This window comes from Sphingobium sp. GW456-12-10-14-TSB1, assembly GCF_059424385.1.
In genome coordinates this window covers 1807072-1864742 of record NZ_JBWKZI010000001.1, presented here as the reverse complement: position 1 = coordinate 1864742, position 57671 = coordinate 1807072, and the positions used below count along the sequence as shown (strand labels likewise).

The window sequence follows — 57671 nt, the reverse complement described above, 5'->3', positions numbered from 1 at the left end:
TGTTCCACTTCGCGGATCCGGGCGCCCATGTCCCACTGGTCGGCCTTGGCAGCGTTATCGCCGTCCAGCTTTACGCGGACCAGGCTCTGGCTCGACAGACCGCCGATGAAGAGGCTGTTCTTCCATTGCGGGAAGAGGTCGCCGGTATAATAGAGCAGCCCCGCCGGTGAGATGACAGGGTTCCAGCTGACCTTGGGCGCTTCAAATCCGTCGCCCGGTGCATGGTCGGGAATCGGCTTGCCATCATAATGGTCGCCGTTCGATACTTTGGGATAGCCATAGTTGAGGCCCGGTTTGACGAGGTTCACTTCGTCCCCGCCCTTTGGCCCCATTTCCTGTTCCCACAGGCGCCCATCCTTGTCGAAGGCGATGCCGAGCAGGTTGCGATGGCCATAGGACCAGATCGCCGGGTTAAACCCCTGAGCGGCAAGCGGATTGCCTGCTGCGGGCGTGCCGTCCAGATTGAGGCGCAGCACCTTGCCCAGCGTGGCCTTGGGGTCTTGGGCGGGATCGAATTTCTGCCGCTCGCCATTGGTGAAGAAGAGATATTTGCCGTCCGGCGAAAAGGCGATGCGGCCCGAATAATGGCCATTGCCATCGACATAGGGGCTGGCGCGGAAAATGACCTGAACGCCGTCCAGCCGGGTCGTCCCGTCGCTGGCCTGGTCAAAGGCGCCCTTGGCCAGCGCCACGCCCTTCACCCCGTCGCGGCTTTCGGAAAAGCTGAAATAGACAGTCTTGTCCTGCGCGAAATGGGGGGAGAGGACGACGTCCATCAGCGCGCCCTGACCAGCGCTGTCGACCGCTGGGATGCCCGCGACCGGAATTTTGGTGCCGTTTTTCGGATCGAACAGGATCATCTCGCCCGCCTTTTCCGTCACCAGCGTGCGCCCGTCGGGCAGGAACGTCATGGCCCAGGGGGCGTCGAAGTCGGCGATGGTCGCGACCTTGAACGGCTTGTCCGGCGTGGCGGCATTCTGGCCGGTGGCATTGTCGGCCGAACAGGCAATGAGGATAAGGGGCAGGGTAGCGATAAAGCTTCGGGTCACGCTTTTCTCCGTTCGCCCCCCGATCAAGCCGGGGGCAGGCTCTGAGCGAAGTCGAAGGGCTATGCTGAGCATGGCGAAGCACCTCTCTTCGTTCGGTGGAGGGCTTCGACTTCGCTCAGCCCGAACGGTTAGAATACAGCAGAACGAATAATGTTGCAGATTATCGGCGGCCTGCCTATATGACGCCTGCTTCCTTACATCGTCAAACATGTCAGGGTCGCAGGCACACCGCCTGCGGCAGCGGCGGGTTTATATAGTCTGGAGATTGCATGGCGGACATCGCCGCACTGACTGCGCTGATCGAACCGGAGGTGAAGGCTTTGGGCTTTGACCTTGTGCGGGTGAAGCTGTTTGGGCAGGGCGATGAGCTCACGCTTCAGATCATGGCCGAGCGTAGGGAAACGCGGCAGCTGGTGATCGACGATTGCATGACGATCTCGCGCCGCCTGTCGGACCTGTTCGATGAGGTTGATCCGATCGAGGAAGCCTATCGGCTGGAGGTCAGTTCGCCGGGGATCGACCGTCCGCTCACCCGCCTGCACGATTTTGTCGAATGGGGCGGGTTCGAAGCGCGGATCACGGTGACCGAGCCGATCGACAATCGCAAGACGTTCAAGGGCGTGCTTGGCCCGGTCGAGGGCGAGAATATTGGGTTCAAGGATACCAAGGTCGGGCATGTCGTCATCCCCTTTGGCCTGATCGACACTGCCAAGCTGGTGCTGACGGACGCGCTGATTAATGCTACCATGCCGCTCTCTGCCGAGGGTGCGGACGATATCGAAACCGAAGGATAAGGGTTCTTTCCATGGCAAACGCCATTTCCGCCAACCGGGCCGAACTGATCGCCATCGCCAATTCGGTGGCCAGCGAAAAGATGATCGACAAGGCGATCGTCATCGAGGCGATGGAGGACGCGATCCAGCGCGCTGCGCGGGCGCGTTACGGCGCCGAGAATGACATTCGCGCCAAGCTGGACCCCGACAGCGGCGACCTGCGCCTGTGGCGCGTCGTCGAAGTGGTCGATGTGGTCGAGGATTATTTCAAGCAGGTCGACATCAAGGCCGCGCAAAAGTTGCAGAAGGGCGCAGTCGTCGGCGATTTCATCGTCGATCCGCTGCCCCCCATCGACCTGGGCCGCATCGACGCCCAGTCGGCCAAGCAGGTGATCTTCCAGAAGGTCCGCGATGCCGAGCGCGAGCGTCAGTATGAGGAATTCAAGGACCGCGTGGGTGAAATCATCACCGGCGTCGTGAAATCGGTCGAGTTCGGCCATGTTGTCGTCAATCTGGGCCGGGCCGAAGGCGTCATCCGCCGCGACCAGCAGATCCCGCGCGAAGTCGTCCGCGTTGGCGATCGCATCCGGTCGGTCGTGCTGAACGTGCGCCGCGAAAATCGCGGGCCGCAGATTTTCCTGTCCCGCGCGCACCCCGAATTCATGAAAAAGCTGTTCGCGCAGGAAGTGCCCGAAATCTATGATGGCGTCATCACCATCATGGCCGCCGCGCGCGATCCGGGCAGCCGCGCCAAGATCGGCGTGATCAGCCGCGATTCGAGCATCGATCCGGTCGGCGCCTGCGTCGGCATGAAGGGCAGCCGCGTGCAGGCCGTCGTGCAGGAAATGCAGGGCGAAAAGATCGACATCATCCCTTGGTCGGAAGATACGGCAACCTTCGTCGTCAACGCGCTTCAGCCCGCCCAGGTCAGCCGCGTGCTGATCGACGAGGAAGAAGAGCGGATCGAAGTCGTCGTTCCCGACGATCAGCTGTCGCTCGCCATCGGTCGTCGCGGCCAGAATGTCCGCCTCGCCAGCCAGCTGACCGGCAAGGCGATCGACATCATGACCGAAGCCGACGCCAGCGAGAAGCGGCAGAAGGAATTCGTCACCCGGTCCGAAATGTTCCAGAACGAACTGGACGTGGACGAGACGCTGTCGCAGCTGCTGGTGGCCGAGGGCTTTGGCGAGCTGGAAGAAGTCGCCTATGTCAGCATTGACGAACTGGCCTCGATCGAAGGCTTTGACGATGATCTGGCGGGCGAATTGCAGAGCCGCGCGCTTGAGGCGCTGGAGCGGCGCGAAGCAGCGTCGCGGGAAGAACGGCAGGCTCTGGGCGTCGAGGATGCCCTGGCCGACATGCCGCACCTTACCGAAGCGATGCTGGTGACGCTGGGCAAGGCGGGCATCAAGACGCTCGACGATCTGGCAGACCTTGCCACCGACGAACTGGTGCAGAAGAAGCGCGTCGACCAGCGCCGCCGCAAGACCGAAAGCGCCGAGGACAAGGGTGGCATTTTGGCCGCCTATGGCCTGTCGGACGAGCAGGGCAATGAGATCATCATGGCCGCCCGCGCGCATTGGTTTGAAGATGACGCATCCGCGTCGGGGCTCGAGAACGAGGAAGCCTGATCCGCCATGCCGTTCGTTGATATTCGTCTGGCCGGTAGCGTCACGCGCGAGCAGAAAGCCGCGCTGGTCGCCGACATCACCCAGTCGCTCGTTGAGCGGCTGGGGAAGCCGGCGGCTGCCGTGCAGATCAATATCACCGAACTGAGCCTGGAAAATTACGCGGCGGGCGGGCAGCTTTTGGCCGACCGCGCACCAGCGCCCTCTCATAGGGAGGACGCCATTGCTGCGGACACTCCCCGATGAGCGTTTAGGCCTATCCAATAGCGTTGGGGTTGCCAGTCCATCCGTTTTGGCGGAGGGGCACGCATGACCGAACGCAAATGCATATTGACCGGCGACCGCGCCGACCCTGAAACGCTGATCCGCCTGGCGATCGGACCGGACGGGCAGGTGCTGCCCGACGTCCGCGCCAAGGCGCCGGGGCGGGGCGCCTGGATCGGCGTCAGCCGGGCCGAGCTGGAAACCGCGCTCGCCAAGGGCAAGCTCAAGGGCGCGATCGCGCGTTCCTTCAAGGACGGGGCGCTTCAGATCGAGGCGGACCTGCCCGAACAGATCGAACAGGCGTTGCGGCAGGATCTGCTCAGCCGTCTGGGGCTGGAGGCGCGCGCCTCCATGCTGCTCACAGGTTCGGAAAAAATCGATACTGCGTGCCGCAAGGGGCTGGTCAAATTGCTGCTCCATGCCGCCGATGCGGCGGCCGATGGCAATCGCAAGCTGGACCAGGCGCTGCGCGTCGGGCAGGAAGCGGAAGGCAGCGATCTTGCAGGTATCGTCTTGCCTGTGGACCGCGAGGCCCTATCTATGGCAATGGGGCGCGATAATGTCGTCCATGTTGCGGTGACCGACTCGCGCGCGGCATTGCGCCTGCGTGCGGCCCTGGGCCGCTTGGAAAGCTATCTGGGTTGCGTTATCGAGGCGCCCGCGCAGGCGGAGGAGCGATCCTCCGCTGCGCAGGGTGCCGAGATTGCATGGAATGATGCGTCGGTGCCTGCACCGGCCGGTGATGAAGTGAAGGGTTAAGTTCAGTCGTATGAGTGACAGCAAGGAAGACAAGCCGGTTCTGGGCCGCAAGCCGCTGGGCATCAAGCGGACCGTGGAATCCGGCCAGGTGCAGCAGCAGTTCAGCCATGGCCGCAAGAATACGGTCGTGGTTGAGGTGAAGCGGCGCCGCGTCCTGGGCAAGCCGGGCGAAGCCGCCGGCGCTGCGCCCGCTGCTGCGCCACAGGCCGATCCGGTGCCCGCCGCTCCCGCGCCCGCAGCGCCCCGTCCCGCCGCCCCACCGCCGCAGCAGCAGCGCGCGCCGCAGCCTGCCCCCGCGCGCCAGTCGCCGCCGCAAAGCCTGATGTCGCGTCAGGAATTGCAGGCCAAGCTGCTGCGCGAAGCAGAAGAGGCGCGCATGAACGCGCTGGAGGAAGCGCGCCGTCGCGAAGCGGCCGAGCGCATAGCGGCTGCCGAAGATGAAAAGCGCCGGGCCGAGGAAAATCGCCAGGCTGCCGAAGCTGCCGCGTCCGCGCCCGCTGTCGAAGAAGCCAAGGCTCCCGAAGCGGCGCCAGCAGCCGAAGCACCCGCCGCCGCTGCGCCGCAGGACAGCGCCGCCGCGCCCGAAGCGGCTGCACCGACGGACGAGCAGCCCGCAGCCACCACTGCCGCGCCGCCGCCGCCGCGTCGCTTCACCCCGGTCACCCCGATCAAGCGGCCCGAACCGGCCAAGCCCGAACGCGCCAAACGGGGCGAGGATAATCGTCGCCAGGCTGGCAAGCTGACCGTCACCAAGGCGCTGGCCGATGACGACAGCGCCCGCGCCCGCAGCCTCGCTGCGCTCAAGCGCGCGCGTGAAAAGGAACGCCGCGCCCATTATGCCGGTGGCTCCAAGACGCGCGAAAAGCAGTCGCGCGACGTGGTGGTGCCAGAAGTCATCACCGTGCAGGAACTGGCCAACCGTATGGCCGAAAAGGGCGCGGACCTGGTCAAGTCGCTGTTCAAGATGGGTCAGGCGGTCACGCTCAACCAGTCGATCGATCAGGATACCGCCGAACTGCTGGTCGAGGAATTCGGCCACCGCATCCAGCGCGTGTCCGAAGCCGACGTCGAAATCGGCATCGAAGGCGATGTCGATCCGGTCGAATCGCTCAAGGTGCGCGCGCCTGTCGTGACGATCATGGGCCATGTCGACCATGGCAAGACCAGCCTGCTCGACGCGCTGCGCGGGACCGATGTGGTCGCGGGCGAAAGCGGCGGCATCACCCAGCATATCGGCGCCTATCAGGTGACGACCAAGGGCGGCGACATCATCACCTTCCTCGACACGCCGGGCCATGAGGCTTTTTCGGAAATGCGCGCACGCGGTGCGAACGTGACCGACATCGTCATTCTGGTGGTGGCGGCCGACGACGGGCTGATGCCGCAGACGATCGAGGCGATCAATCATACCAAGGCGGCCGGCGTGCCGATGATCGTGGCTATCAACAAGTGCGACAAGCCCGAAGCCAACCCGCAAAAGGTGCGTGAGCGCCTGCTCGAACATGAAATCGTGGTCGAGGATATGGGCGGCGACGTGCAGGACGTGCAGGTATCCGCGCTCAAGAAGACCGGGCTGGACGAGCTGATCGAGAAGATACTGCTCCAGGCCGAGCTGATGGAACTGACCGCCAACCCCGATCGCGCCGCCGAAGGCAATGTGATCGAGGCGCAGCTCGACAAGGGCCGTGGCGCTGTCGCCACCGTGCTGGTGCGTCGCGGTACGCTCAAGGTCGGCGACACGTTCGTCATCGGCGCGGAAAGCGGCAAGGTGCGTGCGCTGGTCAATGACAAGGGCCAGCAGGTCAAGTCCGCCGGTCCTTCGGTCCCGGTCGAGGTGCTGGGCCTGTCTGGCGTGCCGATGGCAGGCGACCAGATGACGGTCGTGGAAAATGAAGCGCGCGCTCGTGAGGTTGCCGCCTATCGTCAGGAACAGATCACCCGCAAGCGCACCGCATCGGTGCCGACGAACTTTGAAAATATGTTCTCGGCATTGAGCACGAAGGTCATCGAATATCCGGTGGTCATTCGTGGCGACGTGCAGGGTTCGGTCGAAGCGATCGTCAATGCGCTGAACCGCATTTCGACCGACGAGATCAAGGTGCGTATCCTGAGCTCCGGCGTGGGTGCGATCACCGAAAGCGACGTTACGCTGGCATCGGCCAGCCGCGCGCCGCTGATCGGTTTCAACGTCCGTCCCAATGCCAAGGCGCGTCCGCTGGCGATCCGCGAGAAAATCTCGCTGCGCTATTATGACGTGATCTACGACCTGCTCGAAGAAGTGCGCAATGAAATGGCGGGTCAGCTGGCCCCCGAACGCATCGAAACGATCGTGGGTCGCGCCGAAGTGTTGCAGGTGTTCCCTGCGGGCAAGAAGGACAAGGCGGCCGGGCTTCTGGTCAAGGAAGGCGTCATCCGCAAGGGGCTCAATGCGCGCCTTACCCGCGACGATGTCATCGTGTCCAAGACGGTCATCCACTCGCTGCGCCGCTTCAAGGACGATGTGTCCGAAGTGCGCGCCGGCATGGAATGCGGCGCCGTGTTGCAGGACACCAACGACATCAAGCCGGGCGATACGCTCGAACTGTTCGAGGTCGAGGAACGCGTCCGCACGCTGTGATAGGAAAGACATGGCCCCGGCTTTGGTCGGGGCCATGAGGTTTATATATGTCCAGTCAAACCCAAGGCCCGTCCGTTCGTGCGCTCCGCGTAGGGGAGCAGGTGCGCCACATTCTGTCCGACATTCTCCAGCGCGGTGACGTGCATGACGATGTGCTGGCGCGGCATGTCGTGAGCGTCACGGAAGTCCGCATGTCGTCCGACCTGCGCCACGCGACCGCCTTCATCAAGCCGTTGCTGGGGCGGGACGAGGAAGTGGTGCTGAAGGCGCTGCGGACCAACACCGCCTATTTCCAGCGCGAGGTCGCCGCGCGCACGCGGCTCAAATATGCCGCGAAGATCAAGTTTCTGGCCGACGACAGTTTCGACGAGGGCAGCCATATCGACAAGTTGCTGCGCGATCCCAAGGTTGCGCAGGATCTGGTCAAGGATGATGACGCGGATTGATTGCCGCCCACATTGTTCTTCGCCATGATGGCACTCCCCAGGCGGACCGGCATGTGATGGCATGTCCGCGCATGTGCAAGAATGAGGATCGAGCGATGCGGATGATGTGGCTGTTTGGCGTGGCGGCAGCATTGGGCGCCATCACCCCCGCCGCCGCCAAGGATCCCGCGATCCACCCCGCCGTCATCAGCGATCCCGCACCGGACGCCGCCCATCCGGCCGGCATGAGCGCCTTCGTCCTGCCTTCGGGCGATGGCGCGATGAACGCCGTCATGTACACCGCCGCCGGGGCCGGGCTGCATCCCACACTGCTGTTGCTTCACGGCTTTCCCGGTAACGAGCAGAATCTGGACCTGGCGCAGGCCGCGCGCCGGGCCGGATGGAATGTGCTGACGCTCCATTATCGCGGGTCGTGGGGCAGTCCGGGCAATTTCTCCTTCGGCAATGCGTCAGACGATGCCTTTGCCGCGCTGCAATTTCTCCAGCAAGCCGCGACCGTCGCCAAATATCGCATCGACACCAGCGCGATCGTGGTGGCCGGGCATAGCATGGGCGGCTTCATGGCGGCGGACATTGCCGCCGCCGAACCGCGCGTGGCCGGGCTGTTCCTGATCGACCCGTGGGATCCTGCGCAGACCGTCGCCGCGCTGGCGAGCGCGCAGGGCGAAGCGGCGTGGAAGGCGGAAGTGGAGAGCGACCTGCCGCCGCTGCATGGCGCGACCTATGACAGCCTGACCGCCGAGATAAAGGGCAATGGCGAGAAGTTCGACCTTGGCCGCCGACTGGCGGGCTATGGCCGTCGTCCGCTCACCATCCTTGGCGCTGAGAAGGGGCTGGGGGCCGAAGCGCGCACGGTGGCGGCGGATGCGCAGGGGGCCAATCCCAATGCGCGGCTGATGGTCTGGCCGACCGATCATAGTTTTTCGGACAAGAGGATTGCGCTGGCCGATGCGCTGGTTCGTTTCCTCTCTGGCGTCGCGCCGACCATCCGCTAAGCGTCGGGCATGGCAAAGCTCTATTTCTATTATAGCTCGATGAATGCGGGCAAATCCGCGACGTTGCTGCAATCGGACTTCAACTATCGCGAGCGCGGCATGGCGACGATGTTGTGGACTGCCGCGATCGACGATCGCTTTGGGCATGGCCGCATTGCGTCGCGCATCGGGCTGGAAACGGACGCGCATCTGTTCGATCCTGCGGTCGATATTTTCGCCGCCGTCGCGCGCCAGCATGCGGTGACGCCCCTGTCCTGCGTTCTGATCGACGAGGCGCAATTTCTGACCCGCGATCAGGTGTGGCAGATCGCCGCCCTTTGCGACGATCTCAACATCCCGGTGCTTTCCTATGGCCTGCGTACCGATTTTCGCGGGGAGTTATTTGAGGGTAGCGCCCACCTGCTGGGGCTGGCGGACACGCTGAGCGAGATCAAGACGGTGTGCGATTGCGGACGCAAGGCGACGATGAACCTGCGCGTGGATGGGCAGGGGCGGGCGGTGCGCGACGGCGCGCAGACGCAGATTGGCGGCAATGATCGCTATGTCGCACTCTGCCGCCGCCATTATCGGGAACAGATGGGCGGCTGACAAGCGGCCTGCCGCGGTGTAGGCGCGCGTCCATGCACGGCTGGATCATCCTCGACAAACCCCATGGCCTCGGTTCGACCCAGGCCGTCAGCGCGGTCAAGCGCGCGTTGCGAGACAGCGGGGCTGGCAAGTGCAAGGTCGGCCATGGCGGCACGCTCGATCCGCTGGCAACCGGCGTGCTGCCGATCGCGATCGGCGAGGCGACGAAGCTCGCCGGGCGGATGCTCGACAGCGACAAGGAGTATGAGTTCACAATTCAGTTTGGGACGCAGACTGATACACTCGACTGCGAAGGCAAAGTGATCGCTACAAGCGACTATCAGCCTGGTTTCGGGGCATTGGAAACAATTTTGGAACAGCAGTTTCTCGGTGAAATCGAGCAGATTCCTCCTGCCTATTCCGCTCTTAAAATCGACGGTGAACGGGCATATGATCGTGCCCGTGCTGGCGAAGATGTAACGATGCCGACACGCAAAGTGACGATTATGTCATGGCGTTACATCGCAGAAGGTTTTATTGGCGAATGGGATGCTAGCGAGCAATATGCGACGTTGGGCGTCACAGTTTCCAAGGGCACCTATATTCGCAGCCTTGCCCGCGACATTGCGCTGGCGCTCGGCACGGTCGGCCATGTGACCATGCTGCGCCGGATCAAGGCGGGGCCGTTTACCCTCGATTCCGCGATTTCGCTGGACAAATTGCGTCATGCTGCTAACGAGCGCGCCATCGGTAGCCTTATGCTGCCGCTGACGGCGGGGCTGGACGACATCCCGGCTCTCCCCGTCTCGCCCGATCAGGCCCTGATGCTCCGACAGGGGAAGGTTCTGACCGGGATCACTGCCACCACTGGCCTTCATCTGGCGATGGACGGGATTATCCCCGTCGCGCTGGTCCGGTCGGATGATCATCAGATCATCGTGGTGCGCGGTTTCAACCTGATGTCGAAGGATGACGAATAGATGACGATTACTGCCGAGCGCAAGGAAGCGCTGATCAAGGAATATGCCCGCGCCGAGGGTGACACGGGTTCGCCAGAGGTCCAGGTTTCGATCCTGACCGAGCGGATCACCAACCTGACCGAGCATTTCAAGGGTCACCACAAGGATAATCACAGCCGTCGTGGTCTGCTGATGATGGTCAACAAGCGTCGTTCGCTGCTGGACTATCTCAAGAAGAAGGATCAGGCGCGCTACGCCGACCTGATCGCCAAGCTGGGCCTGCGCAAGTAACGCGGACCTTCAACGGGACGGCCCCCATGCGGGGCCGTTTCTGATTCTGAAACATGGCGTCGGGCAATCCGGCACGGCGTTCATGATACGGGGGACACTTCCCCACACCGTTCGGGCTGAGCCTGTCGAAGCCTTCTGCCGAGCGAAGCGAAGTTTGCTTCGCCTGCGCTCAGCTAAGCCCTTCGACTTCGCTCAGGGCGAACGGATATGAGGAGTTCGCTCCTCACCCATGGAGCCTCACCGGCTCCGCCAAAGGCCCCGCCCGGCAATAGGGCCGATGCGGGCGAAGGAAAAAACTATGTTTGATGTCAAGAAAGTATCGATCGAGCTGGCCGGCAAGACGCTGACCCTCGAAACCGGCCGCATCGCCCGCCAGGCTGACGCCGCCGTGCTGGCGACCTATGGCGAAACCGTGGTGCTGTGCGCCGTGACCGCCGCCAAGAGCGTGAAGGAAGGCCAGGATTTCTTCCCCCTGACCGTTCACTATCAGGAAAAATATTCCGCCGCCGGCCGCATTCCCGGCGGCTTTTTCAAGCGTGAGCGCGGCGCGACCGAAAAGGAAACGCTGGTTTCCCGCCTGATCGACCGCCCGATCCGTCCGCTGTTCCCCGAAGGTTTCTATAACGAAATCAACGTTATCGCCCAGGTGCTGTCGTTCGACGGCGAAAGCGAGCCGGACATTGTGGCGATGATCGCCGCGTCGGCTGCGCTGACCCTGTCCGGCGTGCCCTTCATGGGACCGATCGGCGCGGCCCGCGTCGGTTACAAGGATGGCGAATATCAGCTCAACCCGTCGCTGGACGAGGCAAAGGCCGGTGAACTCGACCTGGTCGTCGCCGCGACCTACGACGCTGTGATGATGGTCGAATCCGAAGCCAAGGAGCTTTCGGAAGAAGTCATGCTGGGCGCCGTCCTGTTCGCGCATGACGCGAGCAAGAAGATTGTGGACGCCATCATCAGCCTGGCTGAAAAGGCGGCCAAGGATCCTTGGGACATGCCGCAGGGCGACAATCTCGATGACCTGAAGAAGAAGCTGAAGAAGCTGATCGGCAAGGACATCACCGCCGCCTACAAGCTGACCGACAAGTCGGCGCGTTCCAACGCGCTGAACGAAGCCCGCGCCAAGGCGAAGGCGTCGTTCGTTGCCGATGGTCTCGACGCCCAGACCGTAATGGCCGGCATCAAGCTGACCAAGAAGCTGGAAGCGGAAATCGTGCGCGGCGCCATCCTGAAGGACGGCAAGCGCATCGACGGCCGCACGACCACGCAGATCCGTCCGATCGAAGCAATGGTCGGCTTCCTGCCCCGCACCCATGGTTCGGCCCTGTTCACCCGCGGTGAAACGCAGTCCATCTGCACCACCACGCTGGGCACCAAGGACGCCGAGCAGATGATCGACGGCCTGACCGGCCTGCATTATGAAAATTTCATGCTGCACTATAACTTCCCGCCCTATTCGGTCGGTGAAGTCGGCCGCTTCGGCGCGCCGGGTCGTCGTGAAGTGGGTCATGGCAAGCTGGCCTGGCGTGCGCTGCACCCCGTGCTGCCCAGCAAGGACGAATTCCCCTACACGATCCGCGTCCTGTCCGACATTACCGAATCCAATGGTTCGTCCTCGATGGCGACTGTCTGCGGCGGTTCGCTGTCGATGATGGACGCAGGCGTGCCATTGAAGCGCCCGGTGTCCGGCATCGCCATGGGCCTGATCCTGGAAGGCAAGAATTTTGCCGTCCTGTCCGACATTCTGGGTGATGAAGATCATCTGGGCGACATGGACTTCAAGGTGGCCGGTACGTCCGAAGGCATCACCACGATGCAGATGGACATCAAGATTGCGGGCATCACGCGCGAAATCTTTGAAACCGCGCTTGCCCAGGCGAAGGAAGGCCGTGCCCACATCCTTGGCGAAATGAGCAAGGCGCTGGCTTCGACCCGGACCGAACTGTCGGCCCATGCCCCGCGCATCGAGACGTTGCAGATCGACAAGTCGAAGATCCGCGAAGTCATCGGCACCGGCGGCAAGGTCATCCGCGAAATCGTCGCCGAAACCGGCGCGAAGGTCGACATTGACGATGAAGGCCTGATCAAGATCAGCTCGTCCGATCCGGCGCAGATCGAGGCTGCACGCAAGTGGATTCTGGGCATCACGCAGGAAGCGGAAGTCGGCAAAATCTATGACGGCAAGGTCGTCAACATTGTCGATTTCGGTGCGTTCGTGAACTTCATGGGGGGCAAGGACGGTCTGGTCCATGTTTCCGAAATGAAGAATGAGCGCGTGGAAAAGCCCACCGACGTCGTGTCGGAAGGCCAGGAAGTGAAGGTCAAGGTCCTGGAGATCGACCCGCGCGGCAAGGTGCGCCTGTCGATGCGCGTCGTCGATCAGGAAACCGGCGAAGAACTGGAGGATACGCGTCCTCCCCGCGAAGCGCGCGAGCCGCGCGGTGATCGTGGTCCGCGCCGTGATGGCGGCGGCGACCGTGGCCCGCGTCGCGAAGGCGGCGAAGGTCGTGGCGATCGCGGTCGCGGCCCGCGCCGCGATGGTGGCGATCGTGGTCCGCGTCGGGAACGCAGCGAAGGCGGCAACGAAGACGGCCCGGCGCCGGGTGGTCTGCCCGACTTCCTGACCCAGGATTGATCGTTCATCCGACGAACTGAGGTTAAAATGGGGCGTCCGGTTCAGCCGGGCGCCCTTTTTTTATGTCGGGCGCGCAATGGACTAATTTCGATCAAGGCATAGAATCAAAGTTCTGCTACTGTAACGATAGATCATTTGGGGAACATCCATGCAGCGGAGCAATGCGCGCTTTGTCGAACGCCTTCCGCTCGTCCTCGACCGGCCAGCTTATGCCTATGGACTGACGCTGCTCTTTTCCGGCGCGGCGTTGCTGCTGCGGATTGCGGCCGAACCGCTGCTGCCCAATGGCTATCCGTTCGTCACCTTCTTCCCGGCGGTCATCCTGTCATCCTTCCTGTTCGGGATCGGGCCGGGCATTTTTGCGGCGATATTCTGCGGACTGCTATCCTGGTATGTCTTTATCGCGCCATTTTACAGCTTCGTCATGAACCCGGCGGTGGCCGTCGCCATGCTATTCTATATCGGCGTGGTGGCCGTCGACATCATGCTGATTCATTTCATGCAGCGCGCCAATTTTCATCTGGCGGTGGAGCGCGAGCGCAGCCGCGCGCTGGCGGAAAACCGGGAGCTTCTGTTCCACGAACTCCAGCACCGCGTATCCAACAATCTTCAGGTCGTCGCGGCCATGCTGGCGCTTCAGCGTCGCCATGTCGATCATGATGTGGCGCGCAAGGCGCTGGACGATGCGTCCGCACGGCTGGCGCTGGTGGGCCGCATCAGCCGTGCGCTCTATGATCCGTCAGGCAAGGGGCAGGACATTCGCGGCTTCCTGACCGCGCTGTCCGCCGACGTGCTGGAAGCGAGTGGTCGCACCGACATCGATGTTGCGGTGACAGCGCCCCACGGGCTGGCGATCGAGCCGTCCGTCACCGTGCCGCTGGCGCTGATCGTCGCGGAATCGGTGAGCAATGCGATCGAACATGGCCTGCCCGACCGGCCCGGCAAGGTGGCGGTGATGCTGGAGGAAGTGGAGGGCGCGCTGGCGCTGCGCATCGTTGATGACGGTCATGGCGTTGCCCCGGACTTTCAGCATGATTCCAGCGAATCGCTGGGGCTGCGCATTGCCAATGCGCTGGCGGCGCAACTGGGCGGGCGCTTTTCGCTGACGCCGGGCGCGAATGGCGGCGCAGTGGCGCGGCTCGATCTGCCTGCACGGACAGCCTGTTGATCCTGACTCCATTCTGCCGCTTGGCGGCAGCGATCCGCTCGGCTATGACCCGCCCCATGCTGATGAAAACCGTAACGCGCATCGGCGCGGCCACCGCCCCGCTTCTGCTTGCAGCCCTGCTTGCAGGTTGCGCGACGTCCAAGAACAAGGCCGACACGCAATATGTCGCCCGTGACGTGTCGACCCTCTACAATAGCGGCAAGGACCGGCTCGATCGCGGCCAGTATAAGCTCGCCGCCGCGCTGTTCGACGAAGTGGAGCGTCAGCATCCCTATTCGCCCTGGGCGCGCCGGGCGCAGCTCATGTCGGCGTTCAGCTACTATATGAACAGTGACTATGCCGAATCCATTTCGGCATCACAGCGCTTCCTGTCGATCCATACCGGCAACAAGGACGCGCCCTACGCTTATTATCTGATCGCGCTCTGCTATTATGAGCAGATTGCCGATGTCAGCCGCGACCAGAAAATCACGCAGCAGGCGCTAGACGCGCTGGGCGAACTGATCCGCCGCTATCCCGACACACGCTATGCCGCCGATGCCCGGTTGAAGGTCGATCTGGTCAACGACCATCTGGCCGGCAAGGAAATGGAAGTGGGCCGTTTCTACCAGCGGCGTGGCCAGTGGCTTGCTGCCACGCTGCGTTTCCGCACCGTCATCGATAAATATCAGACCACGACCCACACGCCCGAAGCGCTGGAGCGGCTGGTCGAATCCTATCTTTCGCTCGGCATTCTCGACGAAGCGCGCAAGGCCGCGGCCGTGCTGGGCGCCAACTATCCCGGCACCAAATGGTATACGCGCAGCTACAAGCTGATGCAGGAACATGGCGGCACGGCGTAGTCGCCTTTCTTGCCTGTTCCCCTTTTGTGCATTGACGGGTAGAAGCGCGTCATGCTGAGCGCCTTGTCCATCCGCAATGTCGTGCTGATCGAGGCGCTGGACCTGGATTTTGGCGCTGGCCTGTCCGTGCTGACCGGGGAAACGGGGGCGGGCAAATCTATCCTGCTCGATTCGCTGGGGCTGGCGCTGGGCGCCCGCGCCGATAGCGGGCTGGTCCGCACTGGCGAGGCGCAGGCCAGCGTCACCGCGACCTTCGACCCGCCGCCTGCCGGTCATCGCGCCGCGATGCTGCTGGCGGACAATGGCATCGAGATGGAGCCGGGCGAGCCGCTGCTGATCCGCCGGACGGTGAAGGCCGATGGCGGGAGCCGCGCCTTCGTCAATGATTCAGCCTGCTCGGCTGCGCTGTTGCGCGAACTGGGCGGGTGCCTGGTGGAAATTCACGGCCAGCATGACGATCGCGGTCTGCTCAATGCGCGGGGGCATCGCGCGCTGCTCGATGCCTATGGCGGCTGCGATGCAGGCGCGGTCGGCGCGGCATATGGGGCCTGGCGCAAGGCGGCGAACATATTGGCAGAAGCCCGCGCGACCGTCGATACCGCCGCGCGCGACCGTGACTATCTGGCCCATGCCGTCGATGAATTGACCCGCTTTCGCCCCGAACCGGGGGAGGAGGCGACGCTGGCGGAAGAACGCGCGTCGATGCAGAAGGGCGCGCGCCTGACCGACGATCTGTCGGCCATTGCCGACTGCCTGACTGGCTCCGACGGTGGCCTTGCCCAGTTGCGGCAGGCGGCGCGGCGGCTGGACCGGATCGCGGCGGAGGATGAGCGACTGGCGGCTGTCCTCGAAGCGCTGGACCGGGCCGTGGTGGAGGCGGGCGAGGCGGAGGACCGGCTCGCCGAAGTGGCCGAAGCATTGAGCTTCGATCCCGCCCGGCTCGACGACATCGAAACCCGGCTGTTCGACCTGCGCGGCCTGGCGCGCAAGCATCAGGTGCAGCCCGATGATCTGGCCGACCTGTGCGTCGATATGGCCGCGCGCCTGACCGCGATCGAGGGTGGGGAGGAGCATATCGCCGCGCTGGAGGCGGACGTTGCCAAGAAGGCGGCGGCCTATCGGACCGCTGCGCAGGCGCTGTCGGACGAGCGCCAGCAAGCCGCCGGCAAGCTGGACGCGGCGGTCGCGGCGGAACTCGCGCCATTGAAGCTGGACGCCGCCCGTTTCCGCACCGTGGTCGCCTCGCTGGATGAGGGGCAATGGAGCGGGCAGGGCATGGACCGGGTCGAATTCGAGATTTCGACCAACCCCGGCGCACCTTTCGCCCCGCTGACGAAAATCGCGTCGGGTGGCGAATTGTCGCGCTTCATCCTGGCGCTGAAAGTCGCGCTGGCGGAGCAGGGCGGGGCGGACACGCTGATCTTCGACGAAATCGACCGGGGCGTGGGCGGCGCGGTGGCGTCCGCCATTGGCGAACGCTTGTCGCGCCTCGCGCGCAGCAACCAGATATTGGTCGTCACCCACAGCCCGCAGGTCGCGGCGCGGGGCGCTGGCCATCTGCTGATCGCCAAATCGAGCGACGGCACGGTGACGCGGACGGGCGTTCATGCGCTCGACGACGCGGAACGACGCGAAGAAATCGCGCGGATGCTGTCGGGCGCGGAAATTACCGCGGAAGCGCGCGCGCAGGCGGAACGGTTGCTGGAGCGGGTTTAGCCTGCGCGGGAACACGGACAATGGCATGGCAAGGGAAAGCATGATGACCCATAACCGTAGAGACATGCTGGGCCTGACCGCCGCCGCCATCGCCGCCAGCGCCATTCCCGCCACCGCGCAATCGGCCCAGCCCCGCTACGGCCTGATCGGCCAGATGATCGCCAAACCCGGCAAGCGCGACGCATTGCTGACCTGTCTGCGCGAAGGCACGACCGGGATGCCCGGCTGCCTGTCCTACGTCATCGCGCTCGATACCGCCAACCCCGACGCGCTGTGGATCACCGAAGTGTGGGACAATCGCGACAACCACATGGCCTCGCTCAAACTGCCCGCCGTGCAGGCCGCCATCGCCAAGGCCCGCCCGATCATCGCCGGTTTCGGGCAGCGGTTCGAAACGGTGCCGGTGGCGGGCATCTGAAACAGCGCGCGCCCGCTTTCACCGGAGCATAACAGCGGTTATGTCCACCCCTATGACCGATCCCGCCACTCTCTCCGAAGCCGAAGCTGCCAACCGTCTGATGCGTCTGGCGCGCGAAGTGGCCAAACATAACCGGCTCTACCATGATCAGGACGCGCCGGAGATTAGCGACGCGGACTATGACGCGCTGATCCGCGAGAATAATGCGCTGGAAGCCCAGTTCCCGCACCTCGTCCGCGCCGATTCGCCCAATGCGCAGGTGGGCGCGGCCCCCACCTCCGCGCTCAAGAAAATCCCCCACGCCGTCCGCATGATGAGCCTCGACAATGGCTTTGCCGATGAGGACATTGCCGAATTTCTTGCCCGTGTGCGTCGCTTCCTGGCGCTGCCCGACGATGCGCCGGTCGCGCTGACCGCCGAGCCGAAGATTGACGGCCTGTCCTGTTCGCTGCGCTATGAGAAGGGCGAACTGGTGCTGGCCGCGACGCGCGGCGACGGCGCGACGGGGGAGGATGTCACGGCGAACGTCCGCACCATTGCCGATATACCCCAGCGGCTGACGGGCGACGCGATCCCCGACCTGTTCGAAGTGCGCGGCGAGGTCTATATGGCCAAGGCGGATTTCACCGCGCTCAACGCCCGATTGCTGGCGGAGGCGGACGATCCGGACAAGGCGCGCCAGTTCGCCAACCCCCGCAACGCCGCCGCCGGATCGCTGCGGCAGAAGGACGCGAGCGTCACCGCCAGCCGCCCGCTGCGCTTCCTGGCCCATGGCTGGGGCGCGCACAGCGCCTTGCCCGCCGACACGCAACTGGGCGTGATGCAGGCGATTGCCGCCTGGGGTCTGCCGGTGTCGGACCGGCTGGTATGCGTCGACACGCTCGACGCCCTGCTCGCCCATTATCGCAGCATCGAGCGTGCGCGCGCCGACCTGCCCTTCGACATTGACGGGGTGGTGTATAAGGTTGACCGGCTCGACTGGCAGCAGCGGCTGGGCTTCGTTGCGAAGGCGCCGCGTTGGGCGATCGCGCATAAATTTCCCGCCGAACGCGCGCAGACGACGCTGGAGGCGATCGACATTCAGGTCGGGCGCACGGGCAAGCTGACTCCGGTGGGTCGGCTGACCCCGGTGACCGTCGGCGGCGTCGTCGTCTCCAACGTCACGCTGCACAATGCCGACGAGATCGCCCGGCTGGGCGTGCGGCCCGGCGATCGCGTCATCGTCCAGCGCGCGGGCGACGTCATCCCGCAGGTGGTCGACAATCTCGACCGCGACCGTCCCGGCGCGCCCTATATGTTCAAGCCCGAATGCCCGATCTGCCACAGCGAGGCGGTGCGCGAGGAGGGCGAGGTCGATTATCGCTGCACGGGCGGGCTGATCTGCCCGGCGCAACGGTTCGAGCGGCTGCGCCACTTCGTCAGCCGGGTCGCGCTCGACATTGAGGGGCTGGGGGAGAAGTCGATCCAGGAATTTCTGGACCTTGGCTGGATCACCGAACCGGCCGATATTTTCCGCCTGAAGCGCCACCGCCCCGACCTGATCGGCCGGGAAGGGTGGAAGGAAAAGTCGGTCGACAATCTGCTCGCCGCGATCGAGGCGAAGCGTGCGCCGGATGCCGCGCGGCTGCTGTTCGGCCTTGGCATCCGCCATGTCGGCGCGGTGACGGCGCGCGATCTGATGAAGCGCTATACGACGCTGCCGGCCGTGCGCGCTTTGGCGGAAGAGATTATGGCTCTGCGCGACCAGCCATTTGACACGTCGGCCAAACGCGACAAGGCGATCGCCGACCATATCGGGGTGGAAAATGTCGGCGCGGCGGTGGGCCATGCGCTCGCCGACTTCTTCCATGAACCGCACAATGTCGCGGCCTGGGACGATCTTCTGTCCGAAGTTACGCCGCCCGACTATGTCGTGGAAACCACCGCCAGCGCCGTCACCGGCAAAACCGTGGTGTTCACCGGCAAGCTGGAAACGATGAGCCGCGACGAGGCCAAGGCGCAGGCCGAACGACTGGGTGCGAAAGCGGCGGGATCGGTCAGCGCCAAGACCGATCTGGTCGTCGCCGGGCCGGGGGCCGGGAGCAAATTGAAGCAGGCCGCTGCGCTGGGGATCAAGGTGATCAGCGAAGAGGAATGGGCGGAGATTGTGAAGGCGGCGGGATGAAGCCGACAGCCCTTCGTTCCGAGCGGTCCTAAGCCGCCATCGCCTCCACCCCTGCATCATGGGCGCGCCGGGCGGCCATGATGTCGCCGACATGGGCTTCGGCCCAGCCGGTGATCTGGTCCAATATGCCGATTAGCCCGCCTGCCAGCGGGGTCAGCCGATATTCCACCGTCACCGGCACGGTGGCAAAGGCGGCGCGGCTGACCAGGCCGTCGCGCTCCAGGCTTTTCAACGTCTGCGACAGCATCTTTTGCGAAATCGCGCCGATCCGGCGACGCAGCAGGTTGAAGCGTACCGGCCGGTCCTTCAGGCTCAGCAGCACCAGCACCGCCCATTTGTCGCCGATCCGGTCGAGGATGTGGCGCGTCGGGCAGTTGGGATTATAGGCGTCGCCGATGCGCGGCGTTGGCGTGGCACTCATGGGCGGTATCCTCGACGTAACCAGGTGAAGGCAAAGTGCCTTCTTGCACCCCTGATAGCCAATTATCTATCTGGTTTCCATTGGTAACCACTTATGGAGATGGATATGAAAGTAGCGATCATCGGCGGCACGGGTCGCGCGGGGCAGGAAATCAGCGCGGAACTGGCCCGGCGCGGGCATCAGGTGACGGCGATCGCCCGTCATCCCGAAAAGGCGGTGCAGCATGCCGCGATCACTGCGGTTGCGGGCGACGTCAACCATCCTGAAGCGCTGGTGGCCGCAATTACCGGCCATGATGTCGTCGTCAGCGCAGTGATGTTTTCCGATACCGATCCAGCCTCGCTGGTGGACGTCGTGCGCCAGTCGGGCGTGCCGCGCTATCTGGTCGTGGGCGGCGCCGCCAGTCTGGAGGTGGCGCCGGGCGTGCCGCTGATCAGCACACCGGAATTTCCCAAGGAATATCTGCCCGAAGCCAGCCGGGGCAAGGCGTTCCTGGACTATCTGCGCGGCGTGGACGACATTGACTGGACTTATGTGTCGCCCTCGGTCTTCTTCTTCGTCGGCCCGCGCACCGGCAGCTTCCGGTTGGGCACCGACCAGTTGCTGAGCGACGCCGATGGCAAAAGCAGCATATCCTTTGCCGATTATGCCATCGCGCTGGTCGATGAAATCGAAACGCCGCGCCACAGCCGCCAGCGCTTTACCGTCGGCTATTGATGCGGGGGTAGGCGAGGGGGCTTAGGCCGCCCCCTCCACCTTGTCCTGCGTCCTGGTTGCAAAGTCGCCCGCGTCGTGACGCTCGTGCAGTTGCTCGTTCAGCGGGCCGCTTGTCTTGTTGACGATCCGTCCGCGCGCCACCGCCGGGCGGGCGTCGATCTGCCTGGCCCAGCGCAGGACATGGGTATAGCTGCCCGCGTCCAGAAACTCGGCCGCATCATAGGCGCGGCCCAGCACAACGCCGCCATACCATGGCCAGATGGCCATGTCGGCGATGCTATATTCATCGCCCGCCATATAGTCATTGTCCGCCAGATGCCGGTCCAGCACATCGAGTTGCCGTTTCACTTCCATCGCGTAGCGGTTGATCGGATATTCGTATTTTTCCGGCGCATAGGCGTAGAAATGGCCAAAGCCGCCACCCAGCAGCGGCGCGCTGCCCATCTGCCAGAACAGCCAGCTGAGCGCTGCCGTGCGCTTGGCCGGATCGGTCGGCAGGAAGGCACCGAATTTTTCGGCAAGGTAAAGCAGGATCGCGCCGGATTCGAACACGCGCTGCGGCGGGGAAACGCTATGGTCCATCAGCGCCGGGATCTTGCTGTTGGGATTGACCGCGACAAAGCCGCTGGAAAACTGGTCGCCATCGCTGATCCTGATCAGCCAGGCATCATATTCGGCGGCGCTGAACCCCGCCGCCAGCAATTCCTCCAGCAGGATCGTGACCTTCTGCCCGTTGGGCGTCGCCAGCGAATAGAGTTGCAGGGGATGCTGCCCCACCGGCAGATCCTTGTCATGGGTGGCGCCCGCAATGGGCCGGTTGATATTGGCGAACTGGCCGCCATTGGCCTTGTCCCACGTCCAGACGGCAGGGGGGGTATAGGTGTCGGTCATGCGCGCAGGCTCCAGCTTGTTCTACGCGCGGGAGGTAGGAAGCCATGCGCCGTGCCGCAACCGCTGCGCCTTTCTATCCGCCGCTATGTCGCACCACCAGCACGCTGACCGGCGACTGATGGACGATGGCCGACGCGTTCGATCCCAGCAGCTTCGACGACATGGATGGCTGATGCGATCCGATGATGATCAGATCCGCGCCGGTTCGTTCCGCTTCACTGATGACTTCATCGCGCACCCTGCCGCGCCGGGTCGAAAAACTGACCTGCTCTTCGGTCAGTCCGGCCTGCATGGACCATTGCCGCATCGCGGCCATGGCCTCATCCTCCTCCCGCTGATCGAAATCGCCGACCAGCAGATCGGAATAGCGCGATGGCAGGTGGTAGCGCACGTTGAGCAGGTGCAGCTTCCCCTGCGGCCCGGCGATGGCGGCAGCCCTAGCGATGGCGGCCTTTGCATTGTCCGGATCGTTGATGTCGACCGCGACGACGATTGTGCCGAAATGCATCCTCTGTCCTTTCCTGTTATGACTAGACAACGAGGACGGCGGAAAAGCGATGCGACCGCCATCAAAGAATGCGCTGGCGACATATCTCGCCGGAATGCGCAACAGACGGGAAATGTCGGCCGAAAAAATCACCGCGAAAATTTCGCTACTAATCCTTGACCCGCCTTTTGGTTGCACCATATGAGGGCGCGCTAGCACTCTCCTTCAATGAGTGCTAACAGCGACGCAGTTTATCGGGAGCAGGATAAGGCGAGTGCGGTTTTCGGGGGGATTCATCCCCGGATCGCGCGCCGGACCGATCCCAAACAGAAGGGAAAGGCAATCAACATGGCATTTCGTCCATTGCACGACCGTGTTCTCGTCCGCCGCATCGAAGCGGAAGCTAAGACCGCCGGTGGCATCATCATCCCCGACACCGCCAAGGAAAAGCCGCAGGAAGGCGAGATCGTGTCCGTCGGCACCGGCTCGAAGGCTGAAGATGGCAAGGTTACCCCGCTCGACGTCAAGGCTGGCGATCGCGTCCTGTTCGGCAAGTGGTCGGGCACCGAAGTCAAGGTCGACGGTGAAGACCTGCTGATCATGAAGGAATCGGACATTCTGGGCGTTGTCGCCTAACCCGATCCTTTTCCTGACTATTCCCATTTGCAAGAAAGAGGGTTTTTCCCATGGCTGCAAAAGACGTAAAATTTTCCCGCGACGCCCGTGAGCGCATCCTGCGCGGTGTCGACATCCTGGCCGACGCGGTCAAGGTGACCCTGGGCCCCAAGGGCCGCAACGTCGTCATCGACAAGAGCTTTGGCGCGCCCCGCATCACCAAGGACGGCGTCAGCGTCGCCAAGGAAATCGAACTGAAGGACAAGTTCGAGAATATGGGCGCCCAGATGGTGCGCGAAGTCGCGTCCAAGACCAACGACATCGCCGGTGACGGCACGACCACTGCGACCGTTCTGGCGCAGGCTATCGTCCGCGAAGGCATGAAGTCGGTTGCCGCCGGCATGAACCCGATGGACCTGAAGCGCGGTATCGATCTGGCCGTCATCAAGGTTGTCGAAGACCTCAAGGCCCGTTCCAAGCCCGTCGCCGGGACCAAGGAAATCGCCCAGGTCGGCATCATCTCGGCCAATGGCGACACCGTGGTTGGCGAAAAGATCGCCGAAGCCATGGAGCGCGTCGGCAAGGAAGGCGTGATCACGGTTGAAGAAGCCAAGGGTCTCGAATTCGAGCTGGACGTCGTCGAAGGCATGCAGTTCGACCGTGGCTATCTGTCGCCCTATTTCGTGACGAACCCGGAAAAGATGGCTGTAGAGCTGGCTGATCCGTACATTCTGATCCACGAAAAGAAGCTCAGCAACCTCCAGTCGATCCTGCCGATCCTCGAAGCGGTCGTTCAGTCGGGTCGCCCCCTGCTGATCATCGCCGAAGACATTGAAGGCGAAGCGCTGGCGACCCTGGTCGTCAACAAGCTGCGCGGTGGCCTGAAGGTCGCAGCGGTCAAGGCGCCTGGCTTTGGCGATCGTCGCAAGGCGATGCTGGAAGATATCGCTGTCCTGACCAAGGGCGAAGTGATCTCGGAAGATCTGGGCATCAAGCTGGAAAACGTCACGCTGGCGATGCTCGGCACGGCCAAGCGCGTCACCATCGACAAGGACAACACCGTCATCGTCGATGGCGCTGGCGACCATGACTCGATCAAGGGCCGCACCGACCAGATCCGTCAGCAGATCGAGAACACCACCTCGGACTATGACCGTGAAAAGCTCCAGGAACGCCTGGCCAAGCTGGCTGGCGGCGTTGCCGTCATCAAGGTTGGCGGCGCTTCGGAAGTCGAAGTCAAGGAACGCAAGGACCGCGTCGACGACGCCCTGCACGCCACCCGTGCGGCCGTTGAAGAAGGCATCGTCCCCGGTGGCGGCACCGCTCTCCTCTATGCCACCAAGACTTTGGCCGGCATGAAGGGCGCGAACGACGACCAGACCCGTGGTATCGACATCATCCGCAAGGCGATCGAAGCGCCGCTGCGCCAGATCGCCCAGAATGCGGGCGTTGACGGTGCCGTGGTTGCCGGCAACCTGCTGCGCGAAAATGACGAGACCCGTGGCTTCAACGCTTCGACCGACGTCTATGAAAACCTGGTGGAAGCCGGCGTGATCGATCCGACCAAGGTCGTTCGTGCGGCCCTGCAGGACGCGGCATCGGTTGCTGGCCTGCTGATCACCACCGAAGCGGCGATCTCCGAAGTGCCTGCCGACGACAAGGCGCCGATGGGCATGCCCGGCGGCGGCATGGGCGGCATGGGCGGCATGGACTTCTAAGTCCAACGCTCTCGCTATGACAACAAAGAGGCCGGTGGAGCGATCCACCGGCCTTTTTCATGGGTCAGCGCACCAGCACCGTCATCGGCAGTCGCGCGCGCACTGCAAAGCCCAGCGTCTCATAGAGCGCGATCGTCCGGTCATGGGCGGCATAGGCGTGCAGGAAGGGCGTCTCGCCCCGGTCCAGCATTGCCTGCATGACGATCCGCATCAATGCGCCCGCCAGGCCCCGTCCGCGAAAATCGGGGTGGGTGCAGACGCCGCTGACCTCCGTAAAGCCGGGCAGGCGCATGCGCTCGCCTGCCATGGCGACCAGTTGCCCATGGTCGCGTACCCCCACGAAGCGGCCCAGCCTGTGGGTCAGCGGGCCGAAGGGGCCGGGCCGTGTCAACAGCGACAGCGCGCGCATATCCGCCGCATCGCCTTCGTCCAGCACCTTCCACTCAAACGGCGGGGCGGGGGCAGGGATGACCTCCTTGGCAACCATCTGCGCCAGCGTCGCGGTCCGCGCGATGGTCATGCCCGGCGGCGCGACCGCGACATCCTGCCCGACCAGCCACATTTCGCTCTCGCCCGTCGCCAGCGCCGCCAGTGCGGTCAGCCTGTCCGCATCGTCATCCGCGCTCGCCGCAAAGGGGCCATAAGCGGGATCGATCCGCAGCGCGTCTCCATCGCCCTGCGCCAGCGCCGCCCAACCGCTGCGAAGCGCGTGCCAGACGGGGCGATCAAGCAGGTGCATCGGGCAGGCTCCAGGCTACGGGCTAAGATGCGGGTGGCATATCAGCCCGACTGGCCCGTTCAAGCCGCGCATCTCCCTTTCTGTCTCTGCTGCTGCGGTATTAACCAAAAAATAAAGGGAAAATGCGACACCGGGTCAGGGAACCGGAGACCCGCCAATTTGCGCGCTTTGAGGACATTGCTGGAAAAGCGCATGGCGCAGCGGACGGGGCAGGAAGCCGACGTGCGGCAGAGCCTGGTCGAATCCCTTTATGCGTCTCCTGCATCCCTGACCATTGGCGCGGCCACCGGCACCGCCGTGGGGATCGCCATCAGCAGCCTGAGCGATTTTGCCGCGATCCACGCGGTCGTCATCGCCGTGTGCGTCGTTGCCGCACTTCGCGTCGTTTCCGCCATTTTCTTTCATCGCCAGCTGGTTCGCGGCACCGCCGTAGCCTCGCGCAACTGGGAATTGGCCTATGAGCTGGGCGCCTGGGCCTATGCCGGGTTGCTGGGGCTGATGGGCTTTGTCACCCTGATCGGATCGGGCAATCCGGTCATCCACATGCTCAGCGTGTCGATGGCGACGGGCTATGCCGGCGGCATCTCCGGCCGCAATGCAGGCCGCGTCCAGATCGCCATCGGGCAGGTGTGCCTGGCCCTGCTGCCGACCGCGACCGGGCTGTGGATGGAAGGATCGACCGGCTATCGTGTCCTGTCGATCGCCATGGTCGCCATGGTGCTGGGCCTTGCCGAAATCAGTTCGACCACGCACCGAATCGTCGTCCAGGCGCTGATCGGCAAGCGTGACAAATCGCTGCTCGCTGAAAAATTCGAGCGACTCGCGCGCTTCGACAGCCTGACCGGCCTTGAAAACCGCATGGCGATGCAGATGCGGCTGCGCGACATCTTCGAAACCAGCCAGAAGCGCAATGACGCCGTGGCGATCCTGTGGATGGATGTCGACCGGTTCAAGGAAATCAACGATTCGCTGGGCCATATGGTCGGCGACCAGTTGCTGCGCGCCGTGGCGGAGCGGCTGGACGAAGTCGTGCAGGGCCGGGGCCGGATCGCGCGCTTTGGCGGCGACGAATTTGTCATCATCTGCCCCGATACCGACAGGGTGACCGCAGCGGCGATCGCGCAGGAAATCATCACCTATTTCGGCCATGGCTTCGACCTGTCCGACAATCATCTCCAGGTGACCGCGTCCATCGGCATTGCGGTCGCGCCGCAGGATGGGCGCGACATGGACGAGTTGATGCAGCATGCGGACCTCGCACTCTATGAAGCCAAGCGGGAAGGGCGCAACCGCGCATCCAGCTTCAACTGGTCGCTCAAGGAACGCTTCAACCGTGTCCATGAGGTTGAAACCGGGCTGCGCCGCGCGCTGGAGACCAACGAACTCAAATTGCTCTTCCAGCCGATCGTCGATCTGGAAAGCGGCCATATCGACGCTTGCGAGGCGCTGCTGCGCTGGGATCATCCGGTGCTGGGACCGATTTCGCCCGGCGAATTCATCCCGATCGCCGAAAGCATGGGCATGATCGAGGCGATGACCGGCTGGGTGCTGCGCGAAGCCTGTATCGCTGCGGCCTCCTGGCCGGGCGAGGTACGCATCGCCATCAACATCTCGCCCGCCTCGCTCAAGTCGCACGAGCTGCCCGGCAATGTCATTGCGGCGCTGCTGGAGACGGGGCTACCGGCCCGGCGGCTGGAACTGGAAGTCACCGAATCGATCTTCCTGGACGACAGCGGCCAGACCAACACGATCCTGCGCGAATTGCAGCGCATCGGCCTGCGGCTGGCGCTCGACGATTTCGGCACCGGCTATAGTTCGCTTTCCTATTTGCGTTCCTATCGGTTCGACACGCTCAAGGTGGACCAGAGCTTCATGGCCGGGGTCAGTTCCAATGCGGAGGATCGGGCGATCGTGCGCGCGATCGGCAATCTGGCGCGGGATCTGGCGATGGACACGGTGGCCGAAGGGATCGAAACGCCCGATCAGCTACTTCATGCGCGCGAGGCTGGCTTTACCAACGTGCAGGGTTATTTGTTCAGTCGCCCGGTGACGAGCGAGCGCGTTGCGGAAATGATTGCCGCCGGCCCGCTGGAAGGGGCCGAGCGCCCCGACCCCGTCATCCGCAAGCGGCCGCAGCGGCAGGCCTGACCCGCCGCCGCAGGGCTGCTTCAGCGCAGCTTGGTCTGCGCCGACGCCAGCCGACGCATCATCCGCAGGTCGCGGTCGGACAGGGATAGCGCCGTGTCCGTCCATGTTTCGACAATATCGGTCAGTTCGGCCAATGTCAGCGGATTGACCCGCCGACCCGCCCGGTTGATGCCGACATAACCGGCGTGATGGGCGCGATGGTCGCGAATCCATTGCGCGGTCGCCGCCTCGCCCTCGCCCGTTTCGACGACCTTGGCGACGATGCCCATCTCGCACATCTCGTCCGCGCTGTAGATGCGCCCCTCGGCAATCATCTCGCGCGCCAGCACCGGGCCGACGCGCCGCGACAATATCGAATAGGCGCCCATGCCGGGGAACAGGCCGAACAGCACTTCGGGCAGGCCGAACTTGGCCTGACGCTCGGCAATGATGACGTCGAAGCACATCAGCGCCTCCAGCCCGCCACCCAGCGCGTCGCCCTGCGCCAGACCGATATTGATGATGCTCATGTCGTTGCAGTGCCAGATGCGATCGACGATCTCGCAACAGGCGACGCCATAGCTGAGCAGGGTGGCGCGGTCGCGGCGCTGGATGCACTCGGCGAACATCTCCAGATCGCCGCCCAGGTTGAACACGCCGGGAAAGCGTGACCCCAATACCATGAATTTAAGCGGACCGTCGCGGCCGCTGCCGTCGGCACCGCCATAGACGCGCTTGCTTTCGCGCTGCCACGCCATCGTGTCGCGAATCAGGCCAAGATTGGAATTAGGCCGTTCATGCGGAGTCATGAAGGCCCACAATGTCGCCAGCTCCTCGTCCCAGCGCACGTCGATCTGGCCCAGATCGAACAGGGTGGAGCGGCTGGTTGGAACCGCAATTTCCGCTACGGAAAAGGCGGGTTGATCGGTGTCAGGCGCAAAATGCTCCTCACTCGCGGTCTCGACCACGTCCCTTGCCGGATTAAACCGTCCTGAATCAATCATGTGCGTCCCCGTTTTTCTATTACGACTGAACAGAACAGGCTCGCAGGGAGGATGCAATGAACCCTCCATCAATGAACAGAGCGTTAACTATTTTTGCTCAGCACTGTTGCAAACGCGTCGTCACAAATCGGCCCGAATGCGACTCGCTGTGGTGGAAATGCAACAAAACGACCTGCCATGGCCTCTGTTGATCGCCGCTCAGGCCTTTGTTAACCTTTATTAATTAGCAACGGTCGAATGAACGACCGCGATCAGGACTCCAAATTTGTCACGCTGGCCCTCCACGATGCGACGGGTGCGGCATGGCCGTTGCGCCTGTCGGCGGACTGCCTGCGCTTCATCGGTCCCTATCGCCGGGTCGAAGGCTTCAACGTCGATGCGCTGATGCTGTTTGAAGGTGTGCGCAAGGCGGGCTGAACCCTTGTGCCAGCGCCCGTTCGCTCATAAACGGCGCGCGTGACCCAGCCCCGTTTTTCCTTTTCCATCGCCGCCACTGACGGCAAGGCGCGCACTGGCGCTATCCAGATGCGGCGCGGCGAGATCCGTACGCCCGCCTTCATGCCGGTGGGCACCGCCGCCACGGTCAAGGCGATGCGCCCGGCCGAAGTGCGCGCGACCGGGGCGGACATCATATTGGGCAACACCTATCATCTGATGCTGCGTCCTGGCGCGGAGCGTATGGCGCGGCTGGGCGGCCTGCACGGTTTCATGGGCTGGGACCGGCCGATCCTGACCGACAGCGGCGGCTATCAGGTGATGAGCCTGTCCGCACTGACCAAGATGAGCGAGCAGGGCGTCGCCTTTTCCAGCCATATCGACGGGTCCAAGCATATGCTGACCCCGGAACGGTCGATGGAAATCCAGCGGTTGCTGGACAGCGACATCGTGATGGCGTTCGACGAATGCACGAAAAACGGCTGCACCCATGACGAGGCGGCGCGCTCGATGGAGCGATCGATGCGCTGGGCGAAACGTTCGCGCGACGGCTTTGACGCTGGCGGCGATCATGCGGAACGTGCGGCCCTGTTCGGCATCCAGCAGGGATCGCTGGACGAAGGGTTAAGGCGGCAATCGGCCCAGCAACTGATCGACATCGGCTTTGACGGCTATGCCGTGGGCGGCCTTGCGGTGGGGGAAGGGCAGCAGGCGATGTTCGCCACGCTGGATTTCGCGCCGGACATGCTGCCGCAGGACAAGCCGCGCTATCTGATGGGCGTGGGCAAACCCGACGATATTGTCGGGGCGGTGGAGCGCGGCATCGACATGTTCGATTGCGTGTTGCCGACCCGGTCGGGCCGTAACGGACAGGCCTTTATCTGGGCGGGACCGCTCAACATCCGCAATGCGCGCTTTGCCGAAGATACAGGGCCGCTCGATCCGCGCTGTACCTGCCCGGTCTGCACGACCTGGAGCCGCGCCTATCTCCATCATCTGGTGAAGGCGGGGGAAATGCTGGGCGCGATGCTGATGACGCAGCACAATATCCATTTCTACCAGTCGCTGATGCAGGCGATCCGCGATGCGATCGCGGCCGGGCAATTCGCTGCCTTCGCCGCCGATTTCCGCCGCGACTACCAACGCGCCTGAGCGATGGGTCATACCCCCCAACCTCCGTTCGAAACGAACGGGGGAAGTGAGGTTTTCGCGCTTCAGGGGATGACGCTGATCTCGATCTTGTAGCCGCCCTCTTCGGCATCATGGTCCAGCGGCGCGCGGAGCTGGCGCGACAGGCCGGTCAGTACCCGGCCATAGCGTTCGGCCAGATGGACCGTCATCGCGTCCGATCCGCGCAGCCCGTGCGACCGGACGCTCAGCAGCGCACGATCGTCGCGATCCGCCACCGCCCGTACCGCGATCCGCATCGTGCCTTGGGGGTCCAGCATCATCGCCAGTTCGACCAGTTCGGTCAGCAGGAAGGCGATCGGCACCGCAACATCCTGACTGATATGCAGGTCGTCCGCGTCGATCTGAATGCCGAAGCGGCGCGCCTGCGCGGGCGCTGTGCCGCGCAGGCTGGCGGACAATTCGCTGATCAGCGGGCGCACGCCCACGCCGCGATTATCCTCCAGTTCCGCGAAATGATTGCGGTGGACGACCGAAAGCGCATCGACCCGCCGCTGGATCGAGGCATAGGCTTCGACCGCTTCGGGATCATGGGCCGATCGGGCGTGCAGGTTGATCAGGCTGGCGATGATCTGGAGGTTGTTCTTCACCCGATGATGCACTTCACGGGTCAGCTTGCGCTGTGTTTCCAGTCCCTGCGCCATTTCCGCTTCATGGGTGGCGACATCTTCGCTGATTTCGCGGAAGGTTTCGCCCAGCGCGACAATTTCCTGCGCCGGGGTGCGCACCTTTTGCAGCGGCTCCAGCACTTCGCCCGGATGATAGGCCGCAACCGAACGGCGCAGCAGCACCAGCGGGCGGATCAACAGGCGATTGACGACGAACCAGCCGACCGCCGCCGCCGCAAACCACATGACGAGCGGCAGGAAAAGCGAGAGCAACCGCGCCAGGGTCGCCGGCGGATCGCGCACCGTCATGGTCAGCACCATGTCGGGCGGGTCGAGCCGCGCCGACAGGCTGCTGGCGCGGCCAGCGATCTGCGCGCCGCCGGGCCGGCTGATGACCATGCGCGCGTCGCCCTGCCGCAGGGTGAGCTGCCGGTTCTGCAAGGCGGTTGCAGGATCGGCGACGCTTTCGAGATGGGCCTGCGAATAATAGGCAAGGCCGACCAGCTTGCCATTGCGGCTGCGGACCCGGCTGACCAGGACGTTCGATGCGGGCAGGAGTTGCGCAGCCCTGCCTTTGAAGCGGGCGCCAAAGACGATGCCAGCCGGTTCGGGCGCGGCTGATCCGCACAGGCGCTTGCCGCGCCGGTCGTAGATGTAAAACAGCCCGCCATCGCGGTCATGCGAGGTCAGGAAAAGCTCCAGCCGCTGGCAGATACTCTGATCGCTACTGTCGTTGGCTAGGGTGTTGACGGTCAGTTCCAGTGCCGTCCGGTCCGATAGCAGATCCGCCGTCAGCTTGCGCGCACTCTGCGTCACCGCGACGCGGAGCAGGGCGTCCTTTTCAAGATCGGCGGTGCGGATCGCCTGAAGCGAGGCGATCAGCGCGATCAGCCCCAGCGGCAAAAGGGCCAGCGTCAGGATGAGGAACATCTTGACGCCTGTTGACCGGAGCAGACCGGCAAACGGCACGCCCGGCAATCGGGCGGCTCCGGTGCGGGCGGCCGGAGGAAGGCTGCCCCCGTTCATGGCTGTATCAGTCCAGCTTGCTCAGCAGGTCGAGCATTTCGGAGGGAATATCTTCATCTACAGCGCGCTGATACACGGTGCGGAGCGCCTGGGACACATGGCCATCTTCCTTGGGGGCACGCTTGCGGCGTGACGAAGCGGCAGGTTGGCCGCTGTCCGGGCTGGTCACGCCATCTGGCTTGCCCCCTCCCGCCGCCTTACGTTCCGTCGATGAAGAAACCAAAATGAGCCCCTCTGAAGCAATATCCGACACGCCAGTCTGCCCGTATTTGCGGGATTCTTATAGAACGTCAATTCGCCGTTCTACGCGATTGATACAAAATTCACGATAAAATCGAAAAATCCATATGGCTGCGAAACAAATCTGCCCGTTGATGGTTCCGGCGAGTGAAGCATTTTTTCTACGGCCGCGCTTTTGGCTATGTTTGGGGGCAGGGGGTTGCCATGACGGCAGTGACATTCCATCCTTTCCCATGCCGCCATAGGCAGGCACCGATGCTTCGGGATTTTACGCCCATTTTGGGCAGGGAGAAGATTTGACGATGTCGCTTGGACAGCAATTGCACCCCCATCTTCCGTTCCTGCGGCGCTACGCTCGTGCGTTGACTGGCAGCCAGGCACATGGCGACACCTATGTCCGTGCGACGCTGGAAGCGATCGTCGCCGCGCCGGAGGAATTTCCGTCCGACGTCGATCCTCGTCTGGGCCTGTATCGTACCTTCCACGCCATCTGGTCCTCTTCGCATCTGGAAGATATTCCGATGTCGGTCGGCGGCAGCCGCGAAGCGATTGCGCAGGCGCGCCTTGCCCGCCTGACCCCGCTGCCGCGTCAGGCTTTGCTGCTGACTGCGCTGGAAGGCTTCACCGTCGACGATGTGGCCTATCTGATCGACATGAGCAGCGCCGATGTGGAAGCGCTGGTCGAAGAGGCGCTGGGCGAGATCGAGGCGCAGACACGCGCCAAGGTGCTGATCATCGAGGATGAGCCGATCATCGCGATGGACATCGAAACCATCGTCCGCGATCTGGGGCATGACGTTACCGCCATTGCCGTAACGGCGGAGGATGCGGTGCGTGAAGCGCTGGCCGATCGTCCGGGGCTGGTGCTGGCGGACATTCAGCTGGCCGACGACAGCAGCGGCATTGACGCAGTGAAGGACATTCTTGCCGAATTCTCCGTGCCGGTCATCTTCATCACCGCTTTCCCGGAACGGCTGCTGACGGGCGAACGGCCCGAACCGACCTTCCTGATCACCAAGCCGTTCCAGCGATCGACCGTCAAGGCAGCGATTTCGCAGGCTTTATTCTTTGACGAGGCGACCGCGCCGGCCTGAACGGCGCCGCCTTTATGACGCAATGTTGGAACTCCCGATCATCGCTGGCGTTAATGAGGCGTAACGATCGGGAGACGGGCAATGGTTGAACCTGAAAAGCATATCGCGACCGAAGACGCGCGCAGCGGGTCGACGGAGCATGTCGTGCGGTATGTGCTGGGTATTTCGCTGGCACTCGCCGTCATCGTGATGCTCTTCGTTCTCTGGCGCTGACGGCGCGGATTGCGGAAACTGCTTTTTGACGGCACATGATTTAGGATGCGGGCGCATTTATGGCTTTGACGATGTCGGTTCATGGGATGAGGACGGCAACCAGCAAGGGGGGCGTACCCATGACTGATCATGTTGGCGACAGCCACGACGCTATCGGCGCAGAGATTATGTCGGCCGAAGACCGGGCGCCACTGTCGGACGCCGACTTCAAGCGTGAGCTTGCCGCGGTCATTCCGCATCTGCGCGCTTTTGGCCGGTCGCTATCGGGCAACCGCGATACGGCGGACGATCTGGTGCAGGAAACCCTGTTGAAGGCCTGGGCTGCGCGGCAGCGCTTTCAGGCTGGCACCAACATGCGCGCCTGGACCTTCATCATCCTGCGCAATCATTATCTGTCGCAAATGCGCCGTTCGCGCTTTCGTGGCGATTGGGACGACCTGACCGCCGATCGCATCCTTGCGGCACCTGCGTCGCAGGACAAGCATGTCGAACTGAGCGACATGCAGCGCGCCCTGCTACAGCTACCCCAGCCGCAGCGCGAGGCGCTGATCCTGGTGGGCGCTGGCGGTTTCGCCTATGAGGAAGCCGCCGAAATTTGCGGCGTCGCCGTCGGTACGATCAAGAGCCGCGTGGCCCGCGGTCGCGCCGCGCTGGAGCAGATCCTCGAAAGCGGGGAATTGCCATCGCGCCGCAGCCAGGAAACGACCGAAACGGCGGTGCTGGACGAAATCATGGATGATGTTGATCGGCTCAGCCGGGGCCGCGATCATGGCCCGCTGGAGGACTGACCGGAACGATCGCCCGACCTTGCCCGTTGTAGCTCGCATAAGGAGACGCAATATGGGCGATACCCCTTTAGAACGGGACGATCCGCCGACTCATTTCACCACCACCGAGCCATCGCGTGGCAGCGGGGTCGTGTTTGCGCTGGTTGCGCTCGCGCTGATTTTGGCCATCGGTTTTTTCTATCTGACCAACGATCGTCGCGATGATCGCCAGGCTGAAGCCGTGACGAGCGCTGCGCAATCGGTCGATGATGCGGCCAAGCTGGTCGGCGACGCGGCCAAAAATGCGGCGGACAAATTACGCGACGGCAACGGATCGAAAGCGGCGGATCAATAACGGCGCGATAGGCTGACACTGTAAAGCGGCTGGAGCGCGCAATCATCGCGCGCGCCACCCCCAATCCCATCACACAAAGCCATTCCCTCTCACAGTCGGGGGGCGCCCATTATGCTGCGACGGAGCCGATCGGGGCGAAGGCGAGGCTTTTAAGAGCCGATAATCCCCATGGCTGATCATGGGTTGACCGCGATCGGCGCACAGATTCAGGATTTCTTTGCCATTTTCGGGCAGGGTATGGCCCTGTCGGATTTTCTTACAGTCATTGTAAGGCCAAGTCCGACACCACCGGGACCGATAGTGCGACGATGATCAGGCTGTTCAAACATTATGTGCCGCATGCCGTGCTGCTGCTGGGGCTGCTCGATTTCGTGCTGCTGCTGTGCGCGGCGGAGGGCGGCTGGATATTGCGCGCGCGCCAGATTGGCATGGATATCGACCATGTGATGACCCGCATGGGCCCGTTGCTCAGCTTTGCCGTCGCGATCCAGACCGGCATGATCGCGGTCGGCGTCTATGGTACCGAAGCGCTGCAATCCATCCGATTCGCCTTTGCGCGCTTGCTGGTCGCTGTGTCGCTGGGCGTCATTTTCCTCTCCGTCCTCTATTTCCTGCTGCCCGGCATGACGCTGTGGCGCTCCAATTCGCTCTACGCCATGGGGCTGGCGATGGGTCTGCTACTGGCGGTCCGGCTGGTGCTCGGCTCGATGCTGGGCGGCGAAGCTTTCAAGCGGCGCCTTGTCGTGCTCGGCGCGGGCAATCGCGCCGATCGCATCCGCGAACTGGAAAAGAAGAAGGGCGCTGGCTATCTCGTCGTTGGCTATATCGCCATGAATGACGGGCCGCAGGTGGTGCAGGAAGCGATCAACCGCAGCGCCATCTATAACCTGTCCGATTTCGTCGTCCGCCTGAACGCCAGCGAAGTGGTGCTGGCGCTGGAGGAACGGCGCAACGCCATCCCGATGGCGGACCTTTTGCGGATCAAGACCACCGGCGTCCATGTCAACGATCTGTCGACCTTTCTGGAGCGGGAGACAGGGCGCGTCGACCTCGCCAGCGTCAATCCCAGCTGGCTGATCTTTTCGGACGGCTTTTCCGCCGGTCGCCGCATATCCAGCTTCGCCAAGCGATTGTTCGATATTCTGGCCAGTGCGCTGCTGCTGGCGCTGACCGGCCCGGTCATCCTGATCGCGGCGATATTGGTGAAGTTGGACAGCAAGGGGCCGGCTTTCTACCGGCAACAGCGTGTCGGCCTGTTCGGCCAGGAATTCTGGATCGTGAAGCTGCGCACCATGCGGACCGATGCGGAAGTCGATGGACAGGCGGTCTGGGCGGAAAAGGACGATCCGCGCATCACCCGGCTTGGCTATTGGCTGCGCAAATTGCGGATCGACGAACTGCCGCAGACCTGGACCGTGCTGAAGGGCGAAATGAGCTTCGTCGGCCCGCGCCCCGAACGCCGCCAGTTCGTCGAGGATCTGGAACAGCATCTGCGCTATTATGCCGAACGCCATATGGTGAAGCCCGGCATCACGGGCTGGGCGCAGATCAACTATCCCTATGGCGCGTCGATCGAAGATGCCCGGCACAAGCTGGAATATGATCTTTACTACGCCAAAAATTACACGCCATTCCTGGACCTGCTGATCCTGATCCAGACGTTGCGGGTTGTCCTTTGGCCCGACGGCGCGCGCTGAGGCGCTCGATATGGGCACGCTGCTTCAATTTGTCGGCGATTGGGGCCATGCGCTGGCGGCCGTGCTGTTTGCGGCGCTGGGCATCTTCATCCTGCGGCGGCGGGAAGAGGCCGTTGAACCGCGCATGCTGGCGGTCGCGTTGCTGCTCACCAGCTGCTGGGCGCTCTACATATCTTTTGGCGGCGTTTCCAAACCGTTGAGCGGCATCGGCGAAAGCATCCGCAATGCCGCCTGGCTGCTGGCGATGTTCGTCATGCTGCGGCGCGGGCCGGTGGGCCGGGCGGGACCGATCCTGGCGATCAGCGCGCTTTACGCCGCTGTTGCCGGGCTGCTGCTGCTTCAGACATCGACCGATCTGATCTGGCGGCAATTGTCGCCCGACAGCGACGTGCATCGCGCGCTGGTCAACGTGTCGCTGGTACTGCGGATGATGACCGCGATCGGCAGCCTGCTGCTGGTCCATCATCTCTACACCAACTGGCCCTCGCGTGAGCGGGTCGGGGTGGCGCTGTTGCTCGGCGCGCTGGCGGCGATGTGGACCTATGACCTCAATCTCTACGTGCTCTGCTATTTCGCGCCCGCCAGGGTCAGCGAACTTTACGCCCTGCGCGGCGTGTTGATGGCGCTGCTGGCCCCCGTGATCGCGGTGGGCATGCACAAGGATATGGCGGGCCGCCTGCAACTTTCGCGAACGCTGACCTTTCAGTCGCTCTCGCTCTTCGCCATCGCCCTCTATGTCATCGTCCTGACGGCAGCGGCGATCCTGATCGAACTGATCGCTGGCCCCTATGCCCGCGTGGTGGAAATCGGCGCTGTATTCTTCACCGCCGTCACCGCGCTGGTGCTGTTGCCATCGCCCCAGATGCGCGCGCTGTGGAAGGTGCAGGTCGCCAAGCATTTCTTCCAGCATCGCTATGACTATCGCACCGAATGGATGCGTTTTGGCGAGACGATCGGCCGCCCCGGCGACGATGCCGCGCCACTGGGCGAGCGCGTGGCCAAGGCCGTGGCCGACATCACCGATTCGCCCGCCGCCATGCTGATGCTGCGCGACGAACAGGATGCGCTGACGTTCGAGGCGCACTGGAACTGGGACGGCGGCCTGCCCGATGGCGCTGCGCTGACGCCTGACATGGTGGCGGCATGGGAAAGGAGCGGCTGGATCATCGATCTTGGCAAGCCCCGCCCCAGCGATGGCGCGCTGATATTCCCCGACTGGATGACGCAGGACCGGCGCGCCTGGGCGCTGGTGCCGCTGGTCCATTATGGCCGCCTGATCGCCGCCATCCTGCTCGCCCGCCCGCCGATCGACCGGCGGCTCGACTGGGAGGATTTCGACATGCTGCGCGCTGCCGGGCGGCAGGCCGCAACCTACATCAGCGAGGCGCAGGGGCAGCAGGCGCTGGACGATGCGCAGCGGTTCGAGGAGTTCAACCGCCGTTTCGCCTTCATCATCCATGACGTCAAAAATCTGGTGAGCCAGCTTTCGCTGCTCGCCCGCAATGCACAGCGTCATGCCGACAATCCGGATTTCCGCGCGGACATGATCCTGACCTTGCAGGAATCGGTCGGCAAGATGAACGATATGCTCGCCCGCCTGTCGCAGCATAACAAGGGCAAGGCGGAGGAGCCTCGTCCGCTGTCCCTGCGCGACATGGCCGATCAGGTCGCCCGCACCCGCGCGCGCCAGCATCCGGTCAATGTCGTCGGCACAGCGCCGCTGGCATTGGCCGATCCGGCGCGGGTCGAACAGATACTCACCCATCTGCTTCAGAACGCCATCGACGCCAGCGCGCCCGACAGCCCGGTCGATCTGCGTCTGTCCGCCGATGCCAGCGACGTGCTGGTGGAGATTGTCGACCATGGCCGGGGCATGAGCGCGGAATATATCCGCCGCGATCTGTTCAAGCCCTTTTCCTCCAGCAAGGCAGGCGGCTTTGGCATTGGCGCGTTCGAAGCGCGCGCGCTGGCGCAGGCCATGGGCGGGCGGATCGATGTTGAAAGCAAGATGGGCGTTGGCAGCCGGTTCACCCTGCGCCTGCCGCTCGCCCCCCGGAACGACAGACAAGAGAAAGCCGCCTGATGAGCGACACCCGCCCCAAATTGCTGATCGTCGAGGATGATCCGGGTCTCCAGCGCCAGTTGCGCTGGGCCTATGAGGATTATCGGCTGTTCATCGCGGGCGACCGGGACGAAGCGATCGAGATGTTGCGCGCGGAAACGCCCGATGTCGTGACGCTCGACCTTGGCCTGCCGCCGGACCCGGACGGCACCAGCGAAGGTTTTGCGACGCTGGCGGAGATATTGCGGATCAAGCCCGATACCAAGGTGATCGTCGCGTCCGGCCATGGCGCGCGGGAAAGCGCGCTCGATGCGATTGCGGGCGGCGCCTATGATTTTTACCAGAAGCCGGTCGATATTGACGAACTGGGCATGATCGTCCGCCGCGCCTTTCATGTTCATGCGCTGGAGCGGGAAAATGCCCGGCTGGCCGACACCGCGCCGGATGATGGGCGGGTGCTGGGCCGCCTGATCAGCGCGGCGCCCGAAATGATGAAGGTGGCCCGCACGATCGAGCGGGTGGCGAGCGCGCAGGTTTCCGTCCTGCTGCTGGGGGCGAGCGGCACCGGCAAGGAGTTGCTGGCGCAGGGGCTGCATGATGCCAGCCCGCGCCGGAACGGGGCGTTCGTTGCGATCAATTGCGCGGCGATCCCTGAGACGTTGCTGGAATCGGAACTGTTCGGCCATGAAAAGGGCGCGTTCACCGGCGCGGTCAAGACGACGCCGGGCAAGATCGAGCAGGCGCAGGGCGGCACATTGTTCCTCGATGAAGTGGGCGACATTCCGCTGGCGCTCCAGGTCAAATTGCTGCGCTTCCTGCAAGAGCGGTCGATCGAACGGGTCGGCGGTCGCAACCCGATAGCGGTCGATACCCGCATCGTTTGCGCCACCCACCAGAATCTGGAGGAGATGATCGCGGCGGGCAGCTTCCGCGAGGATCTCTATTATCGCTTGGCCGAAATCGTTATCCGCATACCCGCGCTGAAGGACCGGCCCGGCGATCCGGCGCTGCTGGCCCGCCATTTCCTGGCGCGCTTCGCGCGAGAGATGAACCCGCAGGTCAAGGGGCTGGCCCCGGACGCGCTGGCTGCGCTCGACGCCTGGCCCTGGCCGGGCAATGTGCGCGAACTGGAAAATCGCATGAAGCGCGCGGTCATCATGGCCGATGGCAAGCTGGTGACGGCGGCCGATCTGGACCTGGACGAGGAACGCGCCGCCGGGGGTGAGGTCGTGAACCTGAAGGCCGCGCGCGAAATGGCCGACCGTCGCGCCATCCGCCGCGCCATCGCCCGCACCGACGGCAATATATCGGGCGCGGCGAAGATATTGGGGATCAGCCGCCCGACCCTCTACGATCTGCTCAAACAATATCAGATGCAGGCATGAGCCGGACGCGCATCTTCCTGATCGCCGGGATCATCGTCCTGCTGCTGGGCGTGGCGGGCCTGTGGCAATGGCGCGTGCATGAACGGGACGGCAGCGCCGCGCTGGCGCGCGGACTGGCGGCGCTCGACCGGGGTGACGCGCGCACGGCGCGGATCGAACTGATGAATGCGATCAAGGGTGCGCCGCGATCCGTGGTCGCGCGGGAAGCGCAGGCGCGCACGCTGGTGGAACTGGGCGACGGGGCAGGGGCGCAGGTCGAAGCGGCCCGCGCGCGCGCATTGGGTGCGCCGCCGTCGCAGACCCGCGCCGTCATGGCGCAGGCGCTGTTGTTGCAGGGCGATGCCGCCGCTGCGCTGAAGGAAGCGCGCGCCGCCGATGTGCCCGACAGCGACCTGGACATGGCTGCGCGTGTGATCGCGCGGGCCGCCATGGCGCAGGGGGACATGGCGGGGGCGCAAAAAGCGCTGGCCAACGCGCTGGCGATCGCGCCCGATGATGCGGAAAACTGGGTCGAGCTTGGCCGCTTCCGGCTGGCGACCGGCGATCAGGCGGGGGCGATTGCGGCGGCTGACCGGGCGGTGGCGCTGAACCCTGCCGACGCGCGGGCATTGACGCTGCGCGGGGAGCTGACCCGCGCCCAATATGGCCTGACGGCGTCGCTACCCTGGTTCGACCGAGCGCTGGCGGTTCGGCCCGATTTGATCCCGACGATGGAGCAATATGCCGCGACGCTGGCCGATGCCGGGTCCGCCAGCGCGATGCTTGCCCTCACGCGCCGCATCCTGGCGCTGGACCCTGCCAATGCCCGCGCCTGGATGATGCAGGCGGTGATGGCGGCGCGCGCGGGCAAGGCGGATCTGGCCCGTTCGCTGCTGGACCGGACCCAGGGCCAGCTGGACGATGAACCGGCCACTCGCCTGCTGCGCGGCGTGCTGAACTTGCAGGAGGGCAACGCCGTCCTTGCTACCGAGGCGCTGGCCCCGCTGGTCGCGGCGCAGCCCGACAATCGCACCGCCCGCACCCTGTTGGCCCGCGCCCAATATATGACCGGCGATTATGCCACCGCCGCTACGATGCTGGCGCCGATCGTCGCGCAGCGCGATGCCGATCCCTATGTGCTGACGCTGGCCGCGCGTGCGCAGGAGGGATTGGGCGACCGGACGATGGCCGCCGACATGCTGGCCCGCGCCGCCTGGCCGGTGCGTGCTGCCGCCGATTCCTTTGCCAGCCCCCGCGACGCCGCTTTGGCCAACGGGCCGCCGCCCGCCAGCACCGCCACCGCGCGCGACAATATCCCCTATATCCGGGCGCTGCTGAGCACTGGCCGCACCGGCGAAGCCTTGGCGCGCGCCCAATCGCTGAGCCGCGCCAATCCCGGTGCGCCCGACGCCTGGCTGATCCACGGTGACGCGCTGGGCGCAGCGGGCCGCCCGGCCGACGCCGCGCGCGCCTATGAGGCCGCGGCCAATATCCGGTTCGACCGGGCCGCCGCCATGCGTCTTGCCGCGGCATGGGGGCAGGCGGGCAATGCCGTGCGCGCGGCGCAGGTCGTACAACTGTTCCTGACCCAGCATCCCAATGACGCGGAAGCCCAGCGCCTTGCCGCCACCGTCGCCATGCAGCGGCAGGATTGGCGCACTGCGCTGCGCCTGTTGCAGGCAGTGCGGGCGCAGACCGGGAATGGCGACGCCGTGCTGATGGCCGACCTGGCCCGCGCCGCACTGGGAACCGGGGATCGCCAGTCCGCGCTGGCCTATGCCGCCCATGCCTATCGCCTGATGCCCGCCAACCCGATGAGCGCCGACATCTATGGCTGGACGCTGCTGCGCACCGGCGACAAGGGGCCGGCGGCGGTCGATCTGCTGGAAAAGGCGGTGGCGCTGGCGCCCGGCCACCCGGTGCTGCAACTCCATCTGGGGCAGGCCTATGCCGCCGCCGGGCGCAAGGATGATGCGAAGCTGGCGCTGGGGCAGGCAGCGGCTACCAATTTTGCGGGGCGGCAAGAGGCTGTCGACGCATTGGCGGCGCTTTAGGACATCCTCCGCCCTGCGTCGCGTTGCGTGTCCCTTGTCCCGTTCGCTTCGAGCGAAGTCGAGAAACCTCAGCGCCACGGTTTCTCGCCTTCGCTCGAAACGAACGGAGGTTGGAGAATGGGCCCGGAACGACAGGAAAAGCGCGCGGCCCGCTTACGCCTTCTGCGCGTCCAGTTCCTCGACCCGCAGGCCCAGCCGCCGGATCTGCGCCGCGACCGGGGGCCAGACGGTTTCCAGAAAATGCGCCCGCTCCGCCACGCGCAGGCGGCGGGTTGCGCCGTCGGCGACGAACATGCCGACGCCACGCTTGACCACGACCAGCCCATCATCCTGAAAGCTTTGATAGGCCTTGGCGACCGTCAGCGGATTGGCCCCCTGCTGCGCGGCAAAGGCGCGGACGGATGGCAGCATGTCGCCATCGCTAAATTCACCGTCCAATATGGATGCGGCAATTATCTCTCGCAGGCGGAGATAGACGGGTTTGGAATCGTCGGCCATAACTGCATCAGTGCCATAATACAGCGATGCGCGCAAGCCAGTTGCTTGCGCTGGATCGGGTCGTTTGCGTAACTATCTGTCCCAGATCGATATGATGTCGTCATAATCTGGCCTTGGCCGCTCTTCCTGCGGTTTGCCGGGCGTCCCGATGAATATGAATCCGGCGATGCTCTCGCCCTCCTTGCCAAAGGCCGCGCGCACATTGTCATTATAGGTCGGCCATCCGGTCAGCCAGCCCCCGGCAAAGCCCAGCGCATGGGTCGCATTGAGCAGGTTCATGACCGCCGCGCCCACGGACAATGTCTGTTCCCACGCCGGTATCTTGCTGCCCGCGACGGGGGCGGACAGGGCCACCACCAATGTCGGCGCCTGATGCGCGAACTGGTGCATCGCCTCTATCTCCAGCCGACCGGCATCGGGCTTTTCGGCGCGATAGGCGGCTTCGAGCAGGTCGGCCAGCGCCGCGCGCTTTTCCAGCGGCACGATGACGAAACGCCATGGCGCCAGCTTGCCGTGGTCGGGCGTGCGGATCGCCACCTCCAATATCTGGCGCAGTTGCGCATCGTCCGGGCCGGGCGCGATCAGGTCGCGCGGTTTGCCCGATCGGCGGGTCTGGAGCAGGGTGAGCGGGGTCGAGCGGTCATTGAACATCGCATCCAGATGGCGCGGCACCCGCTTTGACGCAAGGGCCGCCTGCGCTTTTGACAGATGCGAAATAGGCTCTAGTCTCGCGCCATCCTCTGGTCCCCGTTCGGCGGACCGGCACACATAAAAGACAAGGGTAGCTGATGGCGACCTCAATTTCTGGCACGGCGGCAGCGGGCAAGACCTGGCTTGGCCATCCGCGCGGCCTGTTTCTGCTGTTTTTCGCGGAGATGTGGGAGCGTTTTTCCTACTATGGGATGCGCGCCATCCTGATCTTCTACCTCACCAAACATTTCCTGTTCGGGGAGGACAGGGCCTATCTGCTCTACGGGGCCTATACCTCGCTCGTCTATATCACCCCGGTCATCGGCGGCTATCTGGCCGATCGATTCCTGGGGCCGCGCAAGGCGGTGCTGGCGGGCGGGCTGTTCATCGCCTTCGGTCATTTCCTGATCGCGGTGACGGAGGGGCCGGGGGGGCAAGACCCGGTCTATCTCAACGGCTTCTATCTGGCGCTGGCCAGCATCATCGTCGGCACCGGCTTTCTGAAAGCCAATATCTCCGTGCTGGTGGGCGAACTCTATCCGCGCGACGATGCCCGCCGTGATCCGGCCTTCTCCATTTTCTACATGGGCATCAATGCTGGCGGGGCAATCGGCCCGCTGGTCTGCGGCCTGTTGGGGGAAACGATGGGCTGGGGCTGGGGCTTTGGCGCGGCCGGGGTCGGCATGTTGCTGGGTCTTGTGATGTTCGTCTGGCTCACCCCCTGGCTGCTGGGCAAGGGGGAGCCGCCCGCGCCGCAGCAATTGCGCGCGCCAGCGGTTGCAGGCGTCAGCCAGGAATGGACCATCTATCTGGGCGCGATATTGGGCGTCGCCGCGATCTGGTTCGTCATCCGCTATGCCGAATTGCTGGGTTATGCGCTGCTCGCCTTCGCGGCGCTGACGGTCATCTACATCGTCTGGCGCACGCTCGGCACGCTGGGCAAGATCGATCGCGACCGCATGTTCGCCGCCCTGTTCCTGATCGCGCTCAACCCGCTATTCTGGGGTCTGTTTGAACAGACCGGATCGTCCCTCAACATCTTTACCGATCGCAATGTCGACCGCACCGTGCTGGGATGGGATATTCCCGCATCGATGTTCCAGTCGGTCAATTCCATCTTCATCATTCTGCTCGCGCCGCTATTCGCCGTGCTGTGGACCTTCCTCGACAAGCGCCGCCTCGAACCCTCATCCCCCGCCAAATTCGGCATCGGCCTCATATTGTGCGGCGCGGGCTTTCTGGTGCTGGTGGCGGGTGCGGCGATGGCGGGACAGGATCTGACCCCGCTGCTGTTCGTCATCCTCATCTACCTGTTCCACACCATGGCGGAGCTGTGCTTCTCCCCCGTCGGCCTGTCGGCGATGACGCGGCTGTCGGTGCCCAATATGGTCGGGCTGGTGATGGGCACCTGGTTCCTGGCGATGGCGGCGGGCAATTTCATCGCTGGCCTGATTGCCCGCGCGACCGGCAGCGGCGATGCGAACGGCGTGGCGCAGGTGCTGGACGTCTATAGTCGCATCGGCTGGTTTTCGATCGGGGTCGGCGTGATCGTATTGCTGGTTTCGCCAATGATCACGCGGCTGATGCATCTCGACACGATTGGCGCGGAGGAACGTCCATGAGGTTGATCTTGATCGCTGCGCTGCTCGTCAGCGCGGCTACCCCTGCCGGTGCGAAGAAGGACAGGGAAGCGCCCGCCCCGACACAGGGCAGTTCGGCCGAGCCGGACAATCCCTATCCCTCGACCTACAAGGCCTATCCCGGTGTCGCCACGGCGATCAGGGGCGCGACCATTTTCGACGGGGAGGGGGGCCGGATCGACAATGGCGTCATCTTCCTGTCCGATGGCAAGGTGACCGCGATCGGCGGCCCCGACACGCCAATCCCTGCCGACATCGCGGTGTTCGACGGCACCGGCAAATATGTGACACCGGGCGTCATCGACATACACAGCCATCTGGGCGATTATCCCAGCCCCAGCGTGGATGCGCTGTCCGACGGCAATGAAGCGACGTCGCCGGTCACCGCCCATGTATGGGCCGAACATAGTATCTGGCCGCAGGATGCAGGCTTTGGCCGGGCACTGGCCAATGGCGGTGTCACCAGCCTGCAAATCCTGCCCGGATCGGCCAATCTGTTCGGTGGGCGCAGCGTCACGCTGAAAAACGTCCCCGCCCGCACGATGCAGGGGATGAAATTCCCCGGTGCGCCCTATGGCCTGAAAATGGCGTGCGGCGAAAATCCCAAGCGGGTTTATGGCTCGAAGGGGCGGGAGCCTTCCACCCGCATGGGCAATATGGCGGTCAATCGCCAGACCTGGATCAAGGCGCGCGAATATCAGAAGAAGCGCGCCGCCGGAAAAGATCAGACCCGTGACCTTGGCATGGAAACGCTGGCCGATGTGCTGGAGGGCAAGATCCTGGTCCATAACCACTGCTACCGCGCCGACGAAATGGCCAATGTCATCGATATGAGCAAGGAGTTCGGCTACAAGGTCACGGCGTTTCACCATGCAGTCGAAGCATATAAGATTGCCGACCTGCTGCGCGATAACGGCATTTGCGCAGCGCTGTGGGGCGACTGGTATGGCTTCAAGATGGAAGCCTATGACGGGATCAAGGAGAATATCCCGCTGGTCCACCGGGCAGGCGCCTGCACCATCGTCCATAGCGATGATGAAAACGGCATACAGCGGCTCAATCAGGAGGCGGCCAAGGCGCTGGGGGCTGGCCGCCGGATGGGCATCGACATCGCTGACGAGGTGGCGTGGACCTGGCTCGCTATCAACCCCGCGCGGGCGATGGGGATTGCCGATCAGACCGGCAGTCTGAAAGTCGGCAAGATGGCCGACGTGGTGCTGTGGAACGGCAATCCGTTCAGCACCTATACAAGGCCGGAGAAGGTGTGGATCGATGGGGCGCTGCTCTATGACAGCGCCAATCCCAAACTGCGCCCGGTCAGCGATTTTGAACTCGGCCAGATCGGCGCGGGAGACGTGAAATGATGACGGCATCCAACATCCGTTCGCTTCGAGCGAAGTCGAGAAGCCCTCGCGCAGCCTTCGCGGCTCTTGCGCTGCTCTCCACCCCCGCGCTCGCCCAGTCCCTCGCCATCACCGGCGCGACCCTCGCCATTGGCGATGGCTCTGAACCCATCCGCAACGGCACTGTCCTGATCAGCGCCGGCAAGGTGACGGCCGCTGGCGCGGGCATTGCCATTCCGCCGGGCATCAAGGCCATCGATGCGGGCGGCAAATGGGTGACGCCGGGTCTGGTATCGGGATACTCGCGCGTCGGTCTGGTAGAGGTGCCTGCGGTCAACGAAACCAATGACGCCAGCGCGCGGTCGCCCTTTTCCGCCGCGATTGACGTCGCTCCGGCGATCAACCCGCTTGCCAACCCGATCGCGATCAGCCGCACGGCGGGCATTACCCGCGCCGTCGTCGTACCGTCGACCGGCATCGGCATTTTCGCCGGGCAGGGCGCGGTGGTGGACCTTGGCGCGGACATGAATGCCATCACCAGGGCGCGCGCCTTCCAATATGTCGAACTGGGCGAGGAGGGGGCCAAGGATGCGGGCGGCAGCCGTCCCGCCGCGATCCTGACCTTCAGGACGATGCTGCGCGAGGCGCAGGATTATGCCAAGGCGCCTGCCAGCTATGACGGGCGCTCGAAGGATGCGCTGCTCAACCGGGTGGATGCGCAGGCGCTGGTGCCGGTCGTCTCCGGGGCAATGCCGCTGATGGTCCATGTCGAAAGCGCGCGCGACATAGTGACCGTCCTGTCGCTGCGTCAGGATTTTCCTGCGCTCAAGCTCATTATCGCGGGCGCTGCCGAAGGCTGGATGGTCGCGCCGCAAATCGCGGCGGCCAAGGTGCCGGTGATCGCGGGCGGCCTCGACGACCTTCCCTCCAGCTTTGAAAAGCTGGCCGCGACCCAGAGCAATGTCGGGCGGATGGTGAAGGCAGGCGTCATCGTCTCCATGGGGCTGATGGACCGCGACGAAGGGCTGCAACTGCGCCTCGCGACCCAGCAGGCGGGCAATATGGTGGCGCTGAACAAGGTGCCGGGCGCCACCGGCCTCAGTTGGGGGCAGGCGCTCCGCACCATCAGCAGCGCCCCCGCCGAAGCCATGGGGCTGGGCGACCGGATCGGCTCACTGAAGCCGGGGCGGGCAGGGGATGTCGTGCTATGGGATGGCGATCCGCTGGAAATGACATCCGCGCCGATCGCGGTGTGGATCGACGGCGTGCCGCAACCCATCGACAACCGCCAGACAAAGCTGCGCGACCGCTACGCGACGCCGCAGGAGGGCGCGCTGCCCAAGGCGTATGAATGGTAGGGTGAGGGGGCGGCGGTAGGGCGTGCAGCCGCTACCCGGTCCCGTTCGTTTCGAGCGAAGTCGAGAAACCTGCTCGGTGTTTCTCGACTTCGCTCGAAACGAACGGAGGTGGAGAAAAACCCTCAAGCCATCGCGCGCTATGCCGCAGTTGGGAAAAGGGGGAGGACGCTCGCTGTCCTACACCCGCCCCGCCTGCTAAAAGCGCGCCCGGTTCCTTCCCATCGTTCACACGCCATATTCGACCGCGCGCACCGCATGGCCGACCGCCAAACGTCACCCGAATTTTCCATAAGCGATATGGGCGAAGTTTGCGAAGTTTCGCATGCACCAGCCATGGCAGGATGCGTAACATCCTGTCCGCATCGCGCACGAAAATATCATGATTGCCGGGAAATATGCGAAGCTAAGCCCCGCATTTCCTATTCGACGCTTGCCCTTTGCCGGGCCGTCAGTTCATCGACAGGATCATGTTCCGCACCTGCGGATAGACCTGCTTTTCCCATTTGCTGCCGGAAAAGACGCCATAATGGCCAACGCCAGGTTGCAAATGGTGGCGCTTGAGGTGCGGGCGAAGGCCGGTGCAGAGTGCATGGGCCGCCGCTGTCTGGCCCACGGCGCAGACATCGTCCTTCTCGCCCTCGACCGTCAGCAGGGCAGTCTTGCGGATCGCGCCCGGATTGACGGGACGGCCACGGTGCATCAATTCGCCCTTGGCCAGCAAGGTACGCTGGAACACCAGATCGACCGTCTCCAGGTAAAATTCCTTGGTCATGTCCAGGACCGCGAAATATTCCTCGTAGAAACTCTTGATCTTGTCCGCCTCGACCGTCTTGCCGTCGGCCAGAAGCTGATAGAGTTCGCGATGCTGCGATCCGTGCCGTTCCATGTTCATCGCCATGAAGGCGGAAAGTTGTACGAAGCCGGGATAGACTTCACGACCGCGCCCGGCATAGCGGAAGGGGACGATGGAGATCAGATTCTTCTCGAACCAGTCGATCGGCTTGTCGTTGGCCAGATCATTGACCACGGTGGGCGCGACCCGCGTGTCGATCGGCCCGCCCATCAGCGTCATCGACTTGGGCGTCGCGGGGTCTTTATCCTCCGCCATGACCGCCACCGCCGCCAGCGCAGGGACGCAGGGCTGGCATACCGACAGCAGATGCGCGCCGGGGCCCATCGTCTGGAAAAAGCGGATTATATAATCGACATAATCCTCAAAGCCGAAACGCCCCGCCGCCAGCGGCACGTCGCGGGCATTTTTCCAGTCGGTAATATAGACGTCATGGTCCCGCAGCAGGGTCTCCACAGTACTGCGCAGCAAGGTGGAGAAATGACCCGACATCGGCGCCACCACCAGCACGCGCGGCTGGGCGGTGTCCACCTCATCCTTGACGAAGTGCAGCAGGTCGCCAAAGGGCAGGTCGAGGACGATCTCTTCGCGCACCGCCACATCGGCATTGCCGCTGCGTACCGACGTAATGGCGTAGGGTGGCCGCTTGTGCGTAACCCGCGCACCCTGAAACACGTCCATCAGCGCGAACATGCGCCGAGGCATGGCCCAGTCGGCCATCGGTCCCAATTTGTCGCGCATCCCCAGCGCAACCTGCGCCCCGAAGCGTGCCGGCGCCAGCATATCGTTCCACGCCTGATAACCACTGTATAGCATCCGCATGATTATAAGCGCGCCTTGTTTAATCCGTCCATCCGAATCGGTTCTGGTATAAAACGTTATACACGGATTATATGTTGCACCGCATCATCATAAATGTAGGTTAAGACCGACCGGAGGGAATGTCATGCCCATTGCTGAGCTCACTCTATCCAGTAAAAATTACTCGTCCTGGTCGCTGCGCGGCTGGCTGCTCTGCCGGATTGCGGGCCTGAAGGTCGAGGAAAAGCTGGTCGCGCTGGATGATCCGGAAAATCGCGCGGAATTGCTGCTGCTGTCGCCATCCGTACTGGTGCCGCGCCTGACCCATGAAGGGGCGAGCGTGTGGGACACGCTCGCGATCGCGGAATATCTGCATGAATTATATCCCGATGCAGGCATGTATCCCGCCGATCGGATCGCCCGCGCCCATTGCCGGTCGGTGTCGGGCGAAATTCATTCCGGTTTCGCCAATCTGCGCTCCGCCCTACCGATGAACCTGAAGGTCCGCCACGCCAAATTCCCGATCTTTCCGGGCGCCAAGCCCGACATCGAACGGATCGAGACGATCTGGGCCGAATGTCTGGACAGCTATGGCGGGCCATGGCTGTTCGGTGACAAGCCGACTGTCGCCGACGCGATGTTCGCGCCGGTGGCCGAACGGTTCCTGACCTATGCCGTGCCGGTGTCCATGAAGGCGGCGGCCTATTGTCAGACGATCAACGGGTGGGACATCATGCGCGAATGGATTGACGAGGCGCGGATCGAACCGGACGAGATGGAAGAACTCGACATCGAATTCTGACAGTCCTTTCGCCCGTCACTGGCCTTTCGCTTATGGCTGGTAGCGGGTAAGCCTGTGCCATGACCCGTGCATTACTGGCTCTTGGCCTCCTCGCCCTTCCCGCTCACGCCCAGACGGTCGCGCCGCAGCAACTCGAACAATCGGTCCGCGTTCTGGCGTCCGACCTGTTCGAAGGCCGCGCCCCCGGCACGGTCGGGGAGGAGCGCACGATCGGCTATCTGGTCGGTCGCTTTCAGGCGCTGGGGCTGGAGCCGGGCGGGCCGGATGGGCAATGGGTGCAGAGCGTGCCTCTGCTCCACACCCGGCTGGGCCAGGCGGAGGTGCTGGGCGTCAAGCAGGGAAGCGCCATGACGGCGTGGACCGCGGGGAAGGACGTCTATCTTTCCACCCTCCAGCCGCGCGACAAGGTTGCGATCAGCAGCGCGCCATTGCTGTTCGTCGGCTATGGCGTTTCTGCCCCGGAACGCGGCTGGGATGATTTCAAGGGCGCGGACCTGAAAGGCAAGGTCGCGGTCTTTCTGATCAACGACCCGGATTTCGAAGCGGCCAAGGGCGATGACGCAGCCGGCAAGTTCGGCGACCGGACAATGACCTATTATGGCCGCTGGACCTACAAGTTCGAGGAAGCGGCCCGGCGCGGCGCGGTTGGCGCGCTGATCGTGCACGACACGCCCGGCGCCGGCTATGGCTGGAATGTGGTCGTCAGTCCGGGCGGGGAAAATTATGATCTGGTCCGCGCGCCCGACAAGCTGACCAGCCTCCAGCTACAGGGCTGGATCGAGGGCGGGGCAGCGGCCAAGCTGTTTGCAGGCGCGGGCCTGGACCTTGCAAGCTTGCGCGCGAAGGCGCGGTCGAAAGGCTTTCGGCCCGTGGAGTTGAAGGGGGCCAGCTTTTCCGCCGCTTTCCCGGTGACGCAGGACGTCATCAAGAGCGCCAATGTCCTTGCCCGCATTCCTGGTGCCAAACGGCCTGACGAAACGGTCATGTACGGCGCGCATTGGGATGCCTATGGCAAGGGTGCGCCCGACGCGCAGGGGCGGATCTATCGCGCCGGGGCCAATGACGATGCGCTGGGCATCGCCGGCCTGTTCGAGATCGCCCGCGCCTTCAAGGCTGGCGCCGCGCCGGACCGCAGCATCCTGTTCGCGGCCTGGACGGCGGAGGAGAGGGGGCTGCTGGGTTCGGAACATTATGCCCAGAACCCGGTCTGGCCGCTCGACAAAACCGTCGCCAATTTGACGATCGACATTCTCCAGACCGCTGGCAAGGCGAAGGACGTCATTCTGGTGGGCAAAGGGCAGGGGACGCTGGAGGATGACCTGGCCAGGGCTGCTGCTGCGCAGGGCCGGGTCGTGACGCCTGAAAGCCTGCCCGAACGCGGGCTGTTCTACCGTGCCGATCATTTCTCCATGGCCAAGCGGGGCGTGCCGGTGCTGCTGATGATGGGGATTGCGGGCGCGTCCGATCTGGTCGAGGGCGGCCGGGCGGCGGGACAGGCCTGGGTCGATGCCTATACCGGCCAATGCTACCATCAGGCGTGTGACGCGGTCGACGCGACATGGAAACTGGACGGCGCAGCGCAGGATGTGGACCTGATGCTGGCGATCGGCCAAGACCTTGCGACGTCGACCCGCTGGCCGCAATGGAAGCCGGGGTCCGAATTCAAGTCGGTGCGGGACGCAAGCGCGACCGCACGGCCCTGAGCCCGAAAACCGCGCATCCCGGCCAAAAATAACGGCGCGGGATGGCGGTGTCAGGCGGTCAGCCGGTCAGGCAGCCAGCTTTCGCAGCACATATTGCAGGATGCCGCCGTTCAGGAAATATTCCAGCTCGTTGACCGTGTCGATCCGGCAGAGCGCGGTGAAGGTGAAGGTCGAGCCATCGGCACGGGTCACGGCGACTTCGACATCCTGACGGGGCTTGAGCTTCCCAACGCCAGTGATGGTGAAGCTTTCGTCACCGGTCAGGCCCAGCGTGTCGCGCGTGTCGCCATTTTTGAACTGAAGCGGCAGCACGCCCATGCCAACCAGATTAGAGCGGTGGATGCGTTCGAAGCTTTCGACGATGACCGCGCGAACGCCCAGCAGATTGGTGCCCTTGGCCGCCCAGTCGCGTGACGATCCGGTGCCATATTCTTTGCCGCCGATGACGACCAGCGGAGTGCCGTCCGCCTTGTGCTTCATCGCCGCGTCATAGATGGGCAGGGTTTCGCCCTTGTAGCGGGTCATGCCCCCCTCGACGCCGTCCAGCATCAGATTCTTGATGCGGATGTTGGCGAAGGTGCCGCGCATCATGACTTCATGATGGCCGCGCCGCGCGCCATAGCTGTTGAAATCGGCCTGCGCGACCTGATGCTCGGACAGCCACTTGCCTGCTGGCGAGGATGCCTTGATGGAGCCTGCGGGCGAGATATGGTCGGTGGTGATGGAGTCACCGAATATCGCCAGAGGCTTGGCCTCGACAATGTCGGTGACGGGGGCCGGGGTCATGCTCAGCCCTTCGAAATAGGGCGGGTTGGCGACATAGGTGGAGCCTGCACGCCACTGATATGTGTCCGATCCGGTAACGTCGATCGCCTGCCAATGGGCGTCGCCCTTATAGACGTTGGCGTAGCGCGCCTGGAACATGGCGCGGTCCACGCAGGTCGCCATGGTCGATGCGATGTCGTCATTGGTGGGCCAGATGTCTTTGAGATAGACGTCCTGCCCGGCGCTGCCGACGCCGATCGGGGTAGTGATGAAATCCTCGATCACCGTGCCCTTGAGCGCATAGGCGACGACGAGCGGGGGAGAGGCCAGGAAATTGGCGCGCACGTCGGGTGACACGCGGCCTTCGAAATTGCGGTTGCCCGAAATGACGGCGGCGGCGACCAGACCATTGTCGTTGATCGCGGCGCTGATCGGCGGGGCCAGCGGGCCGCTATTGCCGATGCAGGTGGTGCAGCCATAGCCCACCAGATTGAAGCCGATCGCGTCGAGATGCGACTGGAGGCCCGCCTTTTCCAGATAGTCGGTGACGACCTGACTGCCGGGGGCGAGCGAGGTCTTGACCCAGGGCTTTGGCCTGAGGCCCAGTTCGTTCGCCTTCTTGGCGACCAGGCCCGCGGCCAGCATGACGCCGGGGTTCGACGTGTTGGTGCAACTGGTGATCGCCGCGATGGTCACGTCGCCGTCGCCAATGTCGAAATCCTTGCCCTCTACGGCCACGCGCTGCTGCGCTTTCTTGTAGACGTTCGCGAGATCGGCGTTGAACACATCATCGACCTGCGGCAGCGAGACGCGGTCCTGTGGGCGTTTGGGACCGGCCAGGCTGGGGACGACGGTGGCAAGGTCCAGTTCCAGCGTATCGGTAAACACCAGCTCCGCCGACGGATCGATCCAGAAGCCCTGTTCCTTGGCATATGCTTCGACCAGCGCGAGATTTTCGTCGCTGCGGCCGGTCAGGCGCATATAGTCGAGCGTCTTGTCATCGATGCCAAAGAAGCCGCAGGTCGCGCCATATTCGGGCGCCATGTTGGCAAGGGTCGCGCGGTCGGCGAGCGACAGGCTGGCAAGGCCGGGGCCGAAATATTCGACGAAGCGGCCAACCACGCCCTTCTTGCGCAGCATTTCGGTGCAGGTCAGCACCAGATCGGTGGCGGTGACGCCTTCCTTCAATTGGCCGACCATCTTGAAGCCGACGACTTCGGGAATGAGCATGGAAACAGGCTGACCAAGCATCGCCGCCTCAGCCTCGATACCGCCCACGCCCCAGCCCAATACGCCAAGGCCGTTGATCATGGTGGTATGGCTGTCGGTGCCGACACAGGTGTCGGGATAGGCGACGATATTGCCGTCCGCATCCTCGGACGACCAGACGGCCTGCGCGATATTTTCCAGATTGACCTGATGGCAGATGCCGGTGCCAGGGGGGACCGCGTAGAAATTGGCGAGGGACTTGCTGCCCCATTTCAGAAAGTCGTAGCGCTCCATGTTCCGCTGATATTCAATCTCGACATTCTGCTCGAACGCCTTGGGCGTGCCGAATTCGTCGACCATGACGCTGTGGTCGATGACGAGGTGGACAGGCACCTGCGGATTGATCTTGCTGGCGTCGGCGCCCAGCGCATTCATCGCGTCGCGCATGGCGGCGAGATCGACCACGCAGGGGACGCCGGTGAAATCCTGAAGCAGGACGCGGGCGGGACGATATTGAATCTCGCGCTCGGCCTTGCCCTTGTCATTCTGCCAGTCGATGATGGCCTGAATATCCTCGATCGTGACGGTGACGCCATCTTCGAAGCGGAGCAGATTTTCGAGCAGCACCTTCATCGAGAAGGGCAGGCGCGACACGTCGCCCAGCTTCGCCGCCGCTTTTTTGAGCGAGTAAAAGGCGATGTCCTTGCCCTCGACATGTAAAATGTCGCGCGTGCCCAATGTGTCCTGTCCGATGGCGGTCATGAAAATGCGTCTCCTCGCGGTAGCATCGGCCCGATCGGGAGGATGACGCATGATCCGCCCAAAAGCCGGACGGCCTGAGGGCAGGAGGCGCCCCAACCATGGGTCGAAGCAGGTATGTCCCGATGTAGCAGGGAGATAGGAACTAGCGGTGCCAAGTCAATTGCCAAGTCGGTCAAGGCAGATGTTTGGGAGGCAGCCGAGGTCGGGTATCCGCTGTCGACGTGAGACTGTCGGGTTCGCCATCATTGGCGTGTCGAACAAAATACTTCCTCCCCTGCAAGGGGAGGTGGATGGCCGCAGGCCAGACGGAGGGGTGTCGCCCTATCGTTAGGGTGACACCCCTCCGTCAGCACTTCGTGCCGACACCTCCCCTTACAGGGGAGGATTGTCTGCCAGACCCCCGATCAGTGGGCGACGGGCGGCGCGAACTTGGTCAGGTCGATGCCGGTGACAGCGCTCTTATACTCATCCATGCTGGGCGTGCGGCCCAATATGGAGGAGAGAACGACGACCGGAGTGGACGCCAGCAGCGATTCACCCTTCTTCTCGTCGGTGTCCTCTACGACGCGGCCCTGGAACAGGCGGGTGGAGGTGGCCATGACGGTATCGCCCCTGGCGGCCTTTTCCTGATTGCCCATGCACAGGTTGCAGCCGGGCCGTTCGAGATACAGCGTATTTTCGTAGCTGGTGCGGGCAGCGCTCTTGGGTGCGACATCGTCAAATTCGAAGCCGGCATATTTTTTGAGCACGTCCCAGTCGCCTTCGGCCTTCAGCTCGTCGACGATATTATAGGTTGGCGGGGCGACGACCAGCGGAGCCTTGAATTCGACCTTGCCTTCGCTCGCCTCGATATTCTTGAGCATCTGGGCCAGGATTTTCATGTCGCCCTTATGCACCATGCACGACCCGACGAAGCCCAGGTCGACCTTCTTGGTGCCGCCATAATAGGAAACCGGGCGGATGGTGTCGTGGGTGTAACGTTTCGACACGTCCGCATTGTTGACGTCCGGGTCGGCGATCATCGGTTCGTTGATCAGGTCCAGATCGACCACGACCTCGGCGAAATATTTGGCGTTGGGGTCGGGGGCCAGTGCGGGCTTCACGCCCGACCGGATTTCCGCGATGCGCGCATCCGCCTTGTTGATCAGGCCCTGCAGCGTGCCGGCGGCATTTTCCATGCCCTTGTCGATCATGATCTGGATACGCGACTTGGCGATTTCCAGCGATTCGATCAGTGTTTCGTCCTGCGAGATGCAGATTGACGCCTTGGCCTTCATTTCGGCCGTCCAGTCGGTGAAGGTGAAAGCCTGATCGGCCAGCAGCGTACCGATATGGACTTCGATGACGCGGCCCTGGAACACATTTTCGCCGCCGAACTGGGCGAGCATCTGCGCCTGGGTGGCGTGGACGACGTCGCGGAAGTCCATATAGGGCTGCATCTTGCCCTTGAAGGTGACCTTGACCGACTGCGGGATCGGCATGGTCGCTTCGCCGGTGGCAAGAGCCAGGGCAACAGTGCCGGAGTCCGCGCCAAAGGCCACGCCCTTCGACATACGGGTGTGGCTGTCGCCGCCGATGATGATGGCCCAGTCATCGACAGTGATGTCGTTCAGAACCTTGTGAATGACGTCGGTCATCGCATGATAGCGGCCCTTGGGGTCGCGCGCGGTAATGAGGCCGAAATTGTTCATGAAGGACATGAGCTTGGGAATATTGGCCTGCGCCTTCTTGTCCCAGACCGACGCGGTGTGACAGCCCGACTGATAAGCGCCGTCGACCAGCGGCGAGATGACGGTGGCCGCCATCGCTTCGAGTTCCTGCGCGGTCATGAGGCCGGTCGTGTCCTGCGACCCGACGATGTTCACCTTGACGCGCACGTCGGAACCGGCGTGCAGCACCTTGCCCGGCGTGACGCCGACGGCGTTGCGGTTGAAGATTTTTTCAACGGCGGTCAGGCCTTGACCTTCGACCGAGATATCCTTGTTCGGGGCAAAGACGAGCGGGGCTTCGATGCCCAGCGTTTCAGCAGCGAAGGTCTGGAGCTTCTTGCCGAACACGATGGCGTAGCTGCTGCCCGCCTTCATGAATTCCATCTTCTGCGGGGTGAAGGCGGACGCGACATCGACCAGTTCGTTGCCGGCTTCGTCGGTCAGCTTCTTGTTCTTGACGTCGATTTTCAGCACCGTGCCGGTCGCGACGGAGAATTTTTCCTCCAGCACCGGATTGCCGTCATTATTGAGGATGGGCTTGCCATCCGGGCCGGTCATCTTCACCCAGTTTTTAAGGTTGATGCCGATGCCGCCGGTCACGTCCACGGTGGTCGCGAAGATGGGCGAGATGCCGTTGGTGCCCGCGACGACGGGGGCATAGTTGACGAAGGGCACATAGGGGCTCTGCTGCTTGCCGGCCCACAACGCCACATTGTTGACGCCCGACATGCGCGAGGAGCCGACGCCCATCGTGCCCTTTTCGGCGATCAGCATGACGCGCTTGTCGGGATGCTGGATCTTGAGCGCCTGGATCTGCTGCTGCGCATCCGGCGAGATCATGCACTGGCCGTGCAGTTCGCGGTCGGAACGCGAATGCGCCTGATTGCCCGGCGACAGAAGATCGGTCGAAATATCGCCTTCGCCCGCGATGAAGGTGACGACCTTGATCTCGCCCTCGACATCGGGCAGCTTTACGAAAAATTCGGCGTTGGCGTAGCTTTCCAGCACATCCTTCGCGACTGCGTTGCCCGCCGCGTAAGCGTCACGCAGGCGGAACATGTCAGCGTCGTAGAGGAAAACCTGGGTCTTGAGAACGTCGCCCGCCTGAGCCGCGATGGTGGCATCATCGCCCAGCGCAATGTCGAGCAGCACCTTGATCGAAGGGCCACCCTTCATGTGGCTGAGCAGTTCCAGCGCAAAGGCCGGGGTGATTTCCGGCACGGTCACTTCGCCCAGGATGATCTGCTTGAGGAAGGCAGCCTTGACGGCAGCGGCGCTCGTGGTGCCGGGCAATGTGTTGTAAATGAAGAATTTGAGCGCGTCGGCGCGATGTTCGCTTGCCGCGTCCTGGATGATGGTGATGATTTCGCCAAGCAAGACGCCATCGTCGATTGGCTTGGGCGCAAGTCCCTGTGTCTTGCGGCTGTCGATTTCGGCCAGATAATCCAGGTAAATGCTCATCTCTTTCCCAACGTCATAAAGTGTACGGACTCGACGCGCAGCGCCACTTGCCGACTTATGCCCGGTCTGGGGAGCTGTTGGCCCCCCGGTAGTAGAACGGAGGGGTATTGGCAAGTCGCCGCAGCGCAGCAAAAATTGCCAATTCGGACAAGGGGAGGCGCCGACTAGCGCGCCTTTTGCGTGGCGATCCAGGCGTCGATCTGGCTGTCGAGCACCGTCAGCGGCACCGCGCCCTGCGCCAGTACAGCGTCGTGGAAGGCGCGCAGGTTAAATTTCGGTCCCAGCGCGGCCTCTGCCCTGGCCCGCAATTCGCGGATCTTGATCTCGCCCAGCTTGTAGCCGAGCGCCTGTCCCGGCCAGCTGATATAGCGATTAACCTCCGCGTCGATATTGGCGTCGGACAGGGCGCTATTATCCTTCATGAAGGCGACCGCGCGGGCCTTGTCCCACCCCTTGGCATGGATGCCGGTGTCGACGACCAGACGGCAGGCGCGCCACATTTCATAGGATAGGCGGCCCATCATCTTTTCGGGCGTGTCATAGAGGCCCATCTCCTCGCCCAGATATTCGCTGTAGAGCGCCCAGCCTTCGACATAGGCGGTGAAGCTGGCCAGATATTTGCGGAATGGCGGCAGCGGCAATTCCTGTTGCAGCGCGATCTGGTTGTGATGGCCGGGCACTGCTTCATGGGCGGTGAGGGCGGGCAGTTCCCAATAGGGGCGCTGGTCCAGCTTTGACGTGTTGACATAATAGGTACCCGCGATGCCGCTTTCAGGTGCGCCGGGCATGTAATAGGCGGTCGTCGTCCCTTCCGCTTCGGCGGCGGGGATGGGTTTGAGGCCATAGGGCAGGCGCGGCAGCGTGCCGAAATAGCGGGGCAGCAGGCCGTCAATCGTCTTGGCCTGCCGCGCGGCGACTTGCAGCAGTTCCTCCGCCGTTTTGGCATAATAGCGCGGATCGGTGCGCA

Annotated in this window: 49 protein-coding genes (2 of these 49 only partly in view); 35 read left to right on the top strand and 14 right to left on the bottom strand. The window is 63.6% G+C overall.

Going from position 1 to position 57671, the window contains the following annotated elements:
- On the bottom strand, positions 1–1049 hold the 5' portion of the coding sequence (locus tag AC07X9_RS09065) for a PQQ-dependent sugar dehydrogenase (RefSeq protein ID WP_017184171.1). It extends 85 nt beyond the left edge of the window; 1049 of the gene's 1134 nt are visible here — the first part of the coding sequence; the start codon lies at positions 1047–1049; its stop codon lies beyond the left edge, outside the window.
- Between the two features lie 269 nt (positions 1050–1318).
- Between AC07X9_RS09065 and rimP the strand changes: the two genes are divergently transcribed.
- The 16 genes from rimP to ligA all read left to right on the top strand — a co-directional run bounded on the left by rimP (position 1319) and on the right by ligA (position 19291).
- Complete coding sequence (gene rimP / locus AC07X9_RS09060; RefSeq protein ID WP_017184172.1) at positions 1319–1843, top strand: ribosome maturation protein RimP; 525 nt, start codon at positions 1319–1321, stop codon at positions 1841–1843.
- Between the two features lie 11 nt (positions 1844–1854).
- Positions 1855–3453 (top strand): transcription termination factor NusA, encoded by a 1599-nt coding sequence (gene nusA / locus AC07X9_RS09055; protein WP_017184173.1) that lies wholly within the window; start codon positions 1855–1857, stop codon positions 3451–3453.
- A gap of 6 nt (positions 3454–3459) precedes the next feature.
- Positions 3460–3696, top strand: coding sequence for a tautomerase family protein (locus tag AC07X9_RS09050; protein ID WP_017184174.1), 237 nt, complete (start codon positions 3460–3462; stop codon positions 3694–3696).
- A gap of 63 nt (positions 3697–3759) precedes the next feature.
- Positions 3760–4473: a DUF448 domain-containing protein gene (locus tag AC07X9_RS09045; RefSeq protein ID WP_017184175.1), complete on the top strand. Its 714-nt coding sequence runs from the start codon at positions 3760–3762 to the stop codon at positions 4471–4473.
- A gap of 10 nt (positions 4474–4483) precedes the next feature.
- On the top strand, positions 4484–7090 hold the full coding sequence (gene infB / locus AC07X9_RS09040; RefSeq protein WP_086485748.1) for a translation initiation factor IF-2: 2607 nt from the start codon (positions 4484–4486) through the stop codon (positions 7088–7090).
- A 47-nt stretch (positions 7091–7137) separates the two neighbouring features.
- On the top strand, positions 7138–7536 hold the full coding sequence (rbfA, locus tag AC07X9_RS09035; RefSeq protein WP_017184383.1) for a 30S ribosome-binding factor RbfA: 399 nt from the start codon (positions 7138–7140) through the stop codon (positions 7534–7536).
- A 95-nt stretch (positions 7537–7631) separates the two neighbouring features.
- Positions 7632–8531, top strand: coding sequence for an alpha/beta hydrolase family protein (locus tag AC07X9_RS09030; protein ID WP_026002621.1), 900 nt, complete (start codon positions 7632–7634; stop codon positions 8529–8531).
- Between the two features lie 9 nt (positions 8532–8540).
- Positions 8541–9119 (top strand): thymidine kinase, encoded by a 579-nt coding sequence (locus AC07X9_RS09025; RefSeq protein ID WP_017184381.1) that lies wholly within the window; start codon positions 8541–8543, stop codon positions 9117–9119.
- 32 nt (positions 9120–9151) lie between these two features.
- Positions 9152–10078: a tRNA pseudouridine(55) synthase TruB gene (truB, locus tag AC07X9_RS09020; RefSeq protein WP_017184380.1), complete on the top strand. Its 927-nt coding sequence runs from the start codon at positions 9152–9154 to the stop codon at positions 10076–10078.
- On the top strand, positions 10079–10348 hold the full coding sequence (rpsO, locus tag AC07X9_RS09015; protein WP_017184379.1) for a 30S ribosomal protein S15: 270 nt from the start codon (positions 10079–10081) through the stop codon (positions 10346–10348).
- 298 nt (positions 10349–10646) lie between these two features.
- The gene (gene pnp / locus AC07X9_RS09010; protein ID WP_017184378.1) at positions 10647–12983 is read left to right on the top strand and encodes a polyribonucleotide nucleotidyltransferase; all 2337 of its coding nucleotides are present in this window, start codon (positions 10647–10649) and stop codon (positions 12981–12983) included.
- A gap of 148 nt (positions 12984–13131) precedes the next feature.
- Positions 13132–14151 (top strand): sensor histidine kinase, encoded by a 1020-nt coding sequence (locus tag AC07X9_RS09005; RefSeq protein ID WP_017184377.1) that lies wholly within the window; start codon positions 13132–13134, stop codon positions 14149–14151.
- Positions 14152–14207: 56 nt separating this feature from the next.
- On the top strand, positions 14208–14993 hold the full coding sequence (locus AC07X9_RS09000) for an outer membrane protein assembly factor BamD (protein ID WP_017184376.1): 786 nt from the start codon (positions 14208–14210) through the stop codon (positions 14991–14993).
- Between the two features lie 51 nt (positions 14994–15044).
- The gene (gene recN, locus AC07X9_RS08995; protein WP_017184375.1) at positions 15045–16709 is read left to right on the top strand and encodes a DNA repair protein RecN; all 1665 of its coding nucleotides are present in this window, start codon (positions 15045–15047) and stop codon (positions 16707–16709) included.
- 43 nt (positions 16710–16752) lie between these two features.
- Entirely contained in the window at positions 16753–17127 is a 375-nt protein-coding gene (locus AC07X9_RS08990; protein ID WP_026002620.1) for a putative quinol monooxygenase, read from the top strand.
- A 52-nt stretch (positions 17128–17179) separates the two neighbouring features.
- Entirely contained in the window at positions 17180–19291 is a 2112-nt protein-coding gene (ligA, locus tag AC07X9_RS08985; protein WP_017184373.1) for an NAD-dependent DNA ligase LigA, read from the top strand.
- A 28-nt stretch (positions 19292–19319) separates the two neighbouring features.
- On the opposite strand, the gene AC07X9_RS08980 is transcribed toward ligA, so the two are convergent.
- Positions 19320–19712 carry a winged helix-turn-helix transcriptional regulator gene (locus AC07X9_RS08980; protein WP_017184372.1) on the bottom strand — a complete coding sequence of 131 codons (393 nt, stop codon included), beginning with the start codon at positions 19710–19712 and terminating at the stop codon, positions 19320–19322.
- Positions 19713–19817: 105 nt separating this feature from the next.
- Here AC07X9_RS08980 and AC07X9_RS08975 point away from each other — a divergent pair, with 105 nt between their 5' ends.
- Positions 19818–20429 (top strand): NAD(P)-dependent oxidoreductase, encoded by a 612-nt coding sequence (locus AC07X9_RS08975; protein ID WP_017184371.1) that lies wholly within the window; start codon positions 19818–19820, stop codon positions 20427–20429.
- A 21-nt stretch (positions 20430–20450) separates the two neighbouring features.
- Here the strand turns inward: AC07X9_RS08975 and yghU are convergent, their stop codons facing one another.
- Together yghU and AC07X9_RS08965 are read right to left on the bottom strand one after the other, a co-directional pair.
- Positions 20451–21320, bottom strand: coding sequence for a glutathione-dependent disulfide-bond oxidoreductase (yghU, locus tag AC07X9_RS08970; RefSeq protein ID WP_017184370.1), 870 nt, complete (start codon positions 21318–21320; stop codon positions 20451–20453).
- Positions 21321–21393: 73 nt separating this feature from the next.
- Positions 21394–21828, bottom strand: coding sequence for a universal stress protein (locus tag AC07X9_RS08965; RefSeq protein ID WP_017184369.1), 435 nt, complete (start codon positions 21826–21828; stop codon positions 21394–21396).
- Positions 21829–22155: 327 nt separating this feature from the next.
- Here AC07X9_RS08965 and groES point away from each other — a divergent pair, with 327 nt between their 5' ends.
- Positions 22156–22443 (top strand): co-chaperone GroES, encoded by a 288-nt coding sequence (gene groES / locus AC07X9_RS08960; protein WP_007704439.1) that lies wholly within the window; start codon positions 22156–22158, stop codon positions 22441–22443.
- 50 nt (positions 22444–22493) lie between these two features.
- A complete protein-coding gene (gene groL, locus AC07X9_RS08955; RefSeq protein ID WP_017184367.1) occupies positions 22494–24140 on the top strand; it encodes a chaperonin GroEL in 1647 nt (548 codons plus the stop codon).
- A gap of 64 nt (positions 24141–24204) precedes the next feature.
- Here the strand turns inward: groL and AC07X9_RS08950 are convergent, their stop codons facing one another.
- The gene (locus tag AC07X9_RS08950; RefSeq protein ID WP_017184366.1) at positions 24205–24879 is read right to left on the bottom strand and encodes a GNAT family N-acetyltransferase; all 675 of its coding nucleotides are present in this window, start codon (positions 24877–24879) and stop codon (positions 24205–24207) included.
- A gap of 192 nt (positions 24880–25071) precedes the next feature.
- Here AC07X9_RS08950 and AC07X9_RS08945 point away from each other — a divergent pair, with 192 nt between their 5' ends.
- A complete protein-coding gene (locus AC07X9_RS08945; RefSeq protein ID WP_019051741.1) occupies positions 25072–27027 on the top strand; it encodes a putative bifunctional diguanylate cyclase/phosphodiesterase in 1956 nt (651 codons plus the stop codon).
- 20 nt (positions 27028–27047) lie between these two features.
- Here AC07X9_RS08945 and AC07X9_RS08940 read toward each other — a convergent pair whose 3' ends face one another.
- On the bottom strand, positions 27048–28010 hold the full coding sequence (locus AC07X9_RS08940; protein WP_026002618.1) for a crotonase/enoyl-CoA hydratase family protein: 963 nt from the start codon (positions 28008–28010) through the stop codon (positions 27048–27050).
- 237 nt (positions 28011–28247) lie between these two features.
- Here AC07X9_RS08940 and AC07X9_RS08935 point away from each other — a divergent pair, with 237 nt between their 5' ends.
- Positions 28248–28427, top strand: coding sequence for a hypothetical protein (locus AC07X9_RS08935; RefSeq protein WP_017184363.1), 180 nt, complete (start codon positions 28248–28250; stop codon positions 28425–28427).
- A 39-nt stretch (positions 28428–28466) separates the two neighbouring features.
- Positions 28467–29597, top strand: a complete 1131-nt coding sequence (gene tgt, locus AC07X9_RS08930; protein WP_086485747.1) for a tRNA guanosine(34) transglycosylase Tgt — start codon at positions 28467–28469, stop codon at positions 29595–29597.
- A gap of 62 nt (positions 29598–29659) precedes the next feature.
- On the opposite strand, the gene AC07X9_RS08925 is transcribed toward tgt, so the two are convergent.
- A complete protein-coding gene (locus AC07X9_RS08925; protein ID WP_017184361.1) occupies positions 29660–31171 on the bottom strand; it encodes a sensor histidine kinase in 1512 nt (503 codons plus the stop codon).
- Between the two features lie 103 nt (positions 31172–31274).
- Positions 31275–31520, bottom strand: coding sequence for a NepR family anti-sigma factor (locus tag AC07X9_RS08920; RefSeq protein ID WP_130752523.1), 246 nt, complete (start codon positions 31518–31520; stop codon positions 31275–31277).
- Positions 31521–31809: 289 nt separating this feature from the next.
- On the opposite strand from AC07X9_RS08920, the gene AC07X9_RS08915 reads away from it, so the two are divergent.
- The 8 genes from AC07X9_RS08915 to AC07X9_RS08880 all read left to right on the top strand — a co-directional run bounded on the left by AC07X9_RS08915 (position 31810) and on the right by AC07X9_RS08880 (position 41113).
- On the top strand, positions 31810–32601 hold the full coding sequence (locus tag AC07X9_RS08915) for a response regulator (protein WP_017184359.1): 792 nt from the start codon (positions 31810–31812) through the stop codon (positions 32599–32601).
- An 81-nt stretch (positions 32602–32682) separates the two neighbouring features.
- On the top strand, positions 32683–32814 hold the full coding sequence (locus AC07X9_RS08910; protein ID WP_017184358.1) for a hypothetical protein: 132 nt from the start codon (positions 32683–32685) through the stop codon (positions 32812–32814).
- 167 nt (positions 32815–32981) lie between these two features.
- A complete protein-coding gene (locus AC07X9_RS08905) occupies positions 32982–33602 on the top strand; it encodes a sigma-70 family RNA polymerase sigma factor (RefSeq protein ID WP_086012017.1) in 621 nt (206 codons plus the stop codon).
- A gap of 52 nt (positions 33603–33654) precedes the next feature.
- Positions 33655–33936 (top strand): hypothetical protein, encoded by a 282-nt coding sequence (locus AC07X9_RS08900; RefSeq protein WP_017184356.1) that lies wholly within the window; start codon positions 33655–33657, stop codon positions 33934–33936.
- 308 nt (positions 33937–34244) lie between these two features.
- Positions 34245–35633 carry a TIGR03013 family XrtA/PEP-CTERM system glycosyltransferase gene (locus tag AC07X9_RS08895; protein WP_017184355.1) on the top strand — a complete coding sequence of 463 codons (1389 nt, stop codon included), beginning with the start codon at positions 34245–34247 and terminating at the stop codon, positions 35631–35633.
- Between the two features lie 10 nt (positions 35634–35643).
- Positions 35644–37716: an XrtA/PEP-CTERM system histidine kinase PrsK gene (gene prsK / locus AC07X9_RS08890; protein ID WP_026002615.1), complete on the top strand. Its 2073-nt coding sequence runs from the start codon at positions 35644–35646 to the stop codon at positions 37714–37716.
- Positions 37716–39080, top strand: a complete 1365-nt coding sequence (gene prsR / locus AC07X9_RS08885) for a PEP-CTERM-box response regulator transcription factor (RefSeq protein ID WP_017184353.1) — start codon at positions 37716–37718, stop codon at positions 39078–39080. Before prsK ends, prsR begins: the two co-directional genes overlap by 1 nt.
- Positions 39077–41113 carry a tetratricopeptide repeat protein gene (locus AC07X9_RS08880; RefSeq protein WP_086485746.1) on the top strand — a complete coding sequence of 679 codons (2037 nt, stop codon included), beginning with the start codon at positions 39077–39079 and terminating at the stop codon, positions 41111–41113. Before prsR ends, AC07X9_RS08880 begins: the two co-directional genes overlap by 4 nt.
- Before the next feature lie 153 nt (positions 41114–41266).
- Here the strand turns inward: AC07X9_RS08880 and AC07X9_RS08875 are convergent, their stop codons facing one another.
- Together AC07X9_RS08875 and AC07X9_RS08870 are read right to left on the bottom strand one after the other, a co-directional pair.
- Positions 41267–41611 (bottom strand): GntR family transcriptional regulator, encoded by a 345-nt coding sequence (locus tag AC07X9_RS08875; protein ID WP_017184351.1) that lies wholly within the window; start codon positions 41609–41611, stop codon positions 41267–41269.
- Between the two features lie 72 nt (positions 41612–41683).
- Positions 41684–42262, bottom strand: coding sequence for a nitroreductase family protein (locus tag AC07X9_RS08870; RefSeq protein ID WP_026002614.1), 579 nt, complete (start codon positions 42260–42262; stop codon positions 41684–41686).
- Between the two features lie 137 nt (positions 42263–42399).
- Here AC07X9_RS08870 and AC07X9_RS08865 point away from each other — a divergent pair, with 137 nt between their 5' ends.
- Genes AC07X9_RS08865 through AC07X9_RS08855 form a run of 3 tightly spaced genes read left to right on the top strand, consistent with a single transcriptional unit; the run spans position 42400 to position 46642 of the window.
- Positions 42400–43923, top strand: coding sequence for a peptide MFS transporter (locus tag AC07X9_RS08865; RefSeq protein WP_017184349.1), 1524 nt, complete (start codon positions 42400–42402; stop codon positions 43921–43923).
- Positions 43920–45305 carry an amidohydrolase gene (locus AC07X9_RS08860; RefSeq protein ID WP_017184348.1) on the top strand — a complete coding sequence of 462 codons (1386 nt, stop codon included), beginning with the start codon at positions 43920–43922 and terminating at the stop codon, positions 45303–45305. The genes AC07X9_RS08865 and AC07X9_RS08860 overlap by 4 nt, the downstream gene beginning before the upstream one ends.
- Positions 45302–46642, top strand: coding sequence for an amidohydrolase family protein (locus AC07X9_RS08855; RefSeq protein ID WP_017184347.1), 1341 nt, complete (start codon positions 45302–45304; stop codon positions 46640–46642). Before AC07X9_RS08860 ends, AC07X9_RS08855 begins: the two co-directional genes overlap by 4 nt.
- A gap of 448 nt (positions 46643–47090) precedes the next feature.
- On the opposite strand, the gene AC07X9_RS08850 is transcribed toward AC07X9_RS08855, so the two are convergent.
- Positions 47091–48314 (bottom strand): polyhydroxyalkanoate depolymerase, encoded by a 1224-nt coding sequence (locus AC07X9_RS08850; RefSeq protein ID WP_019051756.1) that lies wholly within the window; start codon positions 48312–48314, stop codon positions 47091–47093.
- A 124-nt stretch (positions 48315–48438) separates the two neighbouring features.
- Between AC07X9_RS08850 and AC07X9_RS08845 the strand changes: the two genes are divergently transcribed.
- Together AC07X9_RS08845 and AC07X9_RS08840 are read left to right on the top strand one after the other, a co-directional pair.
- The gene (locus AC07X9_RS08845; RefSeq protein WP_017184345.1) at positions 48439–49095 is read left to right on the top strand and encodes a glutathione S-transferase; all 657 of its coding nucleotides are present in this window, start codon (positions 48439–48441) and stop codon (positions 49093–49095) included.
- Positions 49096–49154: 59 nt separating this feature from the next.
- Positions 49155–50798, top strand: coding sequence for a M28 family metallopeptidase (locus tag AC07X9_RS08840; protein WP_017184344.1), 1644 nt, complete (start codon positions 49155–49157; stop codon positions 50796–50798).
- A 66-nt stretch (positions 50799–50864) separates the two neighbouring features.
- Here AC07X9_RS08840 and acnA read toward each other — a convergent pair whose 3' ends face one another.
- The 3 genes from acnA to AC07X9_RS08825 form a co-directional block, all read right to left on the bottom strand.
- On the bottom strand, positions 50865–53534 hold the full coding sequence (gene acnA / locus AC07X9_RS08835) for an aconitate hydratase AcnA (RefSeq protein WP_017184343.1): 2670 nt from the start codon (positions 53532–53534) through the stop codon (positions 50865–50867).
- A gap of 404 nt (positions 53535–53938) precedes the next feature.
- Positions 53939–56704, bottom strand: coding sequence for a bifunctional aconitate hydratase 2/2-methylisocitrate dehydratase (locus tag AC07X9_RS08830; RefSeq protein ID WP_017184342.1), 2766 nt, complete (start codon positions 56702–56704; stop codon positions 53939–53941).
- A gap of 164 nt (positions 56705–56868) precedes the next feature.
- A protein-coding gene (locus tag AC07X9_RS08825; protein ID WP_017184341.1) for a DUF885 domain-containing protein crosses the window boundary here: on the bottom strand, positions 56869–57671 show its end. The gene runs 952 nt beyond the window's last position; 803 of the gene's 1755 nt are visible here — the last part of the coding sequence; its start codon lies beyond the right edge, outside the window; its stop codon occupies positions 56869–56871.

What these genes read in the sequence shown, in the direction of transcription:
- AC07X9_RS08865 (WP_017184349.1), top strand. Translation starts at nt 42,400, where the DNA reads ATGGCGACCTCAATTTCTGGCACGGCGGCAGCGGGCAAGACCTGGCTT.
- groES (WP_007704439.1), top strand. Translation starts at nt 22,156, where the DNA reads ATGGCATTTCGTCCATTGCACGACCGTGTTCTCGTCCGCCGCATCGAA.
- acnA (WP_017184343.1), bottom strand. Translation starts at nt 53,534, where the DNA reads ATGACCGCCATCGGACAGGACACATTGGGCACGCGCGACATTTTACAT.
- rbfA (WP_017184383.1), top strand. Translation starts at nt 7,138, where the DNA reads ATGTCCAGTCAAACCCAAGGCCCGTCCGTTCGTGCGCTCCGCGTAGGG.
- AC07X9_RS08990 (WP_026002620.1), top strand. Translation starts at nt 16,753, where the DNA reads ATGACCCATAACCGTAGAGACATGCTGGGCCTGACCGCCGCCGCCATC.
- rimP (WP_017184172.1), top strand. Translation starts at nt 1,319, where the DNA reads ATGGCGGACATCGCCGCACTGACTGCGCTGATCGAACCGGAGGTGAAG.
- AC07X9_RS09005 (WP_017184377.1), top strand. Translation starts at nt 13,132, where the DNA reads ATGCAGCGGAGCAATGCGCGCTTTGTCGAACGCCTTCCGCTCGTCCTC.
- AC07X9_RS08940 (WP_026002618.1), bottom strand. Translation starts at nt 28,010, where the DNA reads ATGATTGATTCAGGACGGTTTAATCCGGCAAGGGACGTGGTCGAGACC.
- AC07X9_RS08840 (WP_017184344.1), top strand. Translation starts at nt 49,155, where the DNA reads ATGACCCGTGCATTACTGGCTCTTGGCCTCCTCGCCCTTCCCGCTCAC.
- rpsO (WP_017184379.1), top strand. Translation starts at nt 10,079, where the DNA reads ATGACGATTACTGCCGAGCGCAAGGAAGCGCTGATCAAGGAATATGCC.
- AC07X9_RS09030 (WP_026002621.1), top strand. Translation starts at nt 7,632, where the DNA reads ATGCGGATGATGTGGCTGTTTGGCGTGGCGGCAGCATTGGGCGCCATC.
- AC07X9_RS08915 (WP_017184359.1), top strand. Translation starts at nt 31,810, where the DNA reads ATGTCGCTTGGACAGCAATTGCACCCCCATCTTCCGTTCCTGCGGCGC.
- AC07X9_RS09025 (WP_017184381.1), top strand. Translation starts at nt 8,541, where the DNA reads ATGGCAAAGCTCTATTTCTATTATAGCTCGATGAATGCGGGCAAATCC.
- AC07X9_RS08980 (WP_017184372.1), bottom strand. Translation starts at nt 19,712, where the DNA reads ATGAGTGCCACGCCAACGCCGCGCATCGGCGACGCCTATAATCCCAAC.
- AC07X9_RS08880 (WP_086485746.1), top strand. Translation starts at nt 39,077, where the DNA reads ATGAGCCGGACGCGCATCTTCCTGATCGCCGGGATCATCGTCCTGCTG.
- AC07X9_RS08950 (WP_017184366.1), bottom strand. Translation starts at nt 24,879, where the DNA reads ATGCACCTGCTTGATCGCCCCGTCTGGCACGCGCTTCGCAGCGGTTGG.
- prsK (WP_026002615.1), top strand. Translation starts at nt 35,644, where the DNA reads ATGGGCACGCTGCTTCAATTTGTCGGCGATTGGGGCCATGCGCTGGCG.
- AC07X9_RS08860 (WP_017184348.1), top strand. Translation starts at nt 43,920, where the DNA reads ATGAGGTTGATCTTGATCGCTGCGCTGCTCGTCAGCGCGGCTACCCCT.
- truB (WP_017184380.1), top strand. Translation starts at nt 9,152, where the DNA reads ATGCACGGCTGGATCATCCTCGACAAACCCCATGGCCTCGGTTCGACC.
- prsR (WP_017184353.1), top strand. Translation starts at nt 37,716, where the DNA reads ATGAGCGACACCCGCCCCAAATTGCTGATCGTCGAGGATGATCCGGGT.
- AC07X9_RS09050 (WP_017184174.1), top strand. Translation starts at nt 3,460, where the DNA reads ATGCCGTTCGTTGATATTCGTCTGGCCGGTAGCGTCACGCGCGAGCAG.
- AC07X9_RS08870 (WP_026002614.1), bottom strand. Translation starts at nt 42,262, where the DNA reads ATGTTCAATGACCGCTCGACCCCGCTCACCCTGCTCCAGACCCGCCGA.
- AC07X9_RS08925 (WP_017184361.1), bottom strand. Translation starts at nt 31,171, where the DNA reads ATGTTCCTCATCCTGACGCTGGCCCTTTTGCCGCTGGGGCTGATCGCG.
- AC07X9_RS08830 (WP_017184342.1), bottom strand. Translation starts at nt 56,704, where the DNA reads ATGAGCATTTACCTGGATTATCTGGCCGAAATCGACAGCCGCAAGACA.
- yghU (WP_017184370.1), bottom strand. Translation starts at nt 21,320, where the DNA reads ATGACCGACACCTATACCCCCCCTGCCGTCTGGACGTGGGACAAGGCC.
- nusA (WP_017184173.1), top strand. Translation starts at nt 1,855, where the DNA reads ATGGCAAACGCCATTTCCGCCAACCGGGCCGAACTGATCGCCATCGCC.
- AC07X9_RS08845 (WP_017184345.1), top strand. Translation starts at nt 48,439, where the DNA reads ATGCCCATTGCTGAGCTCACTCTATCCAGTAAAAATTACTCGTCCTGG.
- AC07X9_RS08875 (WP_017184351.1), bottom strand. Translation starts at nt 41,611, where the DNA reads ATGGCCGACGATTCCAAACCCGTCTATCTCCGCCTGCGAGAGATAATT.
- groL (WP_017184367.1), top strand. Translation starts at nt 22,494, where the DNA reads ATGGCTGCAAAAGACGTAAAATTTTCCCGCGACGCCCGTGAGCGCATC.
- infB (WP_086485748.1), top strand. Translation starts at nt 4,484, where the DNA reads ATGAGTGACAGCAAGGAAGACAAGCCGGTTCTGGGCCGCAAGCCGCTG.
- AC07X9_RS08975 (WP_017184371.1), top strand. Translation starts at nt 19,818, where the DNA reads ATGAAAGTAGCGATCATCGGCGGCACGGGTCGCGCGGGGCAGGAAATC.
- AC07X9_RS08965 (WP_017184369.1), bottom strand. Translation starts at nt 21,828, where the DNA reads ATGCATTTCGGCACAATCGTCGTCGCGGTCGACATCAACGATCCGGAC.
- ligA (WP_017184373.1), top strand. Translation starts at nt 17,180, where the DNA reads ATGACCGATCCCGCCACTCTCTCCGAAGCCGAAGCTGCCAACCGTCTG.
- AC07X9_RS09045 (WP_017184175.1), top strand. Translation starts at nt 3,760, where the DNA reads ATGACCGAACGCAAATGCATATTGACCGGCGACCGCGCCGACCCTGAA.
- AC07X9_RS08900 (WP_017184356.1), top strand. Translation starts at nt 33,655, where the DNA reads ATGGGCGATACCCCTTTAGAACGGGACGATCCGCCGACTCATTTCACC.
- AC07X9_RS08945 (WP_019051741.1), top strand. Translation starts at nt 25,072, where the DNA reads ATGGCGCAGCGGACGGGGCAGGAAGCCGACGTGCGGCAGAGCCTGGTC.
- pnp (WP_017184378.1), top strand. Translation starts at nt 10,647, where the DNA reads ATGTTTGATGTCAAGAAAGTATCGATCGAGCTGGCCGGCAAGACGCTG.
- AC07X9_RS08910 (WP_017184358.1), top strand. Translation starts at nt 32,683, where the DNA reads ATGGTTGAACCTGAAAAGCATATCGCGACCGAAGACGCGCGCAGCGGG.
- AC07X9_RS08850 (WP_019051756.1), bottom strand. Translation starts at nt 48,314, where the DNA reads ATGCGGATGCTATACAGTGGTTATCAGGCGTGGAACGATATGCTGGCG.
- AC07X9_RS08935 (WP_017184363.1), top strand. Translation starts at nt 28,248, where the DNA reads ATGAACGACCGCGATCAGGACTCCAAATTTGTCACGCTGGCCCTCCAC.
- recN (WP_017184375.1), top strand. Translation starts at nt 15,045, where the DNA reads ATGCTGAGCGCCTTGTCCATCCGCAATGTCGTGCTGATCGAGGCGCTG.
- AC07X9_RS08895 (WP_017184355.1), top strand. Translation starts at nt 34,245, where the DNA reads ATGATCAGGCTGTTCAAACATTATGTGCCGCATGCCGTGCTGCTGCTG.
- AC07X9_RS08905 (WP_086012017.1), top strand. Translation starts at nt 32,982, where the DNA reads ATGTCGGCCGAAGACCGGGCGCCACTGTCGGACGCCGACTTCAAGCGT.
- AC07X9_RS08855 (WP_017184347.1), top strand. Translation starts at nt 45,302, where the DNA reads ATGATGACGGCATCCAACATCCGTTCGCTTCGAGCGAAGTCGAGAAGC.
- AC07X9_RS09000 (WP_017184376.1), top strand. Translation starts at nt 14,208, where the DNA reads ATGCTGATGAAAACCGTAACGCGCATCGGCGCGGCCACCGCCCCGCTT.